The 43,192-nt window shown below is 33.6% G+C and carries 49 protein-coding genes and 2 tRNA genes (1 of these 51 cut by a window edge); 33 read left to right on the top strand and 18 right to left on the bottom strand.

Annotated elements, in window-relative coordinates:
* Window positions 1-368 precede the first annotated feature (368 nt).
* Entirely contained in the window at window positions 369-2,015 is a 1,647-nt protein-coding gene (locus CQA43_RS01915) for a relaxase/mobilization nuclease domain-containing protein (RefSeq protein ID WP_115550911.1), read from the bottom strand.
* A 652-nt stretch (window positions 2,016-2,667) separates the two neighbouring features.
* Between CQA43_RS01915 and CQA43_RS01905 the strand changes: the two genes are divergently transcribed.
* The 17 genes from CQA43_RS01905 (at window position 2,668) to CQA43_RS01825 (ending at window position 18,651) form a co-directional block, all read left to right on the top strand.
* Window positions 2,668-2,976 carry a hypothetical protein gene (locus CQA43_RS01905; RefSeq protein WP_115550909.1) on the top strand — a complete coding sequence of 103 codons (309 nt, stop codon included), beginning with the start codon at window positions 2,668-2,670 and terminating at the stop codon, window positions 2,974-2,976.
* A gap of 19 nt (window positions 2,977-2,995) precedes the next feature.
* Window positions 2,996-3,238, top strand: a complete 243-nt coding sequence (locus CQA43_RS01900) for a VirB3 family type IV secretion system protein (RefSeq protein ID WP_115550908.1) — start codon at window positions 2,996-2,998, stop codon at window positions 3,236-3,238.
* An 18-nt stretch (window positions 3,239-3,256) separates the two neighbouring features.
* A complete protein-coding gene (locus tag CQA43_RS01895) occupies window positions 3,257-5,800 on the top strand; it encodes a VirB4 family type IV secretion/conjugal transfer ATPase (protein ID WP_181881594.1) in 2,544 nt (847 codons plus the stop codon).
* 10 nt (window positions 5,801-5,810) lie between these two features.
* On the top strand, window positions 5,811-5,942 hold the full coding sequence (locus tag CQA43_RS09835; RefSeq protein WP_281270089.1) for a hypothetical protein: 132 nt from the start codon (window positions 5,811-5,813) through the stop codon (window positions 5,940-5,942).
* A gap of 2 nt (window positions 5,943-5,944) precedes the next feature.
* A complete protein-coding gene (locus CQA43_RS01890) occupies window positions 5,945-6,601 on the top strand; it encodes a type IV secretion system protein (RefSeq protein WP_115550906.1) in 657 nt (218 codons plus the stop codon).
* 8 nt (window positions 6,602-6,609) lie between these two features.
* Complete coding sequence (locus tag CQA43_RS01885) at window positions 6,610-7,722, top strand: TrbG/VirB9 family P-type conjugative transfer protein (protein ID WP_115550905.1); 1,113 nt, start codon at window positions 6,610-6,612, stop codon at window positions 7,720-7,722.
* Window positions 7,719-8,831 (top strand): DNA type IV secretion system protein ComB10, encoded by a 1,113-nt coding sequence (locus tag CQA43_RS01880; protein WP_115550904.1) that lies wholly within the window; start codon window positions 7,719-7,721, stop codon window positions 8,829-8,831. The genes CQA43_RS01885 and CQA43_RS01880 overlap by 4 nt, the downstream gene beginning before the upstream one ends.
* A gap of 9 nt (window positions 8,832-8,840) precedes the next feature.
* The gene (locus CQA43_RS01875) at window positions 8,841-9,044 is read left to right on the top strand and encodes a hypothetical protein (RefSeq protein WP_115550903.1); all 204 of its coding nucleotides are present in this window, start codon (window positions 8,841-8,843) and stop codon (window positions 9,042-9,044) included.
* 12 nt (window positions 9,045-9,056) lie between these two features.
* On the top strand, window positions 9,057-10,043 hold the full coding sequence (locus CQA43_RS01870; protein WP_245944183.1) for a CpaF/VirB11 family protein: 987 nt from the start codon (window positions 9,057-9,059) through the stop codon (window positions 10,041-10,043).
* A gap of 4 nt (window positions 10,044-10,047) precedes the next feature.
* On the top strand, window positions 10,048-10,461 hold the full coding sequence (gene mobC / locus CQA43_RS01865; RefSeq protein WP_115550902.1) for a plasmid mobilization relaxosome protein MobC: 414 nt from the start codon (window positions 10,048-10,050) through the stop codon (window positions 10,459-10,461).
* Window positions 10,454-12,877: a type IV secretory system conjugative DNA transfer family protein gene (locus CQA43_RS01860; RefSeq protein WP_115550901.1), complete on the top strand. Its 2,424-nt coding sequence runs from the start codon at window positions 10,454-10,456 to the stop codon at window positions 12,875-12,877. The genes mobC and CQA43_RS01860 overlap by 8 nt, the downstream gene beginning before the upstream one ends.
* A gap of 107 nt (window positions 12,878-12,984) precedes the next feature.
* A complete protein-coding gene (locus CQA43_RS01855) occupies window positions 12,985-13,212 on the top strand; it encodes a hypothetical protein (protein WP_115550900.1) in 228 nt (75 codons plus the stop codon).
* An 88-nt stretch (window positions 13,213-13,300) separates the two neighbouring features.
* Window positions 13,301-14,125, top strand: a complete 825-nt coding sequence (locus CQA43_RS01850; protein WP_115550899.1) for a hypothetical protein — start codon at window positions 13,301-13,303, stop codon at window positions 14,123-14,125.
* 93 nt (window positions 14,126-14,218) lie between these two features.
* Window positions 14,219-14,506: a hypothetical protein gene (locus CQA43_RS01845; RefSeq protein ID WP_115550898.1), complete on the top strand. Its 288-nt coding sequence runs from the start codon at window positions 14,219-14,221 to the stop codon at window positions 14,504-14,506.
* Window positions 14,507-15,652: a type IV secretion system protein gene (locus tag CQA43_RS01840; RefSeq protein WP_115550897.1), complete on the top strand. Its 1,146-nt coding sequence runs from the start codon at window positions 14,507-14,509 to the stop codon at window positions 15,650-15,652.
* Window positions 15,653-16,026: 374 nt separating this feature from the next.
* A complete protein-coding gene (locus CQA43_RS01830; protein ID WP_115550895.1) occupies window positions 16,027-17,982 on the top strand; it encodes a type IA DNA topoisomerase in 1,956 nt (651 codons plus the stop codon).
* A 192-nt stretch (window positions 17,983-18,174) separates the two neighbouring features.
* A complete protein-coding gene (locus CQA43_RS01825; protein WP_181881593.1) occupies window positions 18,175-18,651 on the top strand; it encodes a single-stranded DNA-binding protein in 477 nt (158 codons plus the stop codon).
* A 98-nt stretch (window positions 18,652-18,749) separates the two neighbouring features.
* Here CQA43_RS01825 and CQA43_RS01820 read toward each other — a convergent pair whose 3' ends face one another.
* A complete protein-coding gene (locus CQA43_RS01820; protein ID WP_115550893.1) occupies window positions 18,750-19,145 on the bottom strand; it encodes a hypothetical protein in 396 nt (131 codons plus the stop codon).
* Window positions 19,146-19,225: 80 nt separating this feature from the next.
* On the bottom strand, window positions 19,226-19,675 hold the full coding sequence (locus CQA43_RS01815) for a hypothetical protein (RefSeq protein ID WP_115550892.1): 450 nt from the start codon (window positions 19,673-19,675) through the stop codon (window positions 19,226-19,228).
* 246 nt (window positions 19,676-19,921) lie between these two features.
* Between CQA43_RS01815 and CQA43_RS01810 the strand changes: the two genes are divergently transcribed.
* The 5 genes from CQA43_RS01810 (at window position 19,922) to CQA43_RS01790 (ending at window position 21,650) form a co-directional block, all read left to right on the top strand.
* Window positions 19,922-20,179 (top strand): DUF1419 domain-containing protein, encoded by a 258-nt coding sequence (locus CQA43_RS01810; protein ID WP_115550891.1) that lies wholly within the window; start codon window positions 19,922-19,924, stop codon window positions 20,177-20,179.
* A 3-nt stretch (window positions 20,180-20,182) separates the two neighbouring features.
* Window positions 20,183-20,398, top strand: coding sequence for a hypothetical protein (locus CQA43_RS01805; RefSeq protein ID WP_115550890.1), 216 nt, complete (start codon window positions 20,183-20,185; stop codon window positions 20,396-20,398).
* An 11-nt stretch (window positions 20,399-20,409) separates the two neighbouring features.
* Window positions 20,410-20,616 carry a hypothetical protein gene (locus CQA43_RS01800; protein ID WP_115550889.1) on the top strand — a complete coding sequence of 69 codons (207 nt, stop codon included), beginning with the start codon at window positions 20,410-20,412 and terminating at the stop codon, window positions 20,614-20,616.
* Between the two features lie 154 nt (window positions 20,617-20,770).
* Window positions 20,771-21,427, top strand: a complete 657-nt coding sequence (locus tag CQA43_RS01795; protein WP_115550888.1) for a ParA family protein — start codon at window positions 20,771-20,773, stop codon at window positions 21,425-21,427.
* Entirely contained in the window at window positions 21,420-21,650 is a 231-nt protein-coding gene (locus CQA43_RS01790; protein WP_115550887.1) for a ribbon-helix-helix domain-containing protein, read from the top strand. The genes CQA43_RS01795 and CQA43_RS01790 overlap by 8 nt, the downstream gene beginning before the upstream one ends.
* Before the next feature lie 11 nt (window positions 21,651-21,661).
* Here the strand turns inward: CQA43_RS01790 and CQA43_RS09445 are convergent, their stop codons facing one another.
* The 6 genes from CQA43_RS09445 to CQA43_RS01765 all read right to left on the bottom strand — a co-directional run bounded on the left by CQA43_RS09445 (window position 21,662) and on the right by CQA43_RS01765 (window position 24,689).
* Complete coding sequence (locus tag CQA43_RS09445; RefSeq protein ID WP_181881592.1) at window positions 21,662-21,808, bottom strand: hypothetical protein; 147 nt, start codon at window positions 21,806-21,808, stop codon at window positions 21,662-21,664.
* A gap of 92 nt (window positions 21,809-21,900) precedes the next feature.
* Entirely contained in the window at window positions 21,901-22,098 is a 198-nt protein-coding gene (locus CQA43_RS01785) for a hypothetical protein (protein ID WP_115550886.1), read from the bottom strand.
* A 38-nt stretch (window positions 22,099-22,136) separates the two neighbouring features.
* A complete protein-coding gene (locus CQA43_RS01780; RefSeq protein ID WP_181881591.1) occupies window positions 22,137-22,571 on the bottom strand; it encodes a class I SAM-dependent methyltransferase in 435 nt (144 codons plus the stop codon).
* 77 nt (window positions 22,572-22,648) lie between these two features.
* Entirely contained in the window at window positions 22,649-23,539 is an 891-nt protein-coding gene (locus CQA43_RS01775; RefSeq protein WP_115550884.1) for a hypothetical protein, read from the bottom strand.
* Window positions 23,540-23,550: 11 nt separating this feature from the next.
* Window positions 23,551-23,850: a hypothetical protein gene (locus CQA43_RS01770; protein WP_115550883.1), complete on the bottom strand. Its 300-nt coding sequence runs from the start codon at window positions 23,848-23,850 to the stop codon at window positions 23,551-23,553.
* A gap of 2 nt (window positions 23,851-23,852) precedes the next feature.
* Window positions 23,853-24,689 carry a replication initiation protein gene (locus CQA43_RS01765; protein WP_115550882.1) on the bottom strand — a complete coding sequence of 279 codons (837 nt, stop codon included), beginning with the start codon at window positions 24,687-24,689 and terminating at the stop codon, window positions 23,853-23,855.
* A 221-nt stretch (window positions 24,690-24,910) separates the two neighbouring features.
* Between CQA43_RS01765 and CQA43_RS01760 the strand changes: the two genes are divergently transcribed.
* Window positions 24,911-26,425 (top strand): flagellin B, encoded by a 1,515-nt coding sequence (locus CQA43_RS01760; RefSeq protein ID WP_115550881.1) that lies wholly within the window; start codon window positions 24,911-24,913, stop codon window positions 26,423-26,425.
* Window positions 26,426-26,537: 112 nt separating this feature from the next.
* Here CQA43_RS01760 and CQA43_RS01755 read toward each other — a convergent pair whose 3' ends face one another.
* Genes CQA43_RS01755 through CQA43_RS01745 form a run of 3 tightly spaced genes read right to left on the bottom strand, consistent with a single transcriptional unit; the run spans window position 26,538 to window position 28,775 of the window.
* Entirely contained in the window at window positions 26,538-27,878 is a 1,341-nt protein-coding gene (locus CQA43_RS01755; RefSeq protein WP_115550880.1) for a UDP-N-acetylmuramoyl-L-alanyl-D-glutamate--2,6-diaminopimelate ligase, read from the bottom strand.
* 27 nt (window positions 27,879-27,905) lie between these two features.
* Window positions 27,906-28,502 carry a hypothetical protein gene (locus CQA43_RS01750; protein ID WP_115550879.1) on the bottom strand — a complete coding sequence of 199 codons (597 nt, stop codon included), beginning with the start codon at window positions 28,500-28,502 and terminating at the stop codon, window positions 27,906-27,908.
* 27 nt (window positions 28,503-28,529) lie between these two features.
* Entirely contained in the window at window positions 28,530-28,775 is a 246-nt protein-coding gene (locus tag CQA43_RS01745; protein ID WP_115550878.1) for a NifU family protein, read from the bottom strand.
* A 196-nt stretch (window positions 28,776-28,971) separates the two neighbouring features.
* On the opposite strand from CQA43_RS01745, the gene CQA43_RS01740 reads away from it, so the two are divergent.
* From CQA43_RS01740 to CQA43_RS01725, 4 genes are all read left to right on the top strand, one after another.
* Window positions 28,972-29,703 (top strand): fumarate reductase cytochrome b subunit, encoded by a 732-nt coding sequence (locus CQA43_RS01740; RefSeq protein WP_115550877.1) that lies wholly within the window; start codon window positions 28,972-28,974, stop codon window positions 29,701-29,703.
* A gap of 11 nt (window positions 29,704-29,714) precedes the next feature.
* The gene (locus tag CQA43_RS01735) at window positions 29,715-31,688 is read left to right on the top strand and encodes a fumarate reductase flavoprotein subunit (protein WP_115550876.1); all 1,974 of its coding nucleotides are present in this window, start codon (window positions 29,715-29,717) and stop codon (window positions 31,686-31,688) included.
* Window positions 31,685-32,431, top strand: coding sequence for a fumarate reductase iron-sulfur subunit (locus tag CQA43_RS01730; protein WP_115550875.1), 747 nt, complete (start codon window positions 31,685-31,687; stop codon window positions 32,429-32,431). Before CQA43_RS01735 ends, CQA43_RS01730 begins: the two co-directional genes overlap by 4 nt.
* A 32-nt stretch (window positions 32,432-32,463) precedes the next feature.
* Window positions 32,464-32,551 (top strand) — tRNA-Ser (locus CQA43_RS01725).
* Window positions 32,552-33,325: 774 nt separating this feature from the next.
* Here CQA43_RS01725 and CQA43_RS01720 read toward each other — a convergent pair.
* From CQA43_RS01720 to CQA43_RS01700, 5 genes are all read right to left on the bottom strand, one after another.
* A complete protein-coding gene (locus CQA43_RS01720; RefSeq protein ID WP_115550874.1) occupies window positions 33,326-33,868 on the bottom strand; it encodes a superoxide dismutase family protein in 543 nt (180 codons plus the stop codon).
* A gap of 132 nt (window positions 33,869-34,000) precedes the next feature.
* Window positions 34,001-34,594 (bottom strand): MotE family protein, encoded by a 594-nt coding sequence (locus CQA43_RS01715; protein WP_115550873.1) that lies wholly within the window; start codon window positions 34,592-34,594, stop codon window positions 34,001-34,003.
* Window positions 34,591-35,016 carry a flagellar export protein FliJ gene (locus CQA43_RS01710; RefSeq protein ID WP_115550872.1) on the bottom strand — a complete coding sequence of 142 codons (426 nt, stop codon included), beginning with the start codon at window positions 35,014-35,016 and terminating at the stop codon, window positions 34,591-34,593. The genes CQA43_RS01715 and CQA43_RS01710 overlap by 4 nt, the downstream gene beginning before the upstream one ends.
* Before the next feature lie 7 nt (window positions 35,017-35,023).
* Window positions 35,024-36,280: an adenylosuccinate synthase gene (locus CQA43_RS01705; RefSeq protein WP_115550871.1), complete on the bottom strand. Its 1,257-nt coding sequence runs from the start codon at window positions 36,278-36,280 to the stop codon at window positions 35,024-35,026.
* 10 nt (window positions 36,281-36,290) lie between these two features.
* Window positions 36,291-37,166 carry an ATP phosphoribosyltransferase regulatory subunit gene (locus CQA43_RS01700; RefSeq protein ID WP_115550870.1) on the bottom strand — a complete coding sequence of 292 codons (876 nt, stop codon included), beginning with the start codon at window positions 37,164-37,166 and terminating at the stop codon, window positions 36,291-36,293.
* A 158-nt stretch (window positions 37,167-37,324) separates the two neighbouring features.
* Between CQA43_RS01700 and CQA43_RS01695 the strand changes: the two genes are divergently transcribed.
* The 6 genes from CQA43_RS01695 to CQA43_RS01670 all read left to right on the top strand — a co-directional run bounded on the left by CQA43_RS01695 (window position 37,325) and on the right by CQA43_RS01670 (window position 42,329).
* Window positions 37,325-37,810, top strand: coding sequence for a hypothetical protein (locus tag CQA43_RS01695; protein ID WP_115550869.1), 486 nt, complete (start codon window positions 37,325-37,327; stop codon window positions 37,808-37,810).
* Window positions 37,811-37,906: 96 nt separating this feature from the next.
* The gene (locus tag CQA43_RS01690; RefSeq protein WP_115550868.1) at window positions 37,907-39,175 is read left to right on the top strand and encodes a homoserine dehydrogenase; all 1,269 of its coding nucleotides are present in this window, start codon (window positions 37,907-37,909) and stop codon (window positions 39,173-39,175) included.
* A gap of 9 nt (window positions 39,176-39,184) precedes the next feature.
* On the top strand, window positions 39,185-39,550 hold the full coding sequence (locus CQA43_RS01685; RefSeq protein ID WP_115550867.1) for a YraN family protein: 366 nt from the start codon (window positions 39,185-39,187) through the stop codon (window positions 39,548-39,550).
* A gap of 412 nt (window positions 39,551-39,962) precedes the next feature.
* Window positions 39,963-41,603, top strand: coding sequence for a DUF2972 domain-containing protein (locus CQA43_RS01680; RefSeq protein ID WP_115550866.1), 1,641 nt, complete (start codon window positions 39,963-39,965; stop codon window positions 41,601-41,603).
* 129 nt (window positions 41,604-41,732) lie between these two features.
* Window positions 41,733-41,819 (top strand) — tRNA-Leu (locus CQA43_RS01675).
* Between the two features lie 69 nt (window positions 41,820-41,888).
* Entirely contained in the window at window positions 41,889-42,329 is a 441-nt protein-coding gene (locus CQA43_RS01670) for a GNAT family N-acetyltransferase (protein ID WP_220271592.1), read from the top strand.
* A gap of 7 nt (window positions 42,330-42,336) precedes the next feature.
* Here CQA43_RS01670 and lnt read toward each other — a convergent pair whose 3' ends face one another.
* Window positions 42,337-43,192: the 3' portion of an apolipoprotein N-acyltransferase gene (gene lnt, locus CQA43_RS01665; RefSeq protein ID WP_115550940.1), read on the bottom strand. It continues 476 nt past the right edge of the window; 856 of the gene's 1,332 nt are visible here — the last part of the coding sequence; its start codon lies off the right edge, out of view — the gene reads right to left on this strand; it ends in the stop codon at window positions 42,337-42,339.

The raw sequence follows: 43,192 nt of genomic DNA, 5'->3' as shown, positions 1-43,192 counted from the left end.
AGAGGCTAGAGCTAAATTGTCCGCGTATAAAAAAGTGTTGCAATGTATTTTAGGTGAGGAGGAATAAATTTTTAAGAGATTCTATCTACAAATTAAGAATGAATCCCTAAAAATAGGGCTTAAATAAGGACACTTAAAGCAAAAAGCTTGTATAATATGTGCGGATTTAAGGTTAGGCTTTTCTTAAAAAGGAGGGCTTAATGGCAGAGATGATAATTGCTTTAGTTGTGATACTTCTGCTTATCCTAGCCGTAAAAGCTAGGTAAGCAATCATTTATTAAACCTTTGTGATTTTATGCCACTTCCGCTTATAAAAGCCTTAAATCCCTTGCAAATCTAAAGCCACTTAAGCGGGAGTGGTTTTAGTCTCAAAGAAAATGTGAAAGATTCTCTTTGATGTTTGAAATCTCCTTTGGATTCTCTTGGTCTTTATTGCTGGAAATGATTTGATTCTTTTCTTTTATTTGTTGTGGAGATTTGTTTTTAATCTTTTGTTCTAGCTCTTTTAAAAATTCTGCATTATTTTTTTCTAAAGCTTTGGAAAGAGTGGAAAATTCTTTAAAGTTAAAAAGCGAAATTTCTTGTTTGCTTTTGAGATATTTTTCTAAGAATTGGTATTTTTTCTCTAAAGTTTTATCCAAAAAAGAAATGTTTTTATTAATTTTATCCAAATAAGAAATATGCACCTCTCCTCTAATCGCCATTATGGAACATTTTACGAGAATTTTTTGCATTTCTAGGAGTTTAAAAGCATTGGCTTTTTCTCCAAATATTTTAGAATATTTGAGATTGGTTTTAATGTAGTCTAAAGTAAAATCATTGGCAGATTGTTTTTGTAATATTATTTCTTTTTCAAAAAGATTAAAGAGTGTTTGTTGTTTTTTGGGGAGATTCTTTCTTTTAAAATTTTTTTTCAAAAATTCTAAGTATTTTTCTTTTTCAAAAATGGAAGCCCAATCATTAGAAAAAGATTTTTCTAATTCCATATAATTATCTGTTACATTTCTATCACGCTTAAGTTTTGAAATTTCTGCGTCTATGTCTTTGTAATTGCTATAAAAAAAATTCAATTTCTCGTTTAATCTCTTGACTTCTTTGAATTGTTGGAAATAGATTTTATTCTTATCCATTTGATTCTTTAAGGCTTCCACAATAAGATTCTTTTTTTCTACTCTTAAATCCCAAATAAGTTTTCTTAAATTTAGTCTTTTTTTCTCCAAATTGTCAATTTTCTTGTCTAGGGAAGTGCGTTGTGATTCTAAAACATTAAGTAAGGCAATTTTAGAATTTAGATTGATTTTTTCTAAGTCTTTGAGGTTTTGTTCTAAGTCATTTTCTAACTTCATTGTATTTTTATAATTGTAGCCTCTTTGGTTTAAAGCAGTGGCAAAATCATTGCGCAAATGATTGAAAAAATTTCTAATTTCCTCTCTATCTTTGAAGTGAATTTTTCTCTCTGTGATTTGATTTCTTTTATTGAGTAAAATATGAATATGGGGATTGTTTTGATGCCAATGTGGAACAAAAACAAAATCATTAAAGGGGAGATTCTTTTTGATTGTTTCAATGGCAGATTGAATCAAATAAGAACGACTAACAAAAGAATCTTGCTCTTTAATACTAAAAACTAAATGCCACACATCTTTTGAATTTGTATTTGTGCCAAAGTCTTTCTCCCATTTTTTTAAAACTTCGGGTGTTGTTAGCTCATTATTTTCACTATCATAACAAGTGAATTTTTCGCTATGCTTAATGCAATAATTGAGTGCGTTTTTAAATCCATTTTTGTTTAAGTTTGAAATGTTTTTTATTACTGCTTGTTTTTGTGTATAAGAGGAATCTCCTTTAATATTTTTAAACAAATAGATAAAATGATTTTGCGGATAACTCTCTATCCCTTTTTTATTAGATTGCTGCTTGACTTTTTTTGCTTTAATTTCCTCAAAATCAAAAAATAGTGCTTTCTCTTTCTGCTTTTTAAATTCTCTAAAAGTTGGAAAATAATGCAAAGCCAAAAACAAGAATCCTTAAAAATATTTTCTATAACTTGCTTAAAAAATATTCTAATCAAAATTAATTTAAACAATCATTACAATATTTTTTGCAGGATAACCTTCCAATGTATGCTTTTTTAGAAAAAAAGTCTTTATCAATGCCTATGAATAGGGCATTTCTAAAGAGATTTTTTTGCAAAAATGAAGTTTTCAGAAAAATAAAAAAGTTTATCGCCAAATTCTTTGAAAAAGTTTTGAAATTTTCTTACAATATTTTTTTAAAATTCTTTTGTTTTGTTTTTGGAATCCAAATGCAATTTTGTTTAAGTCTTAGTGTAATCTTTTTTAAAATATTTTAGCATTGTTTTTTAGAATCTTAGTGTAACTATGTTTTAAATTTCTTTGCAATAAGAATTTAAAATTTTTTGCAAAATTTTATTTGCGGAATTTGTAAGATTTTTTAAACCTCTTGTAACTATCTTATATTGATTCTTGCAAAGCAATATTTTTTAAAATTGCTTGTAACACTTTAAAAATATTTTAAGCAAATTAATAGCCTTTAAACTCCTAATTTATCGCAATTTCTTTCAAAACTCTTTCCGCAAAAATATGTTTTTGATAATGAAAAAAAAGTTGTTAGTATTTCTCAAATCTTTCAAGAAAAGGAGCGTAAATGCTTAAGAGTTTTTTACAAAAAATTTCGTTTTTGTTGGTTGTGTGTTTGCCTATGGCAGTCTTTGGTGCAAGCGATAGCGCACTTGGAAAATTTAAAGGCGAGTTTGAAACGCAAGTTACAAATACTGCAAGTGATATTGCCTCTATGGTAAATACTTTTGTCAGTGTGATTGGGATTTTATGGCTTGTGATTTTGCTCATCATTGTAATGTTTAACAAAGAAAGAATGATGGAGCATATCAAAGGCATTATTGCAGTTTCTGTGATTTTAGGAATTGTTTGGGGAATCTCTAAATCTTTGATTTAATTTTTAAAAGGAATAAGCAGTGTTAAATTCATTTTGTTACAGAGAATTAACAAAAAAACCAAAAGCAAAAGGCTTGAGTATTACTTCTTGGACTATTTGGGCTTTTATAAGCTTTATTCTTTGGTTTTTGTTTCAACTTTATGCGATTCCTGTTGCGATTATTATTTTAGCTCTGCTTTATACATTAGAGTTTTTTGATGAAGATATTTATGATGTTATTAAAATGCGTTTTAAAATCAAATCAAAAAAATATTTTGCATAAAAAAATAAAGGTAAAATGATGTCTTTTTTAAAAAATTTTTTTTCAAAAAATCAGCGACAAGAAAAGCCTCCCAAAGATTCCTCAAAAACTGAATTATTTTCCTTGATAAATAAAATTTTAAAAGAGGGCGATAGTATTTTTACGATTCTACAACCCAAAATTTTTTCTATGGCTTTGGAGAATAATATTGCGCAAAAATATAATGAGGAAATCATTGTAACCAGTGATAAAAATTTGTGTATTGGATTTGAATTATTTGGTTATAGTTATTCTGCAATCACTCCTGAAGAAGAACTTTCATTAAGTGAAGCAAGAAATCGCTTTTTTACCTCTTTAGGCGATGATGTAGCCGTAAGTATTGTTTGCAAAAAAGAGAAAATTCTTTTAGACTATATCAAGCCTGAAATTAAAAACCCTTATGCAAAAGAAATCATAGATAAATGGGAAAATCTGCGTGAAGCTTACCAAATTGTTTATTATTTTATAATCTCTACTAAAAGCAAAGCAATTTTGGGAGAATTGAATAAATTTAAAGACAAATTTACTAAAGAAAAGGAAGAGGGGAATGGAATTTCTACCATAGAATTAGACAGAATCCAAAAACAAACAAAGTCAATCAACTATGGCTTAGACCAAAAGGCAAATACACTAGAATCTATAAAGCAAATTGTAAAAAATACGCTTAACGAATTTAAACCAAGAATATTAAGCTCTGATGAGTTGATTAACTTTTTTGCAACCTATGCAAATATGAGCAAAACAAATCTAAAATATAGCTATGAGCTTTTAACAGATTGCTACATTACAAGCGATGTGGAATTTAAAAAGGATTACATTATTTTTCATACAAATAGGGCGAATAGTGTGATTCCAAGAGATGAGAATAACAATCCATTAGAACCTACACAAACAAGTGAAAAAATCTATGCTAAATTCATCAGTGTAAAAGCTTATGAAACTGAAAACATTTCAAGCAATATCAGCACTGCGGTTTTAAGAGAAAATATAGAGTATAGCATTTTTATTAGTTGTGAGGTTGTGCCAAAAGAAAAGGCTTTAAAGCATATTAAAGATAAGGCAATTTTTGCAGTGCAAGAAGCCAAAGAAATGCTTAATGCGCTAGACCAAGATATACGAAGCGACAGAGAGAAACTCTTAGAAACAAGCTATTCCATTTTGATTCACGCTCCTAATTTAGAAGAGTTAAATGAGAAAACCAATCATCTTAAAGGTGTGCTAGAAAATCAATATTTAGCAATGATTGCTGAAACATTAAATCTTGCCCCTTTATTTTTCTCTTTCTTTCCAAGCAGAAGCAATTTAAATGCAAGAAAAAGAAGTTTGCAAAGCTCTAATCTAGCCACAATGATAAATTTAGAAAATGATATTTTGGGATTCAATAAAAATCGTTGGGGAAATGCGCCTGTTACAATCTTTAGACACTTGAGTGGAAGCCCATATTTTTTTAATTTTCACGCAACAAGTGGTAAGGAAGCAAGTGGGCATACAATGATTATTGGGGCAAGTGGCACAGGTAAAACTGCCCTAACGCAATTCCTAATGACAAATCTCTTTAAATACGATGTGAATATTTTTGCAATGGATAAAATGCGTGGTATGCACAATTTTGCAAAATATATCGGCGGAGAGTATCACGATTTAGACGATGAAGCAGGATTTAAACTTAATCCCTTTTCTTTAGCCAGAACAACTGAAAATTCTAACTTTTTAAGAGCGTGGTTAGCAATGATGATAGGAATTGATGAAAAAGATACTCAAGCTATTAACAATATCCAAGATACTTTAAAAAGATTGGAAATGGTGGAACACCCTAATTTTAAAGAGTTTCATAACTCCCTTGAAACACAAAACGACCCTAGCAAATTGGATTTAAAAATGGCATATCAACCCTTTTTGGATTCCATTTTTAACCACCAAGAAGATGCACTAAACTTTAAAGAACAACTCTCTATTTTAAATATGGACGCAATCATCAAGGATAAGACACTAGCAGGGCTTATGGCATTTTACATTTTTCATAAACTCTCTAACAATGCCAAAGCTACAAATAAAGGGTTCTTTGTGTTTGTAGATGAGTTAAAAGATTATTTGAATAATGAGATTATGCGTGAAAAGCTACTAGAAGCAATTTTGGAGGTTAGAAAAATCAATGGTTCGGTAATGGTAGCGACACAAGACATTGGATTTTTTAAAAACATTCCCAAAGGAAGTTCTTTTATTAATAATATGGTGAATTTTTTAATTTACCCTACCAAAAACGAGCAAACCTTAGAGGATTTACGCACAATGGCAAATCTTACAGGTAATGAAATCTCATTTTTGAATAAGACCAATCCAACAGAGCGCAAGATTCTACTAAAAAGAGGGGATTATTCTGCCATTTTAGATGTGAATCTATCAAGATTGCAGGGACATTTGAATGTCTTTAGTTCAGACGCTGGAGATGTGAAGAATCTTAAAGCATTAAAAAGAGCTTATGGAGAAAAAGAGTGGCGAGAGCTTTATATAAGAGGACATAGAATGCCCGATGAAGATTATTAAGGAGCAATAGATGAAGAAGATTTTAGTTTTAAGTTTAGTAATTACAAGTATGGTATTGAGTGCTTGTAGCAGCAAACACGCTATCAAACAAAGCCCTTGCGCTTGTTATGATATAGAAATCTTACAGAAAGATAGAGGCTAGAGATGATAAATTTAAAAGACCCAAATTATATTTTTCAGTTGGAAAAAAATATTACAAAAATTCTTTTTATTTTAGTTGTGATTCTAAGTGGATTATTATTTTTAGCCCTTTTTTCACTTGCGATTTTAATGCCACTTAAAGAGACAAAACCTTATTTGGTTTTCTTTTCAGAGCCACAAGGTAGCTTTTTTAGAATAGAAACACAAGGTTTTAATGTGCGCAACGACATTGCGCTTTTAAAATCTCTTTTAGCGGGCTATGTGATTAAGCGAGAAACAATCAATCGGATTGATGATGATGTGCGTTATAGGGAAGTAGCACTTCAAAGTGAAAACAAAGTCTATAAGGTATTTCAACAAGCAGTAACACAAAGTGGTTCAATCTATCAAACAAAGAATCTCTACCGAGAGATTGAAATTATTAATAGCCAAATTCTAAGTCAAGATGTCGCAACCATAGAATTTATCGCAAAAGAAAGACAAGGAGAATTACAAACAGGCTATCAACGCTATAAGGCTACTTTGAAATTTGGATTCGAACCAAAAGAGATTAAGGAAAATGCGATTCCATTAAATCCCACAGGGTTTATTGTTTATGAATATGCCTTAAGCAAAGTTAATATTGAAAAAGATGGAACAATGAAAACAATCGCACAATAGGGGAAAAAATGAAAAAATTAATAATTTTTACTATCTTACTTCAAAACATATTGTTTGCCAACCCAAATGCTTTAAACCAAGCTGCAATAGAAGACATTATGCAAGAGCGACAAGAAGAAGTGGATAGAATAATGGCAACAAGACAACAAAGCGGAGAATCTTTGTTTGCACAAAAGCCTACCATAGAAGATAAAAATAAATACATTGCCAATAATGTGAGCATTCATAACACTAATCCAGATACGAATCATTATGCTACTCCACAAATGCAATATGAACAACAATATTCACAAGAGATTCCAGCATACACTGAAGAGCAGTTGCTTTTAATGAAACAAGCAGTAAGAAACAAAGATTTAAAAGCGGTGCAAAAAAAGTTTTTAGAGAAAAAATATACAGGATTTGAAAACACAATACAAATTCCTTACGAAGAGAATAAAACACAAAAAATACGCACACGCTTCACAATGGCAACCACGATTATTTTTGAAAGCGAAGTGGAAAGTTATATTTTAGGAGACCAAAGTGGATATAAAGTAGAAGAAATACCCAATATGCCCAATGCAATCAGCATAAAGCCTTTTTTAATCGGTATTGATACGAATTTGACGATTTTTACAAAAGATAAAAAAATCCATAATTTTTTCCTCTATTCTACTGACTATAAAAACAAAGAATTGCCAAACTTGCTTGTAAAGATTCTTGATGATGAAAGCAAAATCTTAACGCAAGAGCAAATGGAAGAGGAAGCTAGAAAATACTTTGTCATTAAAGAGGGGATTGCAGAAATGAAAGTGGAGAGGGAACAAATGGATTTCTCTTATATCAAAAAAGCCAAAAAATACAATGAATGGCTAATTCCTAGTGAAGTCTTTAATGATGATACTTTCACTTATTTTAAATACGAGAAAAAACAAAATGGCAAAATTCCAGCAATTTTTGCAGTCATTGATAAACGCGATACACCCGTTGAAACAAAAGTCATTGGCGATTGGATTATTGCGGAGAGTAGAAATGATAAATGGACAATATGGAGTGGAGAATCCTATGTTTGCATTGAAAAAGTAAAAGAGGAAGAGAAAGTAAAACCAAACAAACAAGAACAAAAGGCTGTAAAATGAAAAAACTTCCATTGATTGCCTTAACTCTTTCTCCCTTTTTGGTTTTAGCTAATCCTAGTGAAAATATTTTAAAAGAGCAAAAGGCGATTCATCAACAGAGTTTGGATTATCTTTTTGATTCCAAATTTCCACTAGATGATTATACTTATAGAAAAAAGCCAAATCCCAATCAAGTGGTGCAAATTGAAAAAAATAATGAAATTAAAAATTCTGAATCTACAATAGATAAAGAAGAGGAACTTAGAAAAAAGGAAGAAGAGTTTGAAAGAAAAATCACAGAAACCCAAAAGAAAGTAGAAACTAAAAAAAGGGAATTAGAACAGAGCGCACCTAAAAAGAAAGTGAATCTTACCCCCCAGCAAAGAATGGATAATTTACTGCGTGATTCTATTCTTGCAGAAAGAGGTTCTCAAGAAATCTACTTTTCACAGGGTGCGAATCCTTATGGCGTAGATTCTTTTTCCAATCAAGAAAATATTGACAATGCAACCAATGAACACAAACTCTTTAGAATGGTTCGAGCAGGGCGTTTGATACCAGCAACACTTACAACAGCAATTTCAAGTGATTTAGCAGGGATTGTAAGTGCGCAGATTGAAGAGGATATTTATGCCACAATGGGAAGAGCGGTAATGATTCCAAGAGGCAGTAAGGCGATTGGTTATTATCAAAGTAGTAGTGAAATCACAGGACACGCAAGATTGCAAATAGAATGGAGAGAAATCATCACTCCTCAAGGCGTGAATATTTTATTAACTAATGCCAAAACATCAGATTCTATGGGTAGAAGTGGAGCAGAGGGTGATTTAAATAGTAGAATGTGGCAACGCTTCGGGATTCCTTACACGCTTTCCACGCTTACAAATGTGTTATTGCTTTCCATTGCTACGCGCGATAACAATAGCAATTCCAATCAATACAGCGATTCCATTTACAATCAAACCCAAACCGATTTGAGTGCAATCGTGCAAGAAATTCTAGCGCAACAAAAAAGTATCAAGCCTGTAATAGAGATTAAAGCGGGCAGCAGAATCTTTATTGTGCCAACGCATCACATTTGGTTTCCAAAACCAAAGAAAAACGAGATTATGACGCAATATTTTAAATAAGGAGAAAGTATGGATTTTAAAAATGTAACAGAGTTTGTTAGCAATATGTATCAAAACGACAAATTACTTGAGAGAAAAAAGGAATCTCTTGCAAAATTAGTAAAACAAATTGAAAGAGACGAAGTAAAACTCACAGGACAAAAGTTAAAAGCACAAAAAATATTAGAAGAAATCCTCTCTTTAGAGCAAAAAACAAAAGAGAAAAGTGCGTAGAAAGTTTAGAATATGACAAATATTGAAATGATTAAAGAATCGCAAGATATTAGCGGGATTTTAAAGACATTGCTTACTTATTTGGATAAATATTTAGATAGGGCGCAAAATGGAAATTCCAACGAATTAATCATTAATAGAGAATTTGAGATATGCCTTGATAAAGGCTCACAATGGGAATATATACAAGATGAGAAACTCAATATTTTTTTCCTAGATAGTTTTGTCAAAGAGTTAGCTACAAGAAGAGGATTAAACTTTAATAAAGATAATCCTACTTTATCGTGTGAATTACCAGCTCCTTATCTAAGATATAGACTACAAGCGCAACACGAAAGTGTTTTATACAATTCAAAAATAGGAATTTCTATAAGGATTCCAAGCAATCAGCGTTTTGCATTAGAAAATTTCGTCTTAAGCGATAATTGCACCCAAAAAGGTTGGGATTATGAAAGGATTAAACAACTTGTTAGAGACCACAAAAGTATTTTAATTAGCGGAGGAACAGGCACAGGCAAAACAAGCTTTTTAAATGCCTTAGCAAGTGAAATAGACCCCGATGAAAGAATTGTAACCATAGAGGATTCTCAAGAATTATCTCTTGTAAATAAGAATATTTTGCAACTCGCAGTTCCAAAGGTAGAAACAAATAAATACAGCTATAAAATGGCAATAGATAATGCCTTAAGGTTAAGACCCGATAGATTGTTACTAGGAGAAATTGATACAAGAAATACTTTGCCTTTCCTTAGGGCTTCAAACACAGGACACGAGGGGAATCTAAGCACACTACACGCAAACACTCCAAAGGACGCAATCAAAGCTATTGGAATTAATGTAACACTAGGAGGTGGAATACAAAACCCCGACACCAAAATGCTTAATTCTTACATTGCAAGTGGCGTTGATTATATTATTCAAATCAAACGCATACAGAATCAAAGAGTAATTACAGAGATTCTAAATCTCAAAGAAATAGACATTAATAGCATAGAGTAGCAAAATGGAAAAAGAAATTAAAAGCACAAGAGTAGGGTTTTATCTCAATGAAGACGACCAAAAAATGCTACAAAGCTTAAAGAATCGCAAGGGTATTACAAAAAATGCAATTATTAGAGAGATGATTAAAGAATGTTATTTCAGGGAGGATGATTCTAAAGAAAGCAAAAATATTGCTTATTTGATTATGCTTAATAAAACTTTCATTGACAATATTCACCGCATAGGAAACAATATCAATCAAATCGCTTATCATCTTAATGCGGGAAAAGATTTAAACAATCAAATAGAAAGCATTATTAGCAATATAAATGAAATTAAAAGCATTCTTACAGAATATAAAAAAGTTTTAAAAAAAGACAAAATCCACAATCTCTTTAAAAAATCAAAATACAGGAGAGTAAGCAAAAATGGATAAAAAAATAACATTACAAAAGTGGCTCTTAGGGTTGTTTGTTTGCATTGTTCTTGGAATCGTGCTTTTCTTTTCTTCTGTAAAATATATTTTTAATCCTAATTTTACAGATGTTTTTCATACAGGACTTTTATTACTTCAAAATTTAACGAGTGGCAAATTAAAATTTAAAGCTTATTTAACCATTCTTTTTGCTCTTATGCCTTTAATTGTTTTAATAGTTTATTTTATTATTTATAATGAAAAAAGCTTAGAAGATTATGGAAATGCCTCTTTTGCCAAAAAAGAAGATTATAAAAAAATGGGAATTAATAACGAACAAGGCTTAATGTTAGGTTGTTTGTATAAGAAAAAAACTTTTATAGAAAAACTCAAAAACAAACCCGATGAAATAGAACAATTTTTAAGATGTGTAAGCCCGCTATCTTGTTTGATTGTAGCTCCTCCCGGAACAGGAAAAACCGCCTCTATTGCTTTGCCCAATCTCTTTAGTCTCCCTTGCTCTGTTGTTGTTTTAGATATTAAGGGGGAGCTTTTTTATCTTAGTGCAGGATATAGACAAGAAAAATTTGGGAATAGAATTTTGCGATTCTCCCCCCTTTATCCAGATGAAAATACAATGTTTTTTAATCCTTTTGATAGAAAAGTAATTGCGGATATGGATTATGTGAAAATGAAGCAACTTGCAGACCAAATTGCAGGAACAATTTTCATAGGTGAAAAAGGGAAAGAAAACGACCATTGGGTTGTAAGTGCTAAAACATTATTTACTTTCTTTGCTACTTATTTTATGCAAAAGAATAAACATACAAGTTTAGGTGAAATTGCTCAAGCTCCTAAAAAAGATTTTTATGATGAAATCCCTGACGACATTAAATTGCAATTTGGATTAGCGACACAAAATGAATTTACACAAAAAATTACAAGAGACCTCTCTAAAGATTCAAGTAAAGCCTTTTTTAAAGCAGTTGCAAATGATGAAACTTTGCACGACATTACAAGAAATCAAGCCAATGCTTATACGATTGTCGCAGACAATGAATTTGCAAGTGTGAAATCTACCTTTGATACTTTTATGGCTGTGTTTCAAAATCCCAATGTAGATAATGCCACCGCAAAAATGAGCTTTGATTATTACGATTTAAGAAAGGAAAAAATTAGTTGCTACATTGTGATTCAAACAGAAGATATTGACATTTTAGCCCCACTCATTAGAATCTTTGTAGAGACAATGTTTAAAAAGTTGATGAGCGGGGAAGGAAATGCTGACCCCAATAAATTCATTTATTTTATTGGTGATGAATTTGTGCGTTTTGGAAAAATGCCTTTCTTGCTAGAAGCTCCTGCGCTTTGTAGAAGTTATGGATTGATTCCCATTTATATCACACAAAGCTATGAGCAGATTAAAAAATATTATGGTGAAGATGATTTGAATATTTTACGAAGTAATGTAGGCTATCAAGTTGTCTTTACAATGAACTCTGCAAAAGATGCAGAAGAATTAAGCAAAATGATAGGTAAATTTACACGAAAGAAAATCTCACGCTCGCAAGGCAATTTAGATTTAATCAAATCTAGTGATTCTACTTCAAGTGAGGGGTATGAGCTTGTCCCAGCACAAGATATTTTAAATATGCCCAATACAGATATTTTAATTTTAGTGCGTGGATTTGTCAAACACCCCATTAAAGCAAAAGTAAATTATTGGTTTAAAAATCCACAATGGAAAGGCGCAGATAAGATTCCTCTAAAATCTAATGAGGAATTAGAAAAAGCACAAATAGAGCAGACCAAAAAAGAATTACAAGAAACAGAGAAAGAAAAAGAATCCACAGAAACTGCCAAAATAAATTCTTATGTGCAGATTGTCAATGAGAATCCATTGCAGGCTAAAAAAAATGAGCCTAAAGCAAGTAAAGTAAATCCTTATATGCAAGTCGTTGTAGATAAAAATGAGGAAAAAGCACGACAAATTCTAGCAAGCAGAAAAAGACAAGAAGAAGTAAAACAAGAATCGCAAGAACAAGAAGTGTTAAACACCATTCAACCTTTCACAAAAGAGGAAAAACAAGAAATTATCCGACAAGCACAAGAAAACATAGAAAATAAGGCAATGGAATCTATAAATACAGAAAATCCGCAGAAAGAGGAAAAATTAGAATTAGAAAATGCAGAGGTAGAACAAGCCCAACTCACCTCAAAAGATAAAATTGCTTACATTGAAAAAGAGTTAGGAAAAGAGGGGTATAAAACTTTCTTGCTCCACCTAGCAACTCCAGATGATTTAGATACAACACCAACCGAAATTAAGATAGAACAAATGAGGAATCTAATAACAGAAAACAAAATTCCAATCAACACAATTAAAGATATTATCAAAGAAATTAAAAATAAGAATGAGGAATCTGAAAACCCATAAAGCCTTAAAGCTTTATGGCAATAGGTTAAAGTAAGTTTATTGAACTTAGACTTACTTTAGCCTATGTTTATAATGAATGTAGGCTAAAAAATTTTAAAGGAGCAAAAATGCCGACTGAAGATTCTAAATTAGTAGCAGAGGAAAAACCGCTTAAGCTATTTAATCCATACGAGAAATACACTCCCGATGAAATTAGGGCGTTTAATGAAGCTTATTTTGAGAATTTGCTGCAAGAAACACAAGTGAGTGGATTAGAGCCGACTTCCGATTATGATGAGGAGGGAAATCCAATAGAATATTTGGAAGCCAAGAGCGGAAATAACCAAAGCGAGTAAGTTTATTTGTTTTAGTGTTTAGATACTTTAGATTTTTCATCTTGATACTATCGTTTTAAATTTTGATACTTTAGATAAGGAGAATATTATGCCAGCAGTAGAAGTCGCAGAACCCAAAGAAAGAATGGATTGGGAAAAAGCAACCAATGCCGAAAGATTGGAAAATGTCAATAAAGGCAAAGTTGCAGTTGTCTCACACGCAATGTATGTGGCAAGAGATAAACTATTCTTGAATCAACCAATGACACAGGAGACAATGGATAAGACTATGCCCTATGATGTTACAACAGGCAAGCCTTTCGTTGGATTAAATAGTGCCCTATTAAGAACATTCGCTAATGGAAATAGCTATAAGAGCAATGATTTCATTGACATTAAAGACGCTTGGAAATTAGGCGGAGAACTTAAAACCTATAAAGGCGTTACAAAAGAGGGTAAATCTTATGACAAAAAACCACCTTGTTATCGCTTGGAGTATATGGCTACTTGGGAATTAAGGGATAAAATTGACCCAAAAACCAATGAGCCGATGACTGCGGTAAATGAAAAAACAAGGCGAACCTATGTCGTGAAAGAAAGGGTAGATTTGCCAGAGCCAAAACTGCAAACCAAATCGCTTTACCATATTAGTGAGTTTAAAGGGCTTGATAAGAGCCAATTTAAAGAGCGTGATATGAATGCGATGGAAAATTACAGAGAAAAACTAGCAAATGGTGTCGCTAATGGATTGCCTAATCTTAAAAGAATTGGTATTGAGGGTGTGATTGCGGATTCTTTAATCCGATTCATTAATGCCCAAAACAAAGGACAAGAATATACACCAACCCAAGCACATACCAATATGATTAACAAAACACAATCTCAAACACAAGAGAAAGTGCAAGAAAAGGAAAATCAAGGCAGAGGGCGATAATTTGCTAAGTAATTCTTAGGGAATCAGTCAAGAGTTTTTTAGAGTCTTTAAGGAAGCATTTGCTTCCTTTAAAATAGCAAAAGGGAAAAAAGAATGCTGTTTAGTTTTTTAAAATTTTTAGGATTAAACGAAACAAATCCTACAAAAACAAATCAAATCACAACGCAAGAATCCAAAGAAAGTATCAAAGAAAAAGATATTCCTTATAAATTAGATTCTATACCTTTACAAAAGACGACAACAAAGCACATTACTCAAATAGAGGGTAATACCATAATAGAAAAAGAAATTATCGTAACACAAACTTGTAATGGAGAATCCATACAAGAAAAAACACAAACCAACATTCTTTCAACACAAACTTTTTCAAGAGGAATCTAAATGGGAGAAGAAAGCGCAAAAGGATTGTTTGAATCACTTTTTGGACAATTACACGAAATTGCTTCCAACCTTATAAGTATGATTTATGGCGCAGGACAAGCAATCTTTTTTAATGGATTAGCCTATTGCTTTATAGGATTAATTGCAATCTTTTGGCTTATCAAAAGATTGCATAAAGGCGGAATTGACAAAGAGGACGCTTATCAATCTTTGGTTTGGATAGTGATTGTAAGCATTGTTTATGTCATAATGGGCAATGAGGGGGCTTATTATGAGTTTTTAAATTTATTGGATTTGCCTATTAATTATGTCTCTGCCATTACTGCACAGAATTTTGGAAGCACAGATTTTGCAACAAGTTTTGGAAATGGGATTGATACTTTAAATAATGGAATGAGTGCAATATACGAAAGTTTATTTGAGTATTTTAAAAAACAAGGCAAAGGGCTTGTTTTTGATGACCCTACATTTATCAGTGCCATATATGCAGGTATTTATATGTTCTTTTGGGGGTTAATGTGGCTAACCTATATGATTTTAATTCTTGCCATTACCTCTATTTGCATTGTTACAAAGTTTATGGCAACAATCATTCTTTCTATTGCTCCTATTGTAATTCCTTGTTTGATGATGAATCAGTTAAGAGGATATTTTTTCTCTTGGCTAAAGCTTTATCTTTCTTATTCTATGTATGCACCCATTGCGATGATTATAGGCAATTTTCCTATGGTAGCATTAGAGAAGGTAGAATTAATACCAAATAATGTTTCACAATTAGAGCAAGTGATTGCAAGCTTGACATTCATATTTTTTAAACCCATAGGCTTAATGATAGTTGCAATCATTGCGATTATGATTTTAATTAAAGTTCCAAGTTGGGTAAATCAAATTTTAGGCACTCAAAACGATGACGCAGTGGGATTAGCACCTCTAAAGGCAGTAGGTTCTGCAACTACAACAGGTGCAATGACGGGAGGAGCAGGATTAATAGCAGGAGCAGGAATCAAAGCAGCATTAGGAAGAGGAATTACATCAATGCTCCCTATGGGACAAACTGCTACGAAATTATATGACAGCTTTAAAAAGAGCGGGGGTGGTAGCATAAGCAATGGAAAAACGAGTGCTACTTCTGATTTTTTTAAATAAAAAAGGAAGTAAGTAGTGAATCTATCTTTATTTCAATTAAAGGAAGCAATGGGAGATAAAACCACCGCTAAAGTGGCAAGTTTTAGCGGTGTAAATTTGCAAATGGCAGAGATTTACCTTTTTAGGAGGTTTCTTATCTCCTCTCTAAAAAGCGTTACAAACACTGCAATCCCTGCAATGATTAAACTTAAAAGTTCCATTTTGGACTCCTTTGGTGTGTTCCTCCCCACACCCAACTCAATAGCCAAAAAAAAAGCTCAATTCCCAGACCGAGAATTGAGCTTTCAACCACACCAAAGGTTGCAAATTTCTTTTATCCATTTTGCCTTATGGATAGTGGGATTATACCATAAACTTATAAATAAGGAGAAAAAATGCAATTAAACGATACTTTAATCATCATTGAAAGCCCAAATAAAGTGGAAAAAATCCAAAAAATCACAGGCGCAAAAGTCTTTGCAACCGCAGGACACTTTAAAGGTTTAACGCAAGATTTTTTAAAAGATTTTGATAATTATGAGCCAATCTTTGATTTTACCGATGAGAGAAAAAAGAATAATATCTTTAAAGCCTTAAAAGAAGCAGAGGGAAAAGAAGTTTATATCGCAACAGACCCAGATAGAGAGGGATATGCAATTGGTTATTTTTTCTATCAAATGTTAAAAAACAAGAATCCAAAGAGTGTGAAAAGGGCAGAATTTTTTGAGATTACAGAGAGTGGCATTGAGAAAGGCATTACAAATGCAATTCCTTTTTCACAAAGCAATATAAAAATGTTTGAGAGTTGGAAAGCAAGAGCGGTAGGAGATAAATTAGTAGGTTTCATTCTAAGCCCAAAATATGCGGGAATCTTTAAAGAGAATATTAGCATAGGTAGAGTGCAAACCCCTGTATTAGCTTTAATTGTGCAAAGACAACAAGAAATTGAAGCCTATGAGAAACTTCCTCTAAAAGAAAAAGTGGATTATAAGATTAAAGCGATTTCTAGCAAAAATGGTAAAGAATTGTCTCTTTTAAATAATAATCTCTACAATGATAAACAAGAGGCTTTTTCTATTATTAATGATTTGCCAGATATTGCAAAATGCTACGAAATTGAAAGTAAAGAAGTTAAAAATTCCCCAAAAATGCCTTATAGAACCTCACAACTACAAGAATCTCTAAGCAAGAGATTAGGAATTTCCACAAAAGAAGTAATGGATTGTGCGCAAAAGCTTTTTGAAAAAGGCTTGATTACTTATCATCGCACAGATTCTAATGCAATTTCTAAAGAGTTTTTAGATGAGTTACAATCTCATCTAAGCAGTGAAGAATGGTATCAAAGGAGAGAATATAAAGCAGGAAGCCAAAGTCAAGCAGAAGCGCACGAAGCAATTAGAATTACACACTACCACTCTTTTAATCAATTAGATGAGATTGCCAAAGAAAATAATCTAAGTCCCAAAGAAAAAGAGATTTACCAAGCCATTTATCAAAACACGATTCTATCACAAGCAAAAGATTGCATTAACTCCATTACAGACTACACTTTTACCATTAAGGCAATGCTTTTCCATATCAAAAGCACGAAATGCTTATACAAAGGATTTAAAGGTGTATTTGCGGAAGAAGCAGACGAAGAGGAAGAAGAGGACAAAGTAATTCAAGACATAGAGTTTAGCAAGGAAGAAGAGATTGTGATTGCTAAATTTGATACACAAGAATTCAAGAAAAAAGCTCCAAGCCCTTATAAAGAAAGCAACTTCATCTCCCTTTTAGAGAAAAATGGAATTGGACGACCTAGCACCTATGCAACCTATCTCCCTATCTTAATAGAGAGAGGCTATATTATCTTAGAGAAAAAAGGTAAAGAGCATATCATTATCCCTACACAAAAAGGAATCACTCTTATCCAAACACTAAATAATAAAGAGGAATGGATTACAAAAGCGCAATTTACTAAAGAAATGGAAAATGTGCTAGATTGCATTGCAAAGGGAGAGCTAAAATACACAGACTTTATACGCCCTTTACATCAGAAAATGGAATTTGCTCCCATTAACCAAAAAGAAATTACCAAGCCAAGTGAAAAACAAATAGCCTATGCAGAAAAACTAGCAAAAGAGCAGGACATAGAGATTCCAAAAGAAATATATGAGGATTGTAAAGAGTGCAGTGCCTTTATTGAAAAGCTAAACAAGACTAAAGCTCCTACACCACCAAGTGAGAAGCAAATCAAATTAGCAGAGGATTTAGCAAATAAAAATAATTTAGAATTGCCAAAAGGCTATAAAGATGATTGTAAAGTATGTTCTGCATTCATTGATAAATGCTTTAAAAGCAAAAAATAAGAATATGGAATTTCTGTCGTTAGTTATCACATTTGTTATCCAGCTGAAACAATGTTGAAACAAGAATACAAAACGATTCAACAAATATTTGAATCGTGGCTCTTTAGAAAAGTATTAAAAAATAGTTTTAAATAGTTTTAACTATTTTTTAACATTTTTTAAATGTTAAATATTGTTTTTAAAGGATACACAATGAATCAAGTTACACTATGTGGGAATTTAGGTAGAGATTTTCAACTCTCTTATACGCAAAATGGACTTCCTTATGCGAAAAACTCTCTTGCAATCTCAAAGAGAACTACAAAGAAAGAGGGAAATGAGACAATCACAAAAGACCGCACAGATTGGATTCCCTTAACAATCTTTGGCAAGAGAGCTGAAATCGCTCATCAATATTTCAAGAAAGGCGATAAGTTTTTATGCAATGGAGAGATTTACACCTCTGTTTATTCTGACGAAAATGGACAACCAAAATATTCGTGGGAAGTGTTAGTAAAAAGCTTTGAATTTGTAACTTCCAAAGCAAAAGAGACACAAAATGAACAAAATGCACAACCTGAACCTGAAATTGTTTATGAGGGAACACAAGCTCCCCAACAGCAAATTGAGGAAATGGCACAAATAGCAGAAAATACCACAACCATAACCGATGCCGATATTCCTTTTTAATATAAGTTGAATCTATAATTGAGATTCCACAAGTTTAAGGAATTTTATGAGGATTTGGATAAAAAGAGAGGAGAAATCTCCCTCTTTGTTTTAATGTATTAATATAATCCTTGTGTTTTATCAACAATGTAGGGGCAAGAATTACCATTTTTTGCATTAAGGCATTCTACATAAATAAGTTTATAGTCTGTATCACTTTTATAGGCAAAAATTATATCTACATATTGTTTTGTTTTATCTTTTGTCATTTCTGCTACGAAATCTCTTGACTTTACAAAAGCTTTTTCACCAAGTTTTAAGAATGGAACACTTTTTAATGATTCATAAGAATATAGTTTATAATCGGGGTATTTTTCTTGCACTTGTTTTATTCCATAGTCGTAAAGCTCACTATTATACCCATTATTCTTAAGCGCAACCAATCCATTATCTCCACACGCCACAAAAAAACCTGCAATACCTGCTAATAATAGCAATTTAAGATGATTTTTCATTATTTTTTCCTTTGTTTTGAAATTTGAATGAGTGGAATTATACATTATTAATTAGAAAAAAATGTATCCAAGCCCAAGATTTAGGTTTTTATAAAACCCTCAAATAAAATCTCTAACTTTTTAAAGTTTTCTGTATTTTCATAGGTGTTTAACCAAGCCTCTACCCATAAGGGAATGGGGGATTGTCTATCCCAATTAGCAAGAATGCTATTTTCATTCATTCCAACTTTTTTACAAAATTCTATGCGTGTGAGTTTTAATTCTTGCAATCTTGCCTCAAATTCTTTTCTTGTGAAGCTTGTAGATTCTTGCCCTTTAAAGATAAATTCCTTTTTAAAAATTTCTGCAACTTGTTCGTATTTTTGAGCAGTTTTGTAAAGTTCTAGCCAAGAAATTGCATATTGTGGGATAGGCACTACTCTAAACCAAGAGCTAACCAAGCTTGTGTAATTTACCCGCAATTTTTCGCAAAACTCTTTTTTGGTGAGATTTAATGCCTTAAGAGCTTCGTTAAATTCCTGTTTTGTCATAATTTCTCCTTATTGCCCCGCCTTTATCAAGGTTAAAGGCGGAAAAATGAGCCTTAAAGTCTCATTTTAATGTTCCATAAAGCAGGGGGACACCCCCCGCAACGCCCCCCTTAAAAAAGGGAGAAAAGTTAGGTAATGGAAGTTTATTAATTTTTTGCTTAAATAGTGCTTTTTTTATAAAAAAGCTTGACTTTATTTATTATTTTTGATATAATTATGTCATAAATTTATAGAAAAGGTTTTAAAATGGAATATATTTCACCTTATGGTTATTCTTATAAAATTGAAGAGTGGAAAGAAATTAGCGAGGAGGAATATTGGGAAATGTTTGAGATTCTTCCTCCAATTTTTTTTGGTAGTGGTTTCTTTATGCTAGAAGCTCTTACAGGTATTTTTCATAACTATTACATTAAGTGGAAAGGCAGATATTATACTGCTATTTTTTCAAGAAATGATACTTGGGAGAAAATCAAAGAATCTTTGGAATCTTTTATAAAGGAATAGGGAATGGGACATTTAATGATTTGGCAGAAGAAACAGCTTAGAGATTTTTATAAAATCTCTGCTGAAAGTTGGGATTTTGGAGAGCTTTTAAGGCATTGTCATAAGGAAGTGCAAATGATTCTAAATTTCCAAAAAGAACACGCACAACAAGACGAAGCTTTAAAAGGTTGGGTTGCCTATTACACAGAATTGGCAAGAATTTGTAAAGCAAAGCTATAAGAGGAGGAATAATGCGCAGAAAGGAAAGTTATTACTTGCAGTTGCAAGAGGATTTTCATAACTTCTTAAAAACTTTGGAAAATCAAGAGTTGTTTCTTTTAAAGTCGGTTGTTTGCACAAAGGCTTTTAAGGAATACTTGCAACAAAAAGAGATAAACAAGAGGATTCCCTCTTTGTTTAAATATTATGAAGTTAATATCAAGGAGGTAATTCAATGAAAAAGGGTTATTGATAGCGTTGCAGAAATGAAACAGAGGCTAGAGAAAATGATTTTAAAAGAAATAGAGATTAATAAAATATTTTAAAATGTTAATAATATTTTATAATGTTTTAAAATATTTATTTATATAATATTAAATTAAAGGAGTAAAAATGGTTTTTTCCATTTGTAATGAAAAAGGCGGAAGTGGTAAAACAACATTTGCGATTAATCTTGCAACTAAGTTAAACGAGCAGGGTAAATGCCTTGTAATTGATTTAGACCCACAAAAGAGCATTAGTGCTTTCCTCTCTTTTAGAGAAGAGAAAAAAATGCCTTTTGATTTTAAAAATAGCCATAGTGGAGAATTGCAAGAACTCATTAAACAAGCAAAGAAAAGCTATCAAAACATTGTGATAGACACAGGGGGTAGAGATTCTACCGAAATGCGTGGCGCGATGATTTATAGTGATATTTGCATTATCCCGACTATCCCCAATGGATTAGATGTAGTTGTTTTAAGCAAAATGTTAGATTATCTAAAAGAAGCTGAAAAGATAAATCGGAATTTAAAGGGCGTAGTTGCGATTACAAAAGCAACGACTAATCCATTTTTGCAGTATAAAATAGGGGAATTTCAAGACTTCATAAAGAGCAAAAACGAGAATGATTTTTTCTTGTTAAAGAATATCATTTTTGAGCGAGAGGCTTTAAAAGAAGCAATATTGCAGGGCAAAGGAATTGTGGAGGCGGGAATCAAAAACTCCAAAAGAGCTAAAGAGGATTTTTTGAAAGTTTTTAAAGAGTTAATGGAGGTAACCAATGAATAAATTTGAATCCAAAAACAAAGAAATTAAAGAAAGTGAAGTGGAGAATTTCATCAATAAAAAGGTAGCCAATAAGGGAAGAAAGCCAATTAATGAAGAAAAAAAGAAAACAAAACTCGTAAGCCTTTATTTTTCTGAAAGTGATTATCAAATCATTAAAGAAATAGCCGACAAAAAGCGACTAAGTGTTAGTCAATATATTGTTTCTAAAGTCTTTGAGGAATAGCGTAAGTTGTTTTAGGTATGTTTTTGTCTTAGATATAAAAAAGCTACAATACAACAATAGCTCAAAGGAATTGAAATTCCTATTCCATAGCCTAAAATTACATTCTCTAATGCCTCTGAAGTTTGTTCCAAAGCTTCTACTATTTCTACTATTTTCATTTCTTTGCCACTCCTTTTTTGTGGTTCTCTTTTTTCATATCTTTTAATGTCCTATAATCAATCTTTTTGTATTTTTGATTGATTATTGTTTCTCATTTCTGCCATATTTTCACTCCTTTTTCTGCTTTAAGTATAGAATCTAAAATGTCTTTGCCCCTAGAAATTACAAAACACCTAAATAAAGGAGGTTTATGTGTTTTGGTATATTCCCTTGCTTCTTTTAATATCTTAAATGATTTTTTATAAAAACAAGTGTTTGAAAGATTTTTTTCATAAACAAAATATTTCATTTTCATTCCTTGATTCCTTGCGCGCAACTTTTTACCTCCTATTGCTTAAAAAATACGCAAAAATGTGAAGTTTTAGAGCTTTTTTGCATTAGAATTGGAGATTGTGGGAAGCACTCTAAAATACTTTTTAGACTAATATGTGCTTCACTCCATTTAAAGATTAGAGTGCCATTGGGCTTTAGCACACGCATACACTCTAAAAATCCTTTCGCCAAATCCTCTTTATAATTTGGGCTTAGTTTTCCATATTTTTGCACCATAAAAGACTTTTGGCTACCACGATTTGGAGCAATATGTGGAGGGTCAAAGATAACTAAAGAGAATCTCTCATCAAGAAAGGGCAAATTAGTAAAATCTAAAATTTGATTTGGATTTACTTCCTCTCTCTTATCGCAAAAAAGCACATTTGGATTTTCTTTATCTGCATAAAAATGCCTAAATCCACAGCATACATCTAAAATTGGTTTATTCATTATTGCCTCCTTGCTTAATTCTTAATCTCTTGGAAAAATCTGTCCATTCTATTTTGCTCATTTGTTCTCCTTTTTTATTATCTTCCTCTACCAAAAGATTGTTCTTGCTCTTTTGTAGGCTTTGGATTTCCTAGTGTTTTTGAATCTCTTTGAAGCGGTAAATCTTTAGATTCTTGTGTTTGATTTACTTCTTGAGTTTGTGTTTTAGATTGTATGGATTCTTGAGTTTTGGGATTCTCTTTTTCTTGTTTGTATAGAATCCTATCTATTTCCTTTTTAACTTGCTCTATGGGTAGATGATATTCTTTAGCAATCTGTTCAATAGTATATTGGATTGTTTTTTCTGTTCTAAATCCTTTATCTGCATTTAAAATTGCCTCATAATCAGGAGGGGAAATTTCTTTTTGTGGGGATTCTGCATTTAAAATATTTTCATTTTGTAGATTCTTGATATTTGGAGTAAGAGTTACTCCATTTTGTTGGTAAGCTTTAAGGGCTTGTTGCTTGTAGTATTCGGATTGTTTGTATTGTTCCTCAAGCTTTTTGCTTAATTCCTCTACTTTAATTCTTTCTTGTGGGCTTAATCCTTGTTGCCATATTTGGCTGTCATAGAATTGATGAAGTTGTCTATTTCTTGTCCCAATTTCTCTACTTCTTGCCCCCACTTCCTCACTTCTGCTAGTCTCTGCTCGGCTTCTATCCTCTCTTTCCTTGATAATTCCTCTAATTCGTCCAATGACATTGCGGGTATATCTTTCCACGCTTGTGGAATCTGGTTGCTTGATAGGATTTGCATTTTTTATCTCCTTTAATTCTTTTTGAATATTAATTTTATCAAAAGATTCTTTGCTATTAGGTTCAAAAAGATAAATTTCTGCATTGTCTTTATCAATGACAAAATGGAAATTTGTCTCTTTTTCTAACTCTTTAAGCTTTAAGAGTAATTCAAAGTCTTGTCCTTGATTCATTGTTCTCCTTTTTAAAATAAATTTGGTTGCTTGAGTTGCAATCCATTTTTGTTATCGTATGAGCATATTTCCTCTTTATGTCCATTCAAAAGAATAAAATCTTGAGGATATTGCGCTTCTAAAATCACTTCTTGTATCGTGCAAAAATTTAAAGAATTTAGATATTGCTCACAAAAAGAAATAAGATTCTCTTGTGGTTCTTTTTGCTTTTTCTTATAAAGATGATTACAGAGATAATCATCAAAATAAAACATATCTTGCACTTCTCGTATCTCTAATAAGAGATTCCTTTCTTTATCTAAAAGCTTCATTGCTATTCCTCCACATTATCAGCTTCTATAAAAGAAAGCTTGTAAGCTACGACATTGTGCGTAACTTTATTGTTGGTTGTTACCTTGTTTTCTTTAATGGTTTCACAGATGAGTTTGTTTTCAAAATAAGGATTCCCTAGATAGTTTTTTCCATTTAATTCTTTGAGAGCAGGGGAGAGGTAGAATTGTTGAATCCTTGAGAGTTTTAACTTTTCTTTTGCTTTATGGCTTTCTTTAATGTCCATAATGTTTTCTAAAAGAAAGGAATTGACAACCCAACTTTTGCTTTTGCTTCTTTCAATTTGCTTTGCGATTCTATAAAGGTTTTTGGAGTGTTTGGAGCTAATAAAGGAAAATTCCTCTAACGAAAAAGCCACAAGATTATATTCCTTGACATTGTTAAAAAATCTTACTGCTTCAGGAGTGATTTTTACATTGATAAACTTCAAGATTCCATTTTCATAGTGAGAACTGACATTAAATAAAGTAATGCGATATAAATCAGTTGTTTTGCCATTAATCACATAATTTTTGATAAATGAAGTTTGCAGTTTTTCACAGAAAGATTCTATATTTTCTAAAAGGCGATTCTTGTTTTTAAATCTTGTTCTTTTAGAATCTATTAAATCGGTTAGCTCGTCAATTTCAAACCTTACAAGTTTTTTGCTTTTGTTATATACTTTTTTAACAATAAAAAATAATATATCCATATCAATTTTGGTAAAGTTTTTTAGTGCAACTTGATTGAACAAGGAACTAAAATTTACAATATCTTTGGATTTTTCTTTTGATTTGTAATTAATTTTAGAAGTTAAATTTAAATCACTATTGAACTGCATATATATTTCCAATAAAGTTAAGAATTAAACAATTCTTAAGAATATGAGGATTGATTTTAAATTTTGTATTGAAAACTATAATTTTCAATAATCAAAGATTTTCTTAAGATTCTTACTTTTCTTTAAATTTAAATTCTTTTCAAACCAACTTCTAAAAGTTATAAAAACTTTTAAATCTAAATCTTTGCCAAGGAAGGCAAACAAATAAAAAGGAGTTTAAAATGGCATTTCAAGTCAATACGAATGTAAATTCACTCAACGCAACAGCTCAAAGCACATTTACACAAACAAGTTTAGCAAGTTCGCTTCAAAAATTAAGCAGTGGTCTTAGAATCAACTCTGCAAAAGATGACGCTTCAGGTATGGCGATTGCCGACTCATTGCGCTCACAAGCAAACACACTAGGTCAAGCAATCCGAAATGCAAACGATGGTATGGGAATTATCCAAATTGCGGATAAAGCTATGGACGAGCAAGTAAAAGTCCTTGATACTATCAAGACAAAGGCGACTCAAGCAGCACAAGATGGACAAACTGAAACTACAAGAAAAGCGATTCAAGCAGATATTAACCGATTGATTGAATCCCTAGACAATATCGCAGCGACTACAAGCTACAATGGTCTAACACTCCTTGCAGGTGGTTTTACAAACAAAGAATTCCAAGTGGGTGCGTATTCTAACCAAACTATTAGAGCAAGCATTGGTGCAACAAGCTCTGATAAAATCGGGCATGTGAGAACAGAAAGCTATAAAATCAGCGGTACAGCATTAACTGCAGGGAATGGTGGTATGACAACTACTTTATCTTTCACAGTTGCCAATAAAACCGTTAACTTGGAATCTGTTGTTTTATCATCTAGTGCAGGAACAGGTCTAGGTGTCCTAGCAGAAGCAATCAACCGCTATTCTGATGAATTGGGTGGTGTACGTGCAGAAGCTGATGTACAGGTAGCAGGTACTGCGGCAGTGCAAGCTGGAAATGTATCCGCATTAAGCATTAATGGTATTCGTATTGGGGATATTTTAGATGTAAAAGCAAATGACAGAGACAATAGGCTTGTTCAAGCAATCAACCAATACAAAGATACCACAGGAGTTCAAGCTTCTATTGACACAAATGGTGCATTGAGATTAACTTCAACCGATGGTAGAGGTATAGAAATAAAAGTTGGTGGTGCATCAATAACAGGTGCGGGCATTATGCGAATGACTGCTGCTATTAATAAGCTTAATGTAGGGACATTAAACCTCACTCAACTTGGCGCAAATGATATTGTTTTCAATGATGCCGCTACTATTGCTAATGGCGGACTTGGTGTTGGCTCTCAAGCCGTTAAAAGTGAAGCAGTTACAACTCTAAGAAATATCAAAGGTTCTTTCAATGATGCTACTTTGAAATCTATTGGAGTAACTGCAACGGGAACAGAATATGGTTCAGGCGTTACAACCCTTAAAGGTGCAATGCTTGTTATGGATATTGCAGAATCTGCGATTAAACAACTTGATAGCATTCGCTCTGACTTAGGTTCTGTTCAACAACAAATGCAATCTACAATCAACAATATTACAATCACTCAAGTGAATGTAAAATCTGCTGAAAGTGGAATCAGAGAAGTAGATTTTGCAGCAGAGAGTGCAAACTACTCTAACTTGAACATTCTAGCTCAAGCTGGAAGTTATGCAATGAGCCAAGCAAATGCGGTTCAACAAAATATCTTAAGATTACTTCAATAGTCTTTTAAGATTCCTCTTAGAATCCCGCAAGGGATTCTATACTTTTCTAATCTCTTAACCTCTACTTTAATCTTTGGAAAAAGTATCCTCGAACAATCAAAACAATAGCGGATTAATGCAGAGATTCTAATGCTTTTTGTACTTCTTCGCAATCATCAAAATGCAAAGTTTTATTTCCTATGATTTGATAAGTCTCATCGCCTTTACCCAAAATCAATAATACTTCGTCGTTTTTAAGATTTTGAATTGCGATTCTAATTGCTTTGGCTCGGCTTTCTTCTAGCAGAATTTCACGACGATTTCTTAAGTCTTGTGGGATTCCGCTTAGAATCTCTTGCATAATTTGTATGGGAATTTCACTGCGCGGATTATCACTCGTGATATAGAGTTTTTGCGCATATTTGGCTGCACATAATCCCATTTTTGGACGCTTAAGTTTATCTCTATCGCCCCCTGCGCCAAAGACAACAGCAATTTTTCTATGTAAAAAAGATTGAAAGATTTTTTCCATACCATCTTCTGTATGGGCAAAATCCACAATAATTAAAGGGGTTTGATGCACGACTTGCATTCTTCCTAACACTCCGCCAAAATTCTCTAATCTTTTGCAAATTTCATTTAAGGGGACATTTTCTAGCAATTTTACCGCCCCGATTGCTGCTAGTGCATTATAGAGATTGTGTTTGCCAAAAAGTGTGCATTCCATCGTTGCTTCTTCTTTGCCATAGGCGATTTGAGCAGTGATTCCCTCTTGCAAGCTGTAAGCTTTAGCATTGAGCGTTGCGGGGGATTCTATGCCATAAGTAATGGCTTTTTCTAGTGTATAATGTGCATTGGGTTCGTCTTTATTGATGAGTTTTAAATCCGCAGGATTGGAAAAAAAGGAATTTTTCACCGAAATGTAGTTTTCTAAAGTTTTATGATAGTCTAAATGGTCGCTTGTGATATTTGTAAGAATCCGCAAATCAAAATGTAATCCCTCAATGCGATTCTGCACAATGGCGTGCGAGCTAACTTCCATTATGAAATATGTGCAATTCTCACTTTTTGCTTCACTGATTGCACTATAAATTTCCAATAGACTAGGGGTTGTTAGTCCTTTGGGACGTTTTTCTTTGCCATTAATAAAGAATCCTCGTGTGCCAAGCAGTGCAACACAAAAGCCAAAATCTAGCAAAATAGAATAAATCATAGCGGCGGTTGTGGTTTTGCCATTTGTGCCAGTGATTCCAACAAGTTTTAAATCCAAATCAAAATATTTTATTAAATCTTTTGGGTAAATAAAAATTTCAAATCCATTTTTTTTTGCAGATTCTATGTAGTTTTGATTGCTTTGAGTGATTAAAAACGCGCAATTTTTAGGATTGCAGTCTTTGGTTTGCAGATTTTCTCTTGAGTCATCACTAATAAAGCGCAAAGCAGAATCGCAATTTTTCTGAACGGCTACTCGCATTTAATTTCCTTGAATATAATATTGATTTTAAACTTTTTTGTTTTGTAAAATTTTCCGATAAAGACGCATAAAATCTTTGTCGTAAAACAGCAGATTGCCCGCATTTTCAAAATAATTAATCGCAATGTCTTCAAAGCCAAATTTTACTAAATTTCTCACAAAGAATAAAAACTCATTTTTGTTAGTAAAGATAATTTTGGAGCTAAACATTAAATCTTCAAAGGCTTCTTTGAAGCCAACTTTTGCGGAATGAACCTCAAAGTCTTCATATAAGATTCCATCGTTTTTGTCAATCTCTGCTTCTTGCAAGCTCCAAATGGCAAGATTGAGTGCATAAAGATTTTTATCAAAGTTTTCAATCATCTCTAGCACAATTTCTTCCGCTTCCAAGTTGTTTTTATTGTGAATGACTTGATAATATTCAAAAAGCGCACGTGCCTCATCTTCATATTCTAATGCCATATCAGAAAGCATACAAAGCATAGTAAAATAAAGCGATTGCTTGGCGTTTAAGTTTTCTAAGAAAACATTTGCGCAAGAGAGAATCTCTAAAACGCGGGAATATTGACGCTTGCGGAAAGCAAGTTTAGCTTTGTTTTTAAAATAGATAAAATCTTTTGTCATACGCCAACTTTCCTTAGAATTCTAAAATTATGGTACGTGGATTAGCTCAATATCAGGGTGAATATCGTTTTTAAGTGCGCGTTCAATGCCAAATTTCAAAGTTTGCGCACTGCTTGGACAGCCTTTGCAAGCACCCTCTAATCGGACGAATACTTTGCCATTTTCAATTTTTAACAAAGTTACATTGCCGCCGTCTTGAATTAATATTGGACGCACTTTGTCAATGCTTAATTCTACTGGTTTTAAAAGTTCTTTATCAGTAAATGGAAACATTTTTTTCCTTTTTAAATTGTTTTCTTTGGTTTTAATAAATTAGATAATACTTAAGTTTTCTTAAAGTTTTAATAAAAAAGTTCTTAAGTTCTTAAAAATATTTAATGTAATTTTATCTAAAATATTTTATAATTGCACGATTTTTAGGTTTAATGGCGTTGTGCATAGCACTAGTAATCTACTTTAGGAGGATTTTATGCAAAATGATGAAGTAGTAATTGAGAGTTATTTAAAAGTAACTTCAGAGCGCAAAAAAAGTAAGAATCCTGCGCGTTGGGATATGTTGCAAAGTATTACAGGAGCTATTTTAGCAATCTTTATTTTGCTTCATATGTGTTTTACATCTTCTATTTTACTTGGAACAGAAGCGTTTGAGGCAGTAGTCGGTTTTAGTGAAGGTTCATTTATTTTTGGTGGTAAAGGGATTCCACTTTTAACTACTTTGGTAGTGATTGTTATTAGTGTTGTTTTTGTGGCTCACGCGTTTTTGGCGATGAGAAAATTCCCAGCAAACTACCAACAATTTATGATTTTTAAAACACACAAGTCTTTGATGAAACATTGTGATACTACACTTTGGTGGATTCAATTTTTAACAGGATTTGCATTATTTTTCTTGGGTGGTGCGCATCTTATCACGATTCTTTTTAATTCCACAAGTATTAATGCATTCACTTCTGCATCAAGATTTGTAGAGGGTAATTTGGCAGAATTTTACCTCGTGCTACTTGTTGTTATGGTGTTACACGCAAGCATTGGAATGTATCGTGTCATCATCAAATGGATTCCGCTTGAAGCACCAACTACCGCACAGAGTAATGTAAAGCGTAAAAATATTAAAATCGCTGTATTTGCAGTTTTTATTGTTTTGGGTGTGATTGCATTTATCGCGGACTTCACTTGGATTGCCTTAGGCAAAACTCTATAAAGGAGAGATGAATGAAAATAGTATATTGCGATTCATTGGTAATTGGTGGAGGTTTGGCAGGACTTCGTTCGGCAGTTGCCTGTAAGGAGAGAGGACTTAACACAATCGTTTTGAGTTTGATTCCTGTGAAGAGAAGCCACTCTGCTGCCGCTCAAGGTGGTATGCAGGCAAGTCTTGGAAACTCTAAAATGAGTGATGGCGATAATGAAGATTTGCATTTTGCTGATACAGTAAAAGGAAGTGATTGGGGTTGCGACCAAAAGGTAGCAAGAATGTTCGTTACCACAGCACCTAAAGCAATTCGTCAATTAGCTGCTTGGGGTGTTCCATGGACAAGAATTAAAAAAGGTGATAGAACAGCAATTATTAATGCACAAAAAACAACTATTACAGAGGAAGAGTTTAGACACGGATTAATTCATTCTCGCGACTTTGGTGGGACTAAAAAATGGAGAACTTGTTATACCGCAGATGCAACAGGACACTCTATGCTTTTTGCTGTGGCAAATGAAGCATTAAAGCGCGGCGTTCTTATCCACGATAGAAAAGAAGCTTTGGCTTTGATTCATAAAAATAATCGTTGTTATGGTGCGGTTGTGCGCGACTTAATTACAGGCGAATTAATCGGCTATGTTGCCAAAGGAACATTGATTGCAACAGGTGGTTATGGAAGAATCTATAAAGATACTACCAATGCTGTAATTTGTGAGGGAACAGGAACAGCATTAGCACTTGAAACAGGAATCGCAAAATTAGGCAATATGGAAGCGGTGCAATTCCACCCAACCGGACTTTTCCCAAGCGGGATTCTATTAACAGAAGGATGTCGTGGAGATGGTGGTGTTTTGCGTGATGTAGATGGTTATCGTTTTATGCCAGATTATGAGCCAGAGAAAAAAGAACTTGCGAGCCGTGATGTTGTTGCGCGTAGAATGCTTCAAAGAATCCGTGAGGGTAAAGGTGTAAGCTCTCCTTATGGCGAGCATTTGTGGCTTGATATTTCTATTTTAGGACGCAAACATATTGAAACAAATTTGCGTGATGTGCAAGAAATCTGCCAAGTGTTTGCTGGAATTGACCCTGCAGATAAATGGGCTCCTGTAAAACCAATGCAGCACTATTGTATGGGTGGAATCCGAACAAATGCTAAAGGCGAAACTGCGCTTGCCGGCTTATTTTCTGCTGGTGAAGCAGCTTGCTGGGATTTACACGGCTTTAACCGATTAGGTGGAAACTCTGTGAGTGAAGCGGTAGTTAGTGGTATGATTATCGGAGATTATTTTGCAGAATCTTGCACAGGAACTTATGCAGATATTGAAACAAAATTAGTGGAAGATTTCATTAATGCACAACAAGGATATTTGGATAGTATTTTGGCAAATACAGGCACAGAGAATGTGTTTGAAATCAAAAATAGTATGAAGCAAATTATGGGAGATAAAGTAGGAATATTCAGAGATGGTGAGCATTTAGCGTCTGCTGTAAGTGAATTAGAACAACTTTATATCCGCAGTAAAAATATTGGTATCAAGACAAAACGGCTTTCAGCAAATCCTGAATTAGAGGAAGCTTATCGTGTGCCAAAAATGTTGAAGATTGCATTGTGTGTTGCAAAAGGTGCATTAGACCGCACAGAATCTCGTGGGGCGCATAGTCGTGAGGATTATCCAAAAAGAGATGACCAAAATTGGCTTAAACGCACTTTAACAAGTTGGGAAGACCCCAATCAAACAATGCCAACCATTACTTATGAGCCACTTGATATTGCGACAATGGAAATGGCTCCGGGATTCCGTGGATATGGTGCTAAAGGAATGATTATTGAAAATCCAGAAAGCCTAAGACGTCAAGAGCAAATTGATAAAATACGTTCGGATATGGAAGCACAAGGCAAAAATCGCTACGAAATCCAAGAAGCATTAATGCCATTTGAATTGCAACCATATTATAAAGCACGTAATGAAAGAATAGGAGACAAACAATGAGTGGAGCAGTTCAAAGCAGTAATAGAGAATTAACGATTAGAGTATTGAAGTTTGACCCAAATAGCGCAATATCTAAACCTCATTTTGCAGAATATAAGCTCAAAGAAGCGCATTCTATGACGGTTTTCATTGTGTTGAATATGATTCGTGAACAATTTGACCCAGATTTGAGCTTTGACTTTGTATGTCGTGCAGGGATTTGTGGAAGTTGTGGAATGATGATTAATGGGCGTCCGCGTCTTGCTTGTCGCACTTTGACAAAAGATTTCCCCGATGGCGTGATTACTCTTATGCCATTGCCTGCATTTAAGCTCATCAAAGATTTGTCTGTGGATACAGGAAATTGGATGAACGGAATGAGTAAGCGCGTAGAAAGCTGGATTCACGCTCAAGAAAAAAGCGAAGAGCATATGTGTCAGATTGAAGAACGTGTGGAACCAGAAGTTGCGGCTGAAGTGTTTGAGCTTGATAGATGTATTGAATGTGGTTGTTGCATTGCATCATGCGGAACAAAACTTATGCGTGAAGATTTTGTGGGAGCTGCAGGATTTAACCGCGTGGTTCGGTTTATGCTTGACCCTCACGATGAGAGGACAGACGCAGATTTTTACGAGTTAGTAGGTGATGATAATGGTGTGTTTGGGTGTATGAGCTTGCTTGCATGCCACGATGTTTGCCCTAAAAACTTACCATTGCAAAGTAAAATTGCTTATCTTAGACGTAAAATGGCTACCGCAAAATAGTCTTTTTAGAATCCCTTTTGGGATTCAACTTTAGAGAGGTGTCCGAGCGGTTGAAGGAGCACGCCTGGAACGCGTGTAAAGTGCAAGCTTTCGAGGGTTCGAATCCCTTCCTCTCTGCCATATTAATTTTTACAAATTTCCTTGCAATCTTTCAATAAATAATAGATTTATATTCAATATAGAGAAAATTTTGTTCCACAAGCAATTCTATCATTAAAAATCTGACAATAAGGATTCCTCACTATGCTCTGATAAGATTTCATTTTGTAATAAAAATGGGTAGAATTTAAAAGTTTTTTATTTTTTAATGGATTTTAATCCTTGTTGAGTGAAAATATGAGTTGAATATGAATAGATTTTTAGAATCTTAGACTTAAAAAATGTATTAAATAATAGGGCGAGTGCCTTAATGGTGAAGAGGAATCTTATGTTAGCGGTTGGTTTGGCAAAGTAGTTTATAATATGGTATATTAAAGGTAGATACCAATCGTGAGGAAAAGCAAGGAATTTATCAAATGATGTGTAGGAAACAGAAGTGAGTTTTGTTGTGGATAGTTTTGAGATTACGTAACATATTGCATGCCAAGCTGGAAAATATGAGAGTATAGATGAGCGGTAAGTTTGAGTGAGTATTTCTCGTAGCAAGGCGAGTTGCAGAGAGTGGTTGTGGATACTTTAGGGAATATAAAATGTGAGAATTGCGAGAAAAGTTTAGCCCAAAAGCTAAAAGACTCAAGAGAGATTACAATAAAATCTTTAGAATCAAAGACAATTCTAAATCAAGCTGTTGAGAATCTTATTATGTAAATTCACTCTAAAGAAAGTTTGGCTTTGAATCTGAAATGTTTAAGATTCCTAGAATCTATTTTACAGGATTCTAGGAAGTTGTAAGATTTATTTAATTACACCGCAAACCATTCTAGCACCGCCTCCGCCAAGTGCTGCTGGAGTATCGTGATGATTATCTCCCCCAACATGAATCATTAAAGAATGGTTTTTTAATTCTGCTAAAGTTTTGATTTTTGGAGAAAGGACGGGATTGGTTGCATTGCCCTTTTCATCTACATAAAGTGCAGGTAAATCTCCAATGTGTCCCGTATCACTCCAAGGATAAGAATGAGCGTTTGTTTTGTATTTATCCCAATGTCCCCCCGCTTTCATTCCTAAGCCTTTTTCTGTTGCGCCGCAGTCTGGGTTCTCGTGGATATGGAATCCGTGCAAACCGCTTGCGATTCCTTGTAGATTGGGATAGAACGCCACACCATATTTTGTTTCCACTGCTACCACTTCACCTACATTTTTTGTATCCTCTTGTGAAAGTGCATTCATAGGGATTACCAAATGATTTTTTTCGTTTTTTGGATTATAAATATCTGCGCTCAAAGCCATACTTGCAATTAATCCAATGCCTAATGTGCCTACTAAAAGTTTTTTCATTCTCTTTCCTTGTATTGTTGATTATGCTATTTGTATAATAGTGCTTAAATTATAATCAAGGTTAAGTTTAAAATTGCTTTAGAAGTGCTTGAATTTATGGTTTAATTCAATTTTGTCCTAATCTAAAGGGAATTAAATCGCATTTTCTCCATTTTTTGGAATCGTATTGTTAGGAGTTTGTTGCGATTCTTTCTCCTCTTCAAAGGGTGGTCCTTTTTGTAATAATTGCGTTAGTATTGCTGCCTTTTGCGGTGTCATTTTTGCTAGAATCTTACTCATCACTTTTGTGTCAAGAGCAAACAAAATTTCAGCCGCTTCCGCTTCGGGTAGAGTTTCTAAAATAGCCGCAGATTTGGAATCTTTCATTCCTGCATAAGTTTCGCCTACTTTGCTTTGTGTTGCTCCACGAATTTGTTTTAAAATTTCCTCATTACGTTTTAAAAGACGCGTGATTTTTGCCTCTCTTTCTTCCATTTCTTTTTGCGCATTATTAAGCGCAATTTCGCGTTTTTTTAAATCCGCTTCTTTTTGGTCTAGAACATTTTGAGTGGCACTTTGCAAGGCTTGCAAGGCTTGTTGTTGTTCGTCAATCCTTTCAATTTCTTGGATAATTTCTGATTTACGTTGTTCAAAAATAATATTACAATCAATCAATTCGCGTTTATTTTCTGCCGCCCAAAGAGGTAGAATCCCAAAGGCTAAGAGGGGTAAAATCCATTGTTTCATTGTTGCTCCTTATGATTTGCATAAAGCATAACAGAGATTTCATCCAAATCTCTCACTTCTTGTTTTTTTGCCTTTTCAATCATTTTTTTAACTTCTAAACCATCTAAATACTTGGCTTTTTCAAACTCAATATTTCGCACCCTAAAATATTCTTGCAATTCTTTTTTTTGGCGTTTTAATTGTGCCAATTCTTGCATTTTAAAGTCAATCGTTTGCCGAAATTCCTCTTTGTGGTATGCAAAAGTCAAAAAGTTTTGGTAGATTCCACTTTTTGGCTCTTGAAGTGTTGCAAATTCTCGCACAAGTGCATCAATTTCGCTTTGTTTTGCGACAATAGCTTGGGCGTTTTTTTGCAACATAATTTCTGCCTCATCTACTTCCTTTTTGCGCAATAAGACAAGTTGAGTGAATTTTGTTTTCATTATATTTCTATCTAAAAATAGTGTCGTTCCTGTCTGGACTAGTAGAAATCATTGCAATTTTTACACCAATGAGCTTTTCTAATGCCAAAATATAGTCTTTTGCATTTTGCGGCAATTTGTCAAATTCTCTAATACACGCTGTTTTGTCCCAACCTTGAAAGGTTTGATAGATGGGTTTAATCTTCGTCAAATCACTTGGAAATTCCTCCAAACGCGTTCCGTTTTCGTCTTCGTATGCAACGCAGACTTTGACTTCGTCAAAGCCATCTAAAACATCTAGTTTCATCATTGCTAAAGCACTTGTGCCATTGAGGCGACAAGCGTATTTTACAGCCATAGCGTCTAACCACCCACAACGTCTAGCGCGCCCGGTTGTTACGCCAAATTCGCCACCTTTATTGCGTAAGGATTCCCCAATTTCTCCTATCTCTTCTGTCGGAAAAGGTCCATTACCTACGCGCGTGCAATAGGCTTTGAGGATTCCGATAACTTCTCCTAACTCACGAGGTGCGATTCCTGTCCCACTACAAGCACCAGCTGAAATTGTGGTAGAACTTGTAACAAAGGGGTAAGTGCCAAAGTCAATATCTAGCATACTTCCTTGCGCTCCCTCACACAAGATTTTTTCTCCCTTGTCCATTGCTTGCCAAAGCATATTTGTGGTATTTGCTAAAAAAGGCAAAAGAGCTTTTGCATAAGACTCTAGCTCGTTTTTAAGATTTTCTAAGGTTGGAATCTTTATCTGTATGCCTCTTTTTGCAATTTCTTCTAGTTTTTCTAGGATTTTTTTGGCAAGTTTTGTGGTGTCTTTTAACTCTTCAATGCGAATGCCTTTGCGCGAAACTTTATCGGTATAGGTTGGTCCGATTCCTTTGCAAGTTGTTCCAATAGCCTGTTTGGCTTGCTGTTCGCTTAACTTATCCAACATTTCGTGGTAGGGCAAAATCAAATGTGCTTTGGTGCTAATAAATAATCTTCCTTGTAATCCGCCATACATTTCTTTGAATTGCGCCATTTCCTCTATTAGCGCATTGGGGCTAATCACCACACCATTGCCAATGATATTTTTGCATTGTGGGTATAAGATTCCTGACGGAATCAAATGCAAAGCGTATTTTTTGCCCTCTACTACAATGGTATGCCCCGCATTGTGTCCCCCTTGATAACGGACGACATAATCATAATTGTGGGCGAGTAAATCTACCATTTTTCCCTTGCCCTCGTCGCCCCATTGAATCCCAACAATCAAATCTGCTTTACTCATCTCTCACTCCTTAAAACGATTGTATTAAATTATCTGTATAGATTGCAAATCCGCATGCGTTTTGTCCTAAAATTTCGTATTCTCCACCTAGGATCCAAGTAAGATTTTCTGCAAAAAATCTAAAAAATAAACCTTTATAATAACTCATTGGAGCATAATATAATGGAGAAACAAGGCAATGTACATAAGAAATCTTGGAAGCAAGGAGGTAGAGTTTTTCTAGCTCTTCCTCTAGTTTATTTGGTAAATCTTTGGTGTTTTGTAAAACTGCTTCTAGTGATTCCTTGTTGTATATGCGCAAAAGTTTTGCCATTAAGGGATTTGCACTTTCTATTGCTCCCACATCAATTTTTTCAAAGGCACTCAAAGGAATCCCGAAAATTTCTGCACAAATTTGTGGGATTTTAACATTAGAAAGTTGTAAAAAGATTTTTTTGCAGTAGGAATCTGGCGATTTTGTAAAGTTTGTGATTCCATTTAAGACTTGTAAAGACATTTCAATAAAAGGCAAAATATCACAATTTTCTAAGTTTTCTACACCAATTTGATGCACTTCAGTTGTGGGATAAATAAAGATGGGTTGGATATAAAACCAACGTTTGCCAATCGCAGCTTCGCGCAAATGTGGAGCAAGAAGACGAATTGTATCAATCGTGGAATCGTTGCGAAGAGCAATTTGATGATTGAATTGGTTATTGGTGCGCACGACTTCCCGACTATGTATGTCTCTTTGATGTTCTAAATAGGCAAAAGTGGGCGTTATAATTTCTTCATAACCATTTTGATACAGAATCGCACTTGCAAGGCTTTCTAATTCTCGCTTAACTTTGGCGTCTTTGCCAAAGTAGAGTTTGCAACCTTGTGGTATTTCATGGCTTAAAATCACAAAATATCCTTATAAAAATCTCTAAAGAGCGCATTGTAACATAATTTTGTATGAAACTTTTAATTTTTAGATAGCTTTAGTCTATTTTATTTCATAAAATGGACGATATTCTTTAAGAATTTTGTTATAATTACACAAGTTAAAAAAAGGAGATTTGTATGGCATTTAAGATTAATACACAACCTTACCAAATCCGTTATCCGCAAGCTACACCAAGCACGTCTATAAATAAGCCTAGCACAGAACCGATAAAACAAACTATCAATACAGGTAAAACTACCACAACACCACAAATCAAATATCCCTCTCATAATTTGTTGAGCAAATACAATTCCGCAGGCTCTTATTATAACTTTCAAAACAGCCTTAACAATCAGTTAGGTATAAAAAACAAACCGACAAACTACAATACAGATGAGGGACAGCAGGCACTCATAGAAAATTTACAGCAGCAAAGTAATGCTTTTAATTATGGTTTAAATAGTGGAAATTCTGCTATGGGTTGGAGCGACGCATTGGGGCAATATTTAGGTTTGGACGATATCGCATTGCAAAAAAAGTTGCAAGAGCAGCAGGGAGAACAAGCGCAAAGCGATTTTTTAAATGAGCTTTTGTGGAATCTTAAAAAGAATCTACCCTTATAGATTCCCCCTATTTGTCTGCATTAACGAGTGATAAACCTAAATTTTCTTTTACTTTAAGATGTTATAATTCCGCTTTAAATTATGTGAAAGGCAAGTATGAAACAGCTGACATTAGGGATTATTGGGCTTGGCACGGTGGGCAGTAGCGTTGCTAGAATATTAAAAGAAAATCAGGCACTCATTGCGGCGCGTTCTGGTTATGCGATTGTGATTAAGCAAGGCGTTGTAAAAGATTTATCCAAAAGTCGCCAAATTTTTGATTTTCCAATTACTAATGATGTAGATTCTGTCCTTGATGACCCAAAGATTGATATTGTCGTAGAGCTGACTGGTGGAGTAGATACTCCTTTTGAAATTGCTAAAAAAGCCTTGCGTAACTCCAAGGCATTTGTAACAGCAAATAAAGCAATGCTTGCTTATCATCGTTATGAATTGCAAAAAATTGCTGGAGATTTGCCAATTGGCTTTGAGGCGAGTGTCGCTGGTGGAATCCCGATTATCAAGGCTTTGCGTGATGGATTGGGAGCGAATCATATTTTAAATATTCGTGGAATAATTAACGGCACTTGTAATTTTATTTTAACCAAAATGAAAGAGCAGGGAGTAGAATATAAGGAAGTCTTGCAAGAAGCGCAAGATTTAGGTTATGCTGAAGCAGACCCTGCCTTTGATGTGGGTGGATTTGACGCAGCACATAAATTGTTGATTTTGGCAAGTATTGCCTATGGCATTGACGCAAAACCTGAAGATGTCTTGATTGAGGGGATTACACAAATCACACAAGAGGATATTGCCTTTGCAAAAGAATTTGGCTATCACTTAAAATTGCTTGGAATAGCGAAAAAGGACGGAGATGAAATAGAATTGCGGGTGCATCCGACCTTGCTACCCAAAGAGGCAATGATTGGAAAAGTAGATGGTGTGATGAATGCCATTAGTGTAGTAGGGGATTGTGTGGGTGAAACACTTTATTATGGAGCGGGTGCAGGTGGTAATGCAACTGCAAGTGCAGTGATTTCGGATATTATTGAGATTGCACGCACAAAAAGTTCACCTATGTTAGGTTTTAAAACCCCAAGCGATAAACTGCGACTTAAACCACTAGAAAAAATTATTAGCGCATATTATTTGCGTATTTTGGTATCGGATAAGCCCGGAGTTTTAGCAAAAATTGCAACTATTTTTGGTGAAGTAGGAATCTCTATTGATACTTTCTTGCAACGCAAAGCAAAAAATAAAAACCACTCTACCTTGTTGCTTTCTACGCATTCTTGCAGTGAAGCAGAGATTAGAGTTGCACTCCAGCGCATTGGTGATTTAGAAGTTGTGCAGACGACTCCTGTGATGATTCGGATTGAGAAATAATTTGCTTTGATGATAAAAAATTCTCCAAACACAACGCAAAAAGGCAAGGAGGCAGAATCTTTCGCGTGTGAGTTTTTAGGAAAACAAGGATTTGCTATTTTGGAGAGAAATTTTCATACGCGTTTTGGTGAGTTGGATATTATCGCTAAAAAGAATGGAATCTTGCATTTTGTGGAAGTAAAAAGTGGGGTAGGGTTTGAGCCTGTTTATAATCTCACTCCTGCAAAACTAAAAAAATTAACCAAAACTTTAAATATTTATTTAAATCAACAATCCATTCAAGTGCCTTATTGCCTTAGCGCATTGATTTTGTCTAAGCAAACTGCAAGCGATAATTTTTGCGTGCGTTGGCTAGAAAACTTAACCATGTTTTAATTTTATCTCCAATGTTTTTTGGCAGAATCTCACAAAATCCAAAAGCAGTAGTAGAGCAAATTTTGAAAGAAATGTAATTTTCCTAATTTCTATTGCCCCCCCCCCCCCATTTATTTGCTATAATGCTTTTTGCTTTTTAAAGACACTTACAAACTTTAAAAGTCTTTAAAAGCATCATTTTAACACAAGGAATCTATAATGAGATTCAATATCATTCATTCGTCTCTCTCTCTCTCTCTCTCTCTCTCTTAATTAGTTCTTTTGACTTTTTAAAATTTCTTTTCTATTTTCTATCTATTTTTTGTATTCCACTCCACTTTTTATTTCTTTCTTCTAATTTATTCAATCTTCAAATTTTCAAGATTCCACCTTTGATTCCCTCTTTGTTTCATTCTTTGCAAAAGGAATCTCTATGAGTATAGGAAGTAAGATTTATAAACGATTTGGTTTAAAGTTTGCTCTAGCTTATAGAATTAGGAAAACAAAGAGAAAGATTCTAAGAGAAGTTTGGATTCAAAAGATTCTAATGTTTTATGGTATTTTAAAACTTCAAAGAGATTTCGAAGCTTTTAAAATCTATCAGACTTTAAGAGAGCAAAACACTTTAATTGTGAATCCAAAGAATTTACAATTTATTATTTCTCATTATGATATTATCTTACAATGGCTTAACTCTAAAGAATTTAAAGAACAATACATTAAAACCAATCACCCTTATCCTCCTTTATTGAATCCTAAGAGATTGAATGTAAAAGAATCACACTTTAAAGATTTCATTGTGAGCACTTCAGATTGCTTTGATTTGGATTTGTGCAGCAAGGGTAAATTTGCTGATACAGAATCTCGCAATGACGAATCACAAAGTAAAAGCATAGATTCTATCCAACCTTATCCAACCTTAAGCTATGAGAGTATCCCTGCGGAACTTGCTTGGGATTTGAATCTGCCGTTAGTTAGGGGGTATAATGGCATTTGGCTTTATAATAGTTGCTCGGGTGGAGAAGCAACAGAAAAATTTTTTAGTTATTGCTCTGGTGTTGAGTTTTGCACTATATGTTGGAAATTTAAAGAATACAAAAATGCTTATATTTATCTGTATCAGAACTATTTAGAGGGTAAAAATATTATATTTTCTTTCAATGCTTGGCAAAGTGGTGCGGAAAAATTTGCTAATTTATTAGACAAAAAAGTTCCTCTTTTTAGCATTGCCAGAGATTATATTAGTAGATTAAAAACAGGTGTAAATCATATTCTTGGCACAGAGCCCATAACTAATAGGTTTAAATTTTTCTCTTTAGAGGATAAAATATTGTTTCCACAAATCTATTATCGCGGTGTATATAAAAATAAACCTGATATAAACATTATTCAAAAGGAAAATTTTTCTTTGCAATGGGGAGATTTTGGAGGACTTAAATTAAAATTAGAGTGGCTTAAAAATGCAATTTCTAAAATTTATTTTATTTCTATTGATGAAATTAGCGGAGAGAGAGCATTTTATACTTTTGTAGATTTATCCAAAAAATTAAATTTCAATGTTTCACAAAATTCAAAAGCTTTTGGCGGTAAAGTTAATCGGTATGAGGGCTTATTAATGTTGCCTTGTATTTTAAAGGTGAATATAAAGGATATCTCTAAAATATCAATAGAAATATTGATTACAACACATCAATTGCACCCAAATCAAGATGAAAAGCTTATAGACATAATGAATCTCATAAACATTAAAATACCGCAAGAAAATCTTGTTTTATATGTTAAGCAAGAGGAATTTGAAGTATTGACGAATAATAAAGTTTTATTGCAATCCATTCAAGAATATTTTGAAAGATACTTTATGGCATTAAAAAATTATATAAAAAGCGTTCAAGAAAATCTTTTCGGCGAACAGGATATATTAAATTATTTCAAAAGTAATCCAAAACTTGCATTAGAATTTAAGAGAAAGATTCGAGGGGATATTGAAATCATCAAAGCCAATCGCCCTGACATTGTAGAATCTTGGAAATATTATCAAGAGTTTGAGAGAATGTGTGAGGAGATGGATAAATAAAAGTTGTTAGGATTATGGATTTGCGCTAAAGTGGGCAAACTACTTTATAAGAAAAGAATCACACAAAGAAGCTACCTCTTTTTAAGCTAAAATTTTGTTAAGGTTTTATATAATCCTATCCTTTAAATTGCCGGGGTGGTGAAATTGGTAGACGCGCCAGACTCAAAATCTGGTGGGGGCAACCCCGTGTCGGTTCGATTCCGACCCTCGGCACCATTGATTTTTTCTTTCAAAACAAATTTCCAAATTAAATTTTAATCCAATCTTTCCAAAAAGGAATTCCAAATGATGTCATTAGTTATTAAAAAATTTAAAGAATTAACATTAGAGGAATTGTATGAGATTCTTAAAGTGCGCGTGGGAGTTTTTGTAGTGGAGCAAAAATGCGCATATCAAGAAATTGATGAGAAAGATAAACAAAGTTTGCATTTGTATTTTAGGGATTCAAAGGGCATTCAAGCCTATTTGCGCGTATTGCCAGCGGGTTTATCTTACAAAGAAGTTTCAATCGGTAGGGTGATAACATTAAAGAGAGGTTGTGGGCTAGGTGGAGAGATTTTAAAAGAAGGCATTAAAGTAGCACAAGAGAGATTCCAAGCAAATACAATAAGGATTGGGGCGCAAGTTTATGCAAAGGGATTCTATGAAAAATTCGGCTTCAAACAAGTTTCAAAAGAATATATAGAAGATGGAATCGCACATATCCAAATGCTATTGCAACGATAAAATTCACTCAAGGCGTTAGTTTAAAATCAGGAGAGGCATTGCTAGAGTGAAAGATTGTCGTGCTATAATTTTTTGCAAAGTATAACATTAAAAGTCGTTGCAAGGTGGGTTCAATGCTAGGAACAAACCACGCATTATTGCTAAGGGCGATGAGATATTTGGGAAAATCTTGATAAAATTCTTCGCGTGTGGCTTCATAACAAATTGCAATTTGGAATCGCATACCTTTAATAAGAGCGGAATTTGGAGCTTGGAATTCTGTAAAGTTAAAATCGCTTGCTCCTTGAAAAAAGGTTTGATTTATCCATTTTGCAAAAAAGCGAGGTAATGGAATCTGCTCGCCAAATGGAACTAAAATTTGCTTATGCAGCACTCTCATCTCTCCATTTTGAAACAAATAAGCACTATTGAAAATGCGGTTATTTTCCTGATAAACTGCACCTGTGAGAATCGCAATTTCTTGACTTGTAGCTTTTAAGGATTCAATCAAGTGAGGTTGGAGGTTGAGCGCAAAAGGAAAGGCGGTTTCGGGCAAGATAATCAAGTCATAGTTTTGCGCTTTAGCTTGTGCGATTTGCTGCAAGTTTTGTTCAATAATGAAGTTGAGATATTTGGAATCCCAGCGGATATTTTGCGGAATATTAAGGCTTAAGGTTTTGATTTTGAGCTTTGAATCTTGTTGGGATTTTGTCTTTACATCAAAGTTAGAATGAGAAAAAGCTAGCAACAAGCAAAATCCTGCAAGCCAAAGCACACTTGTTTTGTAGAGTTGTCTTGTGAGACTTAAGCTAAAAATCAAGACCCCAATCAAAAGCAAAAAAAGCGTGAATTTGGAGGGAAAAAAGTAGCTTTTAGTCAGCATA

It is taken from the genome of Helicobacter ganmani, from assembly GCF_003364315.1.
Taxonomy (GTDB): Bacteria; Campylobacterota; Campylobacteria; order Campylobacterales; family Helicobacteraceae; genus Helicobacter_D; species Helicobacter_D ganmani.
Note: the sequence above shows the minus strand (reverse complement) of the source record. Positions and strands in the feature narration are given on the sequence as shown.

Excerpts from the sequence above, each read along its gene's own strand:
- CQA43_RS01905 (WP_115550909.1), top strand. The coding sequence starts at position 2,668 with ATGCTTAAGAGTTTTTTACAAAAAATTTCGTTTTTGTTGGTTGTGTGT.
- CQA43_RS01895 (WP_181881594.1), top strand. The coding sequence starts at position 3,257 with ATGTCTTTTTTAAAAAATTTTTTTTCAAAAAATCAGCGACAAGAAAAG.
- CQA43_RS09835 (WP_281270089.1), top strand. The coding sequence starts at position 5,811 with ATGAAGAAGATTTTAGTTTTAAGTTTAGTAATTACAAGTATGGTATTG.
- CQA43_RS01890 (WP_115550906.1), top strand. The coding sequence starts at position 5,945 with ATGATAAATTTAAAAGACCCAAATTATATTTTTCAGTTGGAAAAAAAT.
- CQA43_RS01885 (WP_115550905.1), top strand. The coding sequence starts at position 6,610 with ATGAAAAAATTAATAATTTTTACTATCTTACTTCAAAACATATTGTTT.
- CQA43_RS01880 (WP_115550904.1), top strand. The coding sequence starts at position 7,719 with ATGAAAAAACTTCCATTGATTGCCTTAACTCTTTCTCCCTTTTTGGTT.
- CQA43_RS01875 (WP_115550903.1), top strand. The coding sequence starts at position 8,841 with ATGGATTTTAAAAATGTAACAGAGTTTGTTAGCAATATGTATCAAAAC.
- CQA43_RS01870 (WP_245944183.1), top strand. The coding sequence starts at position 9,057 with ATGACAAATATTGAAATGATTAAAGAATCGCAAGATATTAGCGGGATT.
- mobC (WP_115550902.1), top strand. The coding sequence starts at position 10,048 with ATGGAAAAAGAAATTAAAAGCACAAGAGTAGGGTTTTATCTCAATGAA.
- CQA43_RS01860 (WP_115550901.1), top strand. The coding sequence starts at position 10,454 with ATGGATAAAAAAATAACATTACAAAAGTGGCTCTTAGGGTTGTTTGTT.
- CQA43_RS01855 (WP_115550900.1), top strand. The coding sequence starts at position 12,985 with ATGCCGACTGAAGATTCTAAATTAGTAGCAGAGGAAAAACCGCTTAAG.
- CQA43_RS01850 (WP_115550899.1), top strand. The coding sequence starts at position 13,301 with ATGCCAGCAGTAGAAGTCGCAGAACCCAAAGAAAGAATGGATTGGGAA.
- CQA43_RS01845 (WP_115550898.1), top strand. The coding sequence starts at position 14,219 with ATGCTGTTTAGTTTTTTAAAATTTTTAGGATTAAACGAAACAAATCCT.
- CQA43_RS01840 (WP_115550897.1), top strand. The coding sequence starts at position 14,507 with ATGGGAGAAGAAAGCGCAAAAGGATTGTTTGAATCACTTTTTGGACAA.
- CQA43_RS01830 (WP_115550895.1), top strand. The coding sequence starts at position 16,027 with ATGCAATTAAACGATACTTTAATCATCATTGAAAGCCCAAATAAAGTG.
- CQA43_RS01825 (WP_181881593.1), top strand. The coding sequence starts at position 18,175 with ATGAATCAAGTTACACTATGTGGGAATTTAGGTAGAGATTTTCAACTC.
- CQA43_RS01820 (WP_115550893.1), bottom strand. The coding sequence starts at position 19,145 with ATGAAAAATCATCTTAAATTGCTATTATTAGCAGGTATTGCAGGTTTT.
- CQA43_RS01815 (WP_115550892.1), bottom strand. The coding sequence starts at position 19,675 with ATGACAAAACAGGAATTTAACGAAGCTCTTAAGGCATTAAATCTCACC.
- CQA43_RS01810 (WP_115550891.1), top strand. The coding sequence starts at position 19,922 with ATGGAATATATTTCACCTTATGGTTATTCTTATAAAATTGAAGAGTGG.
- CQA43_RS01805 (WP_115550890.1), top strand. The coding sequence starts at position 20,183 with ATGGGACATTTAATGATTTGGCAGAAGAAACAGCTTAGAGATTTTTAT.
- CQA43_RS01800 (WP_115550889.1), top strand. The coding sequence starts at position 20,410 with ATGCGCAGAAAGGAAAGTTATTACTTGCAGTTGCAAGAGGATTTTCAT.
- CQA43_RS01795 (WP_115550888.1), top strand. The coding sequence starts at position 20,771 with ATGGTTTTTTCCATTTGTAATGAAAAAGGCGGAAGTGGTAAAACAACA.
- CQA43_RS01790 (WP_115550887.1), top strand. The coding sequence starts at position 21,420 with ATGAATAAATTTGAATCCAAAAACAAAGAAATTAAAGAAAGTGAAGTG.
- CQA43_RS09445 (WP_181881592.1), bottom strand. The coding sequence starts at position 21,808 with ATGAAAATAGTAGAAATAGTAGAAGCTTTGGAACAAACTTCAGAGGCA.
- CQA43_RS01785 (WP_115550886.1), bottom strand. The coding sequence starts at position 22,098 with ATGAAATATTTTGTTTATGAAAAAAATCTTTCAAACACTTGTTTTTAT.
- CQA43_RS01780 (WP_181881591.1), bottom strand. The coding sequence starts at position 22,571 with ATGAATAAACCAATTTTAGATGTATGCTGTGGATTTAGGCATTTTTAT.
- CQA43_RS01775 (WP_115550884.1), bottom strand. The coding sequence starts at position 23,539 with ATGAATCAAGGACAAGACTTTGAATTACTCTTAAAGCTTAAAGAGTTA.
- CQA43_RS01770 (WP_115550883.1), bottom strand. The coding sequence starts at position 23,850 with ATGAAGCTTTTAGATAAAGAAAGGAATCTCTTATTAGAGATACGAGAA.
- CQA43_RS01765 (WP_115550882.1), bottom strand. The coding sequence starts at position 24,689 with ATGCAGTTCAATAGTGATTTAAATTTAACTTCTAAAATTAATTACAAA.
- CQA43_RS01760 (WP_115550881.1), top strand. The coding sequence starts at position 24,911 with ATGGCATTTCAAGTCAATACGAATGTAAATTCACTCAACGCAACAGCT.
- CQA43_RS01755 (WP_115550880.1), bottom strand. The coding sequence starts at position 27,878 with ATGCGAGTAGCCGTTCAGAAAAATTGCGATTCTGCTTTGCGCTTTATT.
- CQA43_RS01750 (WP_115550879.1), bottom strand. The coding sequence starts at position 28,502 with ATGACAAAAGATTTTATCTATTTTAAAAACAAAGCTAAACTTGCTTTC.
- CQA43_RS01745 (WP_115550878.1), bottom strand. The coding sequence starts at position 28,775 with ATGTTTCCATTTACTGATAAAGAACTTTTAAAACCAGTAGAATTAAGC.
- CQA43_RS01740 (WP_115550877.1), top strand. The coding sequence starts at position 28,972 with ATGCAAAATGATGAAGTAGTAATTGAGAGTTATTTAAAAGTAACTTCA.
- CQA43_RS01735 (WP_115550876.1), top strand. The coding sequence starts at position 29,715 with ATGAAAATAGTATATTGCGATTCATTGGTAATTGGTGGAGGTTTGGCA.
- CQA43_RS01730 (WP_115550875.1), top strand. The coding sequence starts at position 31,685 with ATGAGTGGAGCAGTTCAAAGCAGTAATAGAGAATTAACGATTAGAGTA.
- CQA43_RS01720 (WP_115550874.1), bottom strand. The coding sequence starts at position 33,868 with ATGAAAAAACTTTTAGTAGGCACATTAGGCATTGGATTAATTGCAAGT.
- CQA43_RS01715 (WP_115550873.1), bottom strand. The coding sequence starts at position 34,594 with ATGAAACAATGGATTTTACCCCTCTTAGCCTTTGGGATTCTACCTCTT.
- CQA43_RS01710 (WP_115550872.1), bottom strand. The coding sequence starts at position 35,016 with ATGAAAACAAAATTCACTCAACTTGTCTTATTGCGCAAAAAGGAAGTA.
- CQA43_RS01705 (WP_115550871.1), bottom strand. The coding sequence starts at position 36,280 with ATGAGTAAAGCAGATTTGATTGTTGGGATTCAATGGGGCGACGAGGGC.
- CQA43_RS01695 (WP_115550869.1), top strand. The coding sequence starts at position 37,325 with ATGGCATTTAAGATTAATACACAACCTTACCAAATCCGTTATCCGCAA.
- CQA43_RS01690 (WP_115550868.1), top strand. The coding sequence starts at position 37,907 with ATGAAACAGCTGACATTAGGGATTATTGGGCTTGGCACGGTGGGCAGT.
- CQA43_RS01685 (WP_115550867.1), top strand. The coding sequence starts at position 39,185 with ATGATAAAAAATTCTCCAAACACAACGCAAAAAGGCAAGGAGGCAGAA.
- CQA43_RS01680 (WP_115550866.1), top strand. The coding sequence starts at position 39,963 with ATGAGTATAGGAAGTAAGATTTATAAACGATTTGGTTTAAAGTTTGCT.
- CQA43_RS01670 (WP_220271592.1), top strand. The coding sequence starts at position 41,889 with ATGATGTCATTAGTTATTAAAAAATTTAAAGAATTAACATTAGAGGAA.